This window comes from Williamsia sp. Y712 (assembly GCF_059445525.1).
Genome location: NZ_JCAIUN010000001.1, coordinates 2,043,389 through 2,100,313, shown reverse-complemented (window position 1 = coordinate 2,100,313; position 56,925 = coordinate 2,043,389). Strand labels below are relative to the sequence as shown.

Here is a 56,925-nt window from a genome sequence, read left to right as displayed (position 1 = left end):
GTCGCCGCAGTGGTCTGGTGGATTCGTCAGGGCCTGACCGAGTCGAAGCTCTGGACAGAAGAAAGCCTGGAGAACGCGAACGCAACCGCAAACGCCGGCTCGACGCCGGCGCCGGTCGCCACCTCGGGCGGCGCAGGTCTGCGCGGCCTGTTCTCCAAGAAGGTGAACATCACCGCGTTGCTGGTGCTCATCGGTATCTACGGCTTCTGGAACACCGTCGCCGGACAGGCCGGAATCTTCATGCCGCGCGTCTACGAAACCGCAGGCCTGCACAGCGAGGTCCAGCAGAATCTGCTCCAGGTCCTGGTCTGGGGTATGACCGTGCTGTCCACCTATTTCGTCTTCATGCGCCTGGCCGACCACATGTCGCAGCGTCTACTGTTCGCCCTCGGTGCGATTCCCGGCATCTTCGCCTGGGGCGTGCTGGTCATGTTCACCGATGGCGGCATGACAACCTTGCTCATCTTCGCGATCTGCTGGGGCATCTCCAGCGGTGTCGGCGCGCAGGCCTTCTACAGCCTGTGGGCGAGCGAGTTGTTCGCCACCCCGTACCGCGCCAGCGCGCAGGGCGTCATGTTCTTCGCCGTCCGCACGGCCACCGGTGCGCTGAGCTACTTCTTCCCCACCCTGCTGGCGGCGGTCGGGCTCGCCTGGGTCGGACTCCTGCTGATCACCTGCCTGACCATCGCGCTGATCATCGGAGTCATCTGGGCCCCGGACACCCGCGGCAAGGAACTCAAGGACATCGAGATCGAGCGGTACGGGCGGCCCATCAGCCCTGAGCTCCTCGCAACAACCACCACCGCTACAACCACCACCGCACAAACGACCGGCAATGCTGGGAGCAACTGACATGAAAAACTTTGACGCCGCCAAGATTGAAACGTTTCAGAATCTAGCTATCGAGCTCCCTTCCTGGGCGTTCGGCAACTCCGGCACCCGATTCAAGGTGTTCGGAACCCCCGGGACCCCGCGCACGGTGCAGGAGAAGATCGCCGACGCCGCCACCGTCCACCGCTTCACCGGCCTGGCTCCCACCGTGGCGCTGCACATCCCGTGGGATCTGGTCGACGACTTCGCCGCATTGCGCCGCTACGCCGAAGATCAGGGCGTGGGCCTGGGAACGATCAACTCCAACACCTTCCAGGACGACGACTACAAGTTCGGCAGCCTGACCCACACCGACAAGAGCATCCGGCAAAAGGCCATCGATCATCACCTCGCCTGCATCGAGGTCATGAACGAGACCGGCTCGCGCGACCTGAAGATCTGGCTCGCCGACGGCACCAACTACCCCGGCCAGGGCGACATCCGCGGCCGCCAGGACCGGCTCGCCGAGTCGCTGTCCACGATCTATCAGCACATCGGCGACGAGCAGCGGATGGTGCTCGAGTACAAGTTCTTCGAACCGGCCGTCTACATGACCGACGTTCCGGACTGGGGCACGTCGTACGCCCAGGTCAGTGCACTCGGCGAGCGGGCACTGGTCTGCCTCGACACCGGCCACCACGCACCCGGGACCAACATCGAGTTCATCGTTGCCCAGCTGTTGCGTCTGGGAAAGCTCGGTTCGTTCGACTTCAACTCCCGGTTCTACGCCGACGACGACCTGATCGTCGGGGCCGCCGACCCGTTCCAGCTGTTCCGCATCATGTTCGAGGTGATCCGCGGCGGTGGCCTGGCCACCGGTTCGCCCGTCGCGCTGATGCTCGACCAGTGCCACAACGTCGAGGAGAAGGTCCCCGGTCAGCTCCGTTCGGTGCTCAACGTCCAGGAGATGACGGCCCGCGCATTGCTGGTCGACACCGAGGCGCTGACCGCGGCGCAGGATGCCGGAGATGTGCTTGGCGCCAACGGGATCTTCATGGACGCGTTCTACACCGATGTCCGGCCCGAGCTCGCACTGTGGCGCGCCGAGCGCGGACTGCCCGCCGATCCGATGGCCGCATACGCCGAGTCGGGCTACCGGGAGAAGATCGTGGCCGAGCGCGTCGGTGGAACCCAGTCGTCTTGGGGCGCTTGAGTTTTCGCTGAGATTTTTCAGTTTTCAATTTCTGTCTTGTCGATATCTGTAAGGAATGCAATGACCAACCCGACCGTCAAACAACTCATCGAACGTTCCAACCGCCTCGGCGCCGATCCCAAGAACACGAACTACGCGGGCGGTAACACCTCCGCCAAGGGCGTCGACCGTGATCCCGTCACCGGCCAGGACGTCGATCTGATGTGGGTGAAGGGTTCGGGCGGAGATCTCGGAACCCTCACCGAGGGCGGACTCGCGGTGCTGCGCCTCGACCGCCTGCGGGCGCTGGTCGACGTCTACCCGGGCCTCGATCGCGAAGACGAGATGGTCGCAGCATTCGACTACACCCTTCATGGCCGCGGTGGCGCCGCGCCGTCGATCGACACCGCCATGCACGGCCTGGTCGACGCCGCGCACGTCGATCACCTGCATCCCGATTCGGGTATCGCCCTGGCGACGGCATCCGACGGCGAGGCGATCACCAAGAAGATCTTCGGCGATCGGGTCATCTGGGTGCCGTGGCGTCGTCCCGGCTTCCAGCTCGGTCTCGACATCTCCGAGGTCAAGAAGCAGAACCCGCAGGCCATCGGTTGCATCCTCGGTGGACACGGAATCACCGCGTGGGGCGAGACGTCCGAAGAGGCCGAAGCCAATTCGCTCGAGATCATCTCCGCCGCAGAGGACTACCTGGCCGTCAACGGCAAGTCGGCGCCGTTCGGTCCCCCGCTCCGCGGTTTCGGCCCACTGAGTCCGGCCGAGCGGGCAGCCAAGGCCGCCGCCCTCGCGCCGACGCTGCGTGGACTGGCATCGACCGACAACGCCCAGGTCGGACACTTCAACGACTCCGATCCGGTGCTCGAGTTCCTCACCGCCGCCGAGCATCCCCGGCTCGCCTCGCTCGGCACGTCCTGCCCGGATCACTTCCTGCGCACCAAGGTCAAGCCGATGGTGCTCGATCTGCCTGCTGACGCGTCGATCGAGGACTGCATCACCCGCCTGAAGGAACTGCACGAGTCCTACCGGGCCGACTACACCGCCTACTACAACCGCCACGCCACCGAGGACTCCCCCGCGATGCGCGGCGCCGATCCGGCGATCATCCTCATCCCGGGCGTCGGAATGTTCAGCTACGGCAAGAACAAGCAGACCGCACGGGTGGCCGGCGAGTTCTACCTCAACGCGATCAACGTGATGCGCGGCGCCGAGTCCGTCTCGACGTACCTGCCCATCGACGAGGTCGAGAAGTTCAACATCGAGTACTGGGCCCTGGAAGAGGCCAAGCTCGCCCGGATGCCCAAGCCGAAGCCGCTTGCCACCCGGATCGCCCTGGTGACCGGCGCGGCCTCGGGTATCGGCAAGGCCATCGCGAACCGCCTGGCCGCCGAAGGTGCCTGCGTGGTCATCGCCGACCTCGACGAGGAGAAGGCAAAGGCCGCCGCTGCCGAGATCGGATCGACCGATGTCGCGATCGGTGTCCGCGCCGACGTCACCGATGAAGCCCAGGTCCAGGCCGCGGTCGATGCCTGCGTGCTGGCCTTCGGTGGTATCGACCTCGTGGTCAACAACGCCGGACTGTCGCTGTCGAAGTCGCTGCTGGAAACCACTGCAGCCGACTGGGATCTGCAGCACAACGTGATGGCCCGCGGCTCGTTCCTGGTGTCGAAGGCGGCCGCCAAGGCCCTAATCGACCAGCAGATGGGTGGCGACATCCTCTACATCTCGTCGAAGAACTCGGTGTTCGCCGGACCCAACAACATCGCATACTCCGCGACCAAGGCCGACCAGGCGCATCAGGTCCGTTTGCTGGCCGCCGAACTCGGCGAGCACGGGATCAAGGTCAACGGCATCAACCCCGACGGAGTCGTCCGCGGCTCGGGCATCTTCGCAGGCGGCTGGGGCGCCAAGCGCGCCGCGGTCTACGGCGTGCCGGAGGAGGAGCTGGGCGAGTTCTACGCGCAGCGCACCCTCCTCAAGCGGGAAGTGCTCCCGGAGAACATCGCCAACGCCGCGTTTGTGCTCTGCAGCTCTGACATGTCGCACACCACCGGACTGCATGTGCCGGTCGACGCCGGTGTCGCGGCGGCATTCCTGCGATGAGTTCCCGCAGACGGACCCGGAAGCTGGCGGCTGTCGATCTCGGCGCCACCAGCGGCCGGGTGATGTTGGCCGAGGTCGGCCCGGATCGCTTGCAGATCCGGGAGGTGACCCGGTTCGCCAACGGTCCGCTCCCGATCTGGGACGGTCACCGGACCGCGCTGCACTGGGATGTCCCCGGACTCTTCGCGCACATCCGCGGCGGGCTCGCGGCGGCCGGCCGCGAGGCCGACGACCTCGCCGGGATCGGTGTCGATTCCTGGGCCGTCGACTACGGGCTGCTCCGTGACGGACGCCTGTTGGGACTGCCGTACCACTACCGCGACGACCGCAACAACGGCGGCGTCTCGGCGGTGCACAGCGCCATCGACCCGTCAGATCTGTACGCCCGCAACGGTTTGCAGTTCCTGCCCTTCAACACCATCTACCAACTGATGGCCGAGAAGCAGGCAGGCACCCTCGAATTGGCCGATCGGGCACTGCTCGTTCCCGACCTGATCGGGTACTGGCTGACCGGCGAGATGGCCACTGAGCGCACCAACGCCTCGACCACCGGACTGCTCGGTGCCGACGGGCAGTGGGACGACGAACTGCACCGCATCCTCGGACTGCCGACGGACCTGTTCCCCGGTGTGATCGAACCCGGATCGCAATTGGGCCGGCTGCTGCCGGACGTCGCATCAGGGCTGGGTCTGTCGTCGTCGATGTCGGTCAATGCCGTCGCGTCCCACGACACCGCGTCCGCAGTGGTCGCCGTGCCGATGCGGCCGGAGTCGTCGGCGTACATCTCGTGTGGCACCTGGGGCCTGGTCGGGGTCGAGTTGACCTCACGGGTCACCGACCCGGCGGCCCGGGTCGCCAACTTCACCAACGAGGTCGGGGCCGACGGCCGGATCCGGTTCCTGCGGAACGTGATGGGTCTGTGGCTGCTCAGCGAGTCGGTGCGGCAATGGGAACGCTCCGGCGCCACCATCGATCTGGCCGAACTGCTCGATCAGGCCGCCGCTGCAAAGCCACCGGCAGAACTCTTCGACACCGACGACCCCGAGTTCCTCTCCCCCGGTGACATGCCGGCCCGGATCGCGCGGTGGTACACCGCCCGCGGCCTGCCGGAACCGGCCGAACCGGCGCAGATGGTGCGGGCAATCCTCGAGAGCCTCGCCGGCGCCTTCGCCCGACGGGTGCAGGAGGCGGCGTCGCTGTCCGGCACCGCGGTCGACACCGTCCACCTGGTGGGCGGCGGAGCCCGGAACCGGCTGCTGTGCCAGCTCACCGCGGACCGACTCGGCATGCCGGTCCTCGCCGGACCCGTCGAGGCGACAGCGATCGGTAATGTCCTGATCACCGCCCGGGCCCAGCAATTGATCGCCGACGACCTCGAGAGCGCACGCGCGATGGTCGCCGCAACTTTCCCACCAGAGCGATACGAGCCACGTACGACCGGCCGGCATCGCAACGATTTTGTAGGGGTATCACGATGAAACGGCAGTTCCCCAAGGTCCACGACCTGGCGCCACTGATGAAGTTCAAAAAGCCCGAGATCAATGCCAAGAAGCGTCGGCTCGACTCAGCACTGACCATCGAAGACCTGCGCAAGATCGCCAAGCGGCGGACCCCGCGCCCGGCCTTCGACTACACCGACGGGTCGGCGGAGGCGGAGATCTCGATCAGCCGCGCCCGCGAGGCATTCAACGACATCCAATTCAACCCGGCGATCCTGCGCGACGTCTCGAAGGTGAACACCGGCTGGGACGTCTTCGGCGCCCCGGTGGCACTGCCGTTCGGTATCGCACCCACCGGTTTCACCCGGATGATGCAGACCGAAGGCGAGATCGCCGGCGCCCACGCGGCGGCCAGGGCCGGGATCCCGTTCGCGCTGTCGACGATGGGCACCGCGTCCATCGAAGACGTCAAGGCGGCCAACCCCAATGGCCGCAACTGGTTCCAGCTCTACATGTGGAAAGAGCGCGAGCGCTCGATGGCACTTGTCGAGCGTGCGGCTGCCGCGGGCTACGACACCCTGCTGGTGACCGTCGACGTGCCGGTCGCGGGCGCACGTCTGCGCGACAAGCGCAACGGCATGTCCATCCCGCCTGCACTGACACCGGGCACCGTCATCAACGCACTGCCCAGGCCGCAGTGGTGGATCGACTTCCTCACCACCGAACCGCTGGCATTCGCCTCGCTCGATCGCTGGTCGGGCACGGTGGCCGAACTCCTCGACACGATGTTCGATCCGACCGTCACGTTCGAGGATCTTGCGTGGATCCGTGATCAGTGGCCGGGCAAGGTCGTGGTCAAGGGCATCCAGACCGTCGCCGACGCCAAAGCAGTTGTCGATCTCGGTGTCGACGGCATCGTGCTGTCCAATCACGGTGGCCGCCAACTCGATCGGGCACCGATTCCGTTCCACCTGCTGCCGCAGGTCGCGCAAGAGGTCGGCAAGGACACCGAGATCGTGCTCGACACCGGCATCATGTCCGGCGCCGATATCGTCGCGTCGATCGCACTCGGGGCCCGCTTCACCCTGATCGGCCGGGCCTACCTCTACGGCCTGATGGCCGGCGGCGAGGCAGGCGTGGACCGCGCCATCGAGATCCTCTCCGAGCAGATCGAACGCACCATGCGACTGCTGGGTGTCAACGCTCTCGAAGAGCTGACGCCCGCACACGTCACTCAGTTGACACGCCTGGCGCCCCGCGCGATGAACACCGAACGCGCCTGAACCCGCGTTAGCCTGTCCTGTGGACCCGTCGTCACCTGGTGACTGCGGGTCCACGGTGTCAGGGTTGGAGAGGTCCGCGTCGGCGAGAAAGAAGGCGAGCAATGGTGGTGAGCATGCGCGACGTGGCGGCGAGCGCCGCCGTGTCCATCGGCACCGTCTCGAATGTGCTGAACTCCCCCGACAAGGTCGCCCCGGCCACCGTCGATCGGGTGCACAAGGCCATTGCCGAACTCGGCTTCGTCCGCAATGACGCCGCCCGCCAACTCAAGGCCGGGCGATCACGCTGTGTCGGGTTGATCGTCCTGGACGTGGGCAACCCGTTCTTCACCGATCTGGCCCGGGCCGCCGAACGCCAGGCCACCGACAACAACCTCACGCTGCTGCTCGGCACTTCGGACGACGACGCGGACCGCGAGCACACCTACATCGAAACATTCGACGAGCAACGGGTTTTCGGCGTACTGGTCTCACCGGTCGGGGATGACCTGAGCCGGCTCGAAGCGCTGCAACTACGCGGCACGCCCGTGGTCCTGGTCGACCGCAACGGCGAACAGACACCCTTTCCCTCCGTATCGGTCGACGACGTCGCCGGTGGCGCCCTGGCCTGTGGCCACCTGTGCGACACCGGACGTCGGCGGATCGCCTTCGTCGGCGGTCCGCAGGCCATCCGTCAGGTCGCCGACCGTCTGCAAGGCGCACGCGAGGCCATCGAACAGGTACCCGGCGCCACCCTCGAGGTCATCGAGACCCGCTCGCTCAGCGTCCTGGCCGGACGAGCCGCAGGCGAAGAGATCCGCAGACGGCCCGTCGCCGAGCGCCCCGACGCCATCTTCTGCGCCAACGACCTACTCGCGATGGGCGTCCTGCAGGCCCTGACGATGCTCGCCGACGTCTCGGTGCCCGGCGACATCGCCCTGATCGGATACGACGACATCGACTTCGCCAAGGCCGCGGTGGTGCCGTTGTCCTCGATCAGCCAACCGAGCAAGCAACTCGGTTCCAGTGCCATCGATCTCCTGGTCGGCGAGGCCACGCGAAGTCCGCACGTCCCACCCCGGCACGTGCGCTTCCAACCGCGGCTGGTCGTCCGCGCATCGACTGCCCCGGCCTGAGCGCTCCGACCCGTAACCCCTGTCAACTCCCTGCATCGATCGACCGAGACGTGCAACACTCGTGGTCAGATGCCAACGCCGGTCACCAGGGAGATGTCTCATGGCGCAGGAGAAGACCACCTACTGCCGGATCTGTGAACCACTGTGCGGGATGATCGCGACCGTCGAGGACGGCAAGCTGCTGTCGCTGCGGCCAGACCCGGACAACCCGCTGTCGAAGGGTTTCGCCTGCCCGAAGGGCATCGCGTTCAGTGAGATAGTCAACGACCCCGACCGCATCCTGCATCCCCTCCGGAAGAACGATCGCGGCGAGTTCGAGCAGGTCTCCTGGGAGACCGCGATGCGTGAGATCACCGGCAAGCTCGCCGCGGTGCACCGACGCGACGGCGCCTCGGCCATCGGCTGGTACTTCGGCAATCCGGCGACGTTCTCCGCCGGACACGTGATGTGGGCCGCGATGTTCCTGAATCTGCTGGGAACGCCGCACATCTATTCGGCCGGCTCACAAGACGTGAACAACCGGTTCGCCGCCAGTCACTTCTTGTACGGCAACCCGCTCACCTCCCCCATCCCCGACATCAACCGGGTGCAATTCCTGGTCATCATCGGTGCCAATCCCGTTGTCTCCCATGGCAGCGTGATGAGTTCTCCACGGATCAGGGAGGGACTGACCGCCATCACCAAACGTGGCGGTCGGGTGCTGGTCGTCGACCCCCGCCGTACCGAGACGGCCCGCGAGTTCGAGTGGCAGCCCATCGTTCCCGACACCGATGCACTCCTGCTGCTCTCGTTGCTTCACGTGATGTTCGACGAGCACCTCGCGGACGAACGACTGTTGGCGGAGCGCAGTACCGGGCTGGTGGCGATCAAGGATGTGGCGCAGGCCTATTCACCCGAGACCACCGCCGAACACACCGGCGTCGACGCCGAGACGGTCCGCGGACTCGCCCGCGACCTGGTGTCGACCGAGCGGGCCGCGGTGTACGGCCGGGTCGGCACGTCGCTCGGTCGCACCGGAACCCTGACCACAGCGCTGCTCGACATGGTGAACCTGGTTGCCGGCAACCTCGACGAGGTCGGCGGGTCGATGTTCGGCGATCTCGGTATCCCCGGTCAACGCCTGGGTGTCGCAGCGCTGCAGCGTGTTCCGCGGTTCGCCTGGTCCGGTCGGCGGAGCCGGATCGGCGGCCTGCCACAGATACTCGGGACCGCTCCGGCATCGGTGATGGCGAAGGAGATGACCACCCCGGGGCCCGGCCAACTCAAGGCGATGTTCATCAGTGCAGGCAACCCCGTGCTCTCGGTACCAAACGGAGACGAATTGAGTGCGGCGCTCGACGAGGTGGAACTGTTTGTCTCACTCGACATCTACCAGAACGAGACCAACGCGCACGCCGACTACATCCTGCCTGCGACCACGATGTACGAGCGGTCGGACTTCCTGCTGCCGTTCCAGGCACTGTTCACCACACCGTTCAAACAGGCCACCGACGCGGTGATCGCACCGCGCGGCGAGGCCCGCGAGGAATGGGTGATCATCAACGAACTCGTTGCCGCACTGGCGACCCGGGCCCCGCTGCTCGGTGCGCTGCACCTGTGGAACCGGTTCGCCGACCGCATCGGGAAACCCTGGACGCCGGATCTGTTGTCAGATCTGCTGATCCGGATCGGCACCGGCGGAGATCGATTCGGACTGCGCAAGACGGGCCTGAACCTCCACCGGCTGGTCACCAGGTTCCCGCACGGCAAGATCGTTGCCGAGCACCTCGAACCCGGGCAACTTCGTGGCATCATCACCCACCGAAGTCGCAAGATCCGTTTGGACGCACCCGAATTGATCGCCGAGATCGATCGCCTCGACCACTCATCGGACCCGTCGTTCCCGCTGCGCCTCATCGGTATGCGTGAGATCCGCTCGGAGAACAGCTGGCAGCACAACGCTCCCCTGCTACTACGCGGCGGACGTACCCACGCGGCCCGGATGCATCCGGTCGATGCCCAGGCCCGCGACATCGCCGAGGGCGAACTCGTCACCGTCCGCTCGCGTCACGGACAGATAGCGCTGCCCGTGATGCTCACCGAAGACATCAAGCCCGGAGTTGTTGCGATACCGCATGGTTGGGGTCACAACGGCAGCGGCGGATGGACCCAGGCGAACACCGCGTCCGCCAATGACCTGGGGACAGGTGGCGCGAACGTCAACACGTTGATCTCGTCCGATCCCGATGACCTCGAACGGCTGGCCGGTATGGCGAACATGACCGGTGTGCCGATCGAGGTCCGCGCGCTCGATACGTCGATACGCGCCCGGTTGGCCGGGCAGACCGTACAGCCGGCCGCGCTCAAATCAGCTGACTGAGCACCTCGACGATGTCGACGTCGCCGAGGACCTGGATGGCCACGTGGTCGGCGCCCTGGCCGAGGTGGGCGTCGATCTTCTCGCGGACGACCTCGGCGGTGCCGTGCGCCACGAGTTCGTCGATCAGCGCATCCGTGCCGCCATCGGCGAAGTCGGCGTCGGTGTAGCCGAAACGTTTGAGGTTGTTGGTGTAGTTCTGCAGGTGAAGGTACGGCTGGTCGACATATGGGCGACCGACAGAACGTGCCAGCTGCGCGTCCTCGGTCAGCACCACCTTGTGTTCAGGGGCGAGGAACTTCTCCGGGCCGAGGATCATCCGGGCGTATTCGGTGTGGGCAGGCGGAACCAGATAGGGGTGCGAACCGAATGAACGCTCCGCGGCCAGTCGCAGCATGCGCGGGCCGAGTGCGGCGATCACCCGACGATCGACCGGAACACCGCCCTTGTCGAGGCCGTCGAGGTACGCACACAGAGCGTCATAGGGACTCTTGTATTCGTCGACGGCCTCCGGGTGACTGACGCCGACGCCCAGTAGGAAGCGGCCGGGGAAATCGTCCTCCAAGGCGCTGAACTGATCGGCGATGTCGGCCGGGTCTGTGTTCCAGATACTGGTGATCCCGGTGGCCACGCGAATCGAATCGGTGGCCTCGAGCAACGTCCGGGCCGGGCTCAGCGAAGGAGGCGAACCCCCCAGCCAGATGGCGCCGTAGCCCAGCTTCTCGATCTGCTGTGCCTGCTCCTGCGACAGCGCCGACGAACCCGCCCACACCCCATGCGTTCCAAAACCGGTCATACAACAATCCAACCCGACGCACCCACCACAACATTCCATTGGAGGGTCATTCAAAAGCCGTCAATGATCTCGCCAGGCTTCAAACAGGCAGTCGACGAACGTAGTCTCGCACTCATGCGGACTGCCGTGGCCCTGATCGCAATCTCGATTGCGCTGCTCTGCGGTTGCACCACGCAGAATCCCGATCCCGAACGCTCGACGAAGTCGACCACTCCCGTTGCCGCCACCGAGGTCCGCACGATCAACCCGTTCGGACCCGATCGCGACGGCATGCTTGTGGACGGCTACAGCACCCACGACGTCGAAACCCTGGCTCCGCTGAAGTGCTTCACGGACATCAGCGGTGGTTACCGCTGTTCGGAGACCCCTGAAGGACTCAGATTCTGCTGGCAGGCCGCCGAGAACACCGCCGCCTGTCTCGCCGACCCACGCGATCGGGAGTTGGGCACGATGGGTGCCACGTTCGTGATGATGTCGGACGTCAGTCCCTATATCCCGGCCGGACTCGATCTTGCCGACGGATCCCGGTGCACCCTCGGGCGCAACCCGATGGCCATGGCGACCGGCGACGTGCAGTACGTTCATGTCTACGGCTGCACGGGCGGTCCCACGAAGGGCATCTACACCGAACCCCTCCCCGGGATCGGCAATCCGGTCCGGGATGTCATCGACACGTCAACCGCGCTGTGGACTGTGCAGGGCGGGGACGAGAGCGCACCCACCGGACCGGTCGAGGTCATCGTCGCCTACCAACTCGCCACTGGTTGAATTGACCGGGTGAAGGCACTCTTGCAACGCGTCACCTCGGCCTCGGTCAGCATCGATGGAGAAACGGCCGGCGCGCTACCGCTGAGCGACGGCGCGCAGGGACTGGTGGCCCTGATCGGCGTCACCCACGATGACACCGACGCACAGGCCGCCACCCTCGCCGAAAAGATATGGCGCCTGCGCATTTTGGACGGTGAACGCTCCGCCGCCGATCTCGATGCCCCGATTCTGGCGATCAGTCAGTTCACGTTGTACGCCAACACGGCCAAGGGCCGACGGCCGTCGTGGAATGCGGCCGCACCCGGACCCGTCGCCGAACCACTTGTCGAGAAGGTCATCTCCGCACTACGTGCGCTGGGCGCCCACGTCGAAACCGGACGCTTCGGGGCCCATATGCACGTGGCATTGGTCAACGACGGACCGGTCACCATCGCTCTCGAGGTGTAGGTCCGGCGTACCCGGCTTCAGGGCCGGGTGGTGAGAATTCGCGGCCCGTCGCCGGTGACCACAACAGTGTGTTCCCAGTGGGAGGCGCGGCTGCCGTCGTTCGTGACAACGGTCCAATCATCTTCGAGCACAGTGGTATCCACCGTGCCGAGCGACAACATCGGCTCGATGGCCAGCGTCGACCCGATCACCAGAACCGGGCCCCGCCCGGGTTTGCCCTCATTGGCCAGGAACGGATCGAGGTGCATCTCGCGCCCGATACCGTGACCGCCGTAGCCGTCCACGATTCCGAACTCGCGACCGAAGGTCTTCTCCGCGGCCCGCGTTGCGGTCTCGATCGCGTGGGAGATGTCGGTCAGACGCCCGCCATCGACCATCGCCGCGATACCGGCTTCGAGAGCCAGTCGCGTGGCGTCGTTGAGATCGGAGTCGGCCTGCGACAACTCGCCGATACCGAAGGTCCACGCCGAATCACCGTGCCAGCCGTCGAGGATCGCACCGCAGTCGATCGAGACCAGATCGTGCTCGGCCAGCACCACGTCTTTCGACGGGATGCCGTGCACCACGACCTCGTTCACCGAACTGCAGATCGAACCGGTGAACCCGTGGTACCCGAGGAACGACGGGACCGCACCGGCGTCACGGATGACGGCCTCGGCGATCGCATCGAGTTCGAGCGTGCTCACCCCGGGCTTGGCGCCTTCGCGGACAGCCACCAGTGCACGGCCGACGATCGCACCGGCGGCCGCCATGGCGTCCACCTCACCGGGACTGCGGAACGGGACCGGTTTCGGTTTACGAAACCCCATGATCACCTACTGATTCGAAGTTGAGGTGCGCTCAGGCGCTGAGCGCGCGCAGCACTCGCTGATGCACTTCGTTGACGTCGCCCATCGCGTCGATCGACTTCACCGCATCGCCGTAGTACTCACGCAGCGGTGACGTCTCTTTTTCGTAGACGTGCATGCGGTTGCGGATGACCTCTTCGGTGTCATCGGCGCGGCCACGGGCCAGCATCCGCTTGACAACGACGTCCTCGTCCACGCTGAACGACAGCACGGCATCGAGCTTGGTGTCGAGATCCGCGAGGATCTCGGTCAGCGCGTCGGCCTGCTCGGTCGAACGCGGGAACCCGTCGAGAATGAAGCCCTTCGCCGCATCCGGCTCGGCAACGCGTGCGCGCACCATGTCGACGGTGATCTGCGACGGCACGAGGTTGCCGGCATCGAGATACTTCTTGGCCTCGAGACCGATCGGGGTCCCCTGCGAAATGTTCGCCCGGAACAGATCGCCGGTCGAGATGTGCGGGATACCAATGCTCTCCGAGAGCAGTTCGGCCTGTGTACCCTTGCCGGCTCCGGGTGGGCCGAGAAACACCAGTCTCACTTGAGGAACCCTTCATACTTGCGCTGCATGAGCTGCGAATTGATCTGTTTGACCGTGTCCAAGCCGACGCCGACCATAATCAGCACCGCGGTACCGCCAAACGGAATGTTCTGGACGCCACCTGAATTACCGATTTCCAGGAAGAGGTTCGGCAGGACGGCGATGATGCCCAGGTAAATCGATCCGGGCAGGGTGATCCGGCTCAGCACGTAACCGAGGTAATCGGCCGTCGGCTGACCCGGACGGATGCCCGGAATGAAGCCGCCGTACTTCTTCATCTCATCGGCACGTTCCTGCGGGTTGAACGTGACAGCCACATAGAAGTACGTGAAGAAGATGATCATCAAGAAGTAGACGAGGATGTAGACCGGATTACTCGGGTCCACCAGGTATGTCTGGATCGCGCGCTGCCACCACGAAGGCTCTGCGGTCTGGCTCTGCGTCAGCTGCAGGATCAGGTTGGGCAGGTACAGCAACGACGACGCGAAGATCACGGGGATGACGCCGGCCTGGTTGACCTTCAACGGCAGGTACGTCGACGAACCGCCGTACATCTTCCGTCCGACCATGCGCTTGGCGTACTGCACCGGGATCCGGCGCTGGCCCTGCTCGATGAAGACGACACCGGCAACGATCGCCAGCGCAGCCAGGATCACCAGGAAGAACACCAGGCCACCGCGGGTGTCGAGGATGGTCTTGCCCTCGGACGGGATACGTGCGGCGATACCGGCGAAGATCATCAGCGACATACCGTTGCCGATGCCGCGTTCGGTGATCAGCTCACCGAACCACATCACCACACAGGCGCCGGCCGTCATGACCAGCACGATGATGAGAAGTCCGAAGATCGACTGGTCATTCAGGATCTGATCGCTGTTCGGGCAGTCGGGCAGCAGATTGCCCCTGGCCGCCAGGGCGACGATGCCTGTCGATTGGAGCAGCGCCAGCGCAACCGTGAGGTAGCGGGTGTACTGCGTCATCTTGGCCTGACCGGATTGGCCTTCCTTGCGCAACTGCTCGAAGCGCGGGATGACCACGGTCAACAGCTGCACGATGATGCTCGCGGTGATGTACGGCATGATGCCGATCGCGAACACGGACAGCTGGAGCAGAGCTCCACCGGAGAACATGTTGATCAGGGAGTAGATTCCGGCGGAATCTCCTCGGGAGACGACATCAAGACATGTCTGGATCTCTTGATAGTCGACACCGGGCGACGGAATGGTCGCACCGAGACGATAAAGGATGATGATTCCCAGAACGAAGAGAATCTTCCGCCTCAGGTCGGGTGTCCTGAAGGCCGATATGACGGCGGAACGCACTAACTCCTCCTGGGCAAAGTCGCTCCGGCAGCAGCGTTGCACCGGGCTACGAACAACTCTTGAACTCTAACAGTCACCGGTTCGGGGGACCGAGCGGTGACCACTGAAGTGACGAACGGCGCGGCAATGATGTCCGCGCCGTCCGCCACTGTAGCGAGTCCGGGTGGTCGATGGACTGCGGCTGCCTTACAGGACAGTCGTCGTACCGCCGGCAGCAGCGATCTTCTCGCTGGCCGACGACGAGAACTTGTTGGCGCTGACCTGCACGGCCACCGACAATTCGCCCTCTCCGAGCACCTTCACCAGTTCGTTCTTACGAACCGCGCCCTTGGCGACCAACTCTTCGACACCGATGGTGCCCCCTTCCGGGAACAACCGGGCGATGTCTTCGAGATTGACAACCTGGTACTCGACCCGATTGCGGTTCTTGAAGCCCTTGAGCTTCGGCAGCCGCATGTGGATGGGCATCTGCCCACCCTCGAAGCCGGCAGGCACGTTCTTGCGTGCCTTGGTGCCCTTGGTGCCGCGACCCGCGGTCTTACCCTTGGAACCTTCACCACGACCCACGCGGGTCTTTTCTGTCTTCGACCCCGGGGCGGGGCGAAGATGATGCAATTTGATTGTCATTGTGACTAAACCTCTTCGACGGTCACGAGGTGCCGGACCGCTTTGATCAAGCCGCGGTTCTGGGCGTTGTCCTCGCGGGTGACGGTCTGGCGGATTTTTCGGAGTCCGAGGGTCCGCAGGCTGTCACGCTGATTGCTCTTCTGCCCGATGGTGCTTTTCACCTGGGTGATCTTCAACTCGGCCATATCAAGCTCCCTGTCCTGCACGGGCGCGCAACATACCGGCCGGAGCGACATCCTCGATCGGCAGCCCACGACGTGCGGCAACCTCTTCGGGGCGCTGCAGCATCTTGAGTGCTGCAACAGTCGCGTGGACCACGTTGATGGCGTTGTCCGAGCCGAGGCTCTTGCCGAGGATGTCGTGGACACCCGCGCACTCGAGCACGGCACGCACCGCGCCACCGGCGATCACACCGGTACCGGGGCTGGCCGGACGCAGCATCACAACACCGGCAGCGGCTTCGCCCTGCACGGGGTGAGTGATGGTCGCGCCGATCATCGGGACGCGGAAGAAGCTCTTACGAGCCTCCTCGACACCCTTCTGGATCGCGGCCGGAACCTCTTTGGCCTTGCCGTAGCCGACACCGACCAGTCCGTTGCCGTCACCGACGACCACGAGAGCGGTGAAGGAGAACCGACGTCCACCCTTGACCACCTTCGAGACGCGGTTGATGGCAACCACACGCTCTAGCTGATTCTTGTCTTCCCGACCGCCACCGCGCTGGTTGTCGCGCCGATCGCGGTTACCGCCACCACCGCCGCGGCGGTCGCCGCCTGCGTTGGCTGCGTTCGGGTCATTGCTGTTGCTTCCGGCGGGTCCGCTTCCGGTACCGCCATCACGCCGCTGACGTCCCGGCATCAGATGGTCCTTCCATTGCAAATCGTTGTGGTCGACATCAGAACTCGAGCCCTCCCTCGCGGGCGGCGTCCGCCAATGCGGCGATACGGCCGTGGTAGCCGTGGCCACCATGGTCGAACACCACGGCCTGCACACCGGCAGCCTTGGCGCGGGCGGCGATCAGTTCGCCGACCTTCTTGCTCTGTGCCGACTTGTCGCCACCGGTCGCGCGGACATCGGCCTCGATGGTCGAGGCTGCGGCCACGGTGTTACCGGCGAGATCGTCGATGAGCTGCACGTGGATGTGACGCGAGCTCCGCTTGACCACCAGGCGAGGACGCTCGGGGGTGCCGCTGATCTTCTTACGCAGCCGGAAGTGACGGCGTGCGTTGGAGACGCGACGACGGGTCGACGCGTCCTTGCCGAGGGGAGTGCGCTTTGGCTTTCCCGCAGTTTTAGTCACTGTTGCTTCACTCATGTCACTTACCCGTCTTTCCGACCTTGCGACGGATCTGCTCACCCTCGAAGCGAACGCCCTTGCCCTTGTACGGGTCCGGACGGCGCAGGCGGCGGATATTCGCCGAGATCTGTCCGACTTGTTGCTTGTCGATTCCCGAAACCGAGAATTTGGTGGGCGATTCCACCGTGAAAGTGATGCCTGCAGGCGCCTTGATCGGCACCGGGTGGCTGTATCCGAGCGCGAACTCGAGGTCGCTGCCCTTCAGTGCCACACGGTAACCAACACCGAAGATCTCCATCTTGCGGACATATCCCTCGGTGACACCGGTGACCAGGTTGGCCACCAAGGTGCGGCTCAGGCCGTGCAGTGCACGGTTGCGGCGCTCGTCGTTGGGACGGGTGACAACAACGGTCCCCTCCTCAACGGCGACAGCGATCGGCTCCGAAATCGTCACCGACAACTGCCCCTTGGGGCCCTTGACGTTGACGGTCTGGCCGTCGATCTTCACGTCTACTCCGGCCGGAATGGCGACCGGGTTCTTTCCAATACGCGACATAGTATGTGCCCCTTACCAGACGTACGCGAGGACTTCGCCGCCCACGCCCGCGCTGGCGGCTTGGCGATCGGTCAGCAGACCCGAGGACGTGGAGATGATCGCCACGCCGAGGCCACCGAGCACCTTTGGCAGATTTGTGGACTTTGCGTAGACCCGCAGGCCCGGCTTGGAGACGCGGCGCAGGCCGGCGATGCTCCGCTCACGGGTGGGGCCGTACTTGAGCGAGACGACGAGGCTCTTGCCGACTTCAGCATCTTCTGTGCGGTAGTCGGTGATGTAACCCTCGCGCTTGAGGATCTCGGCGATATTCGCCTTGATCTTCGACGCGGGCAGGGTCACCTCATCGTGATACGCCGAATTGGCGTTACGCAGACGCGTCAAGAAGTCTGCGATCGGATCAGTCATGGTCATAACAGACCGTCAACCTTTCTCGCAGCGGTTCCCATGCAGCATGCGCGCACCGGTTCCCTCGAATGCCGAGGCATTCTTCGGGCCTTCTACGTCACATCGTGGGCCTACAACGAAGTGAGTTCTGTCCTGACCGACCGTTGCCGGTCAGGGGTGGTGCTCCCCCGAATGCACAGGTGCACTCAGGAGTTTTCAAAGCTCAAAGGCCAAGAAAATTCTCAGCTACCTGGGCATTTCAAACCGACCGAAGGCACGGCTCTGCCGAGGCAACTGTCCCAGTGTAAGGAACACAGCTGCTCAGGCCAAATTGCGCCGTACCAGCTGCCGGTTCCCACCCCGAACCAGCCCGGCCTGGAACAATGGGCGGGGCCATGAGAGAACTTGCTCCAGGAGAAAATACTCCACTGCCCTCGCAGCTGATCAGCGTCTCCGTCACCTGCGCATCCCCGGTGAACACGTCGGCGGTGTTGCTCGCGTCGAACGGCCGGGTCCGCTCGGACGACGATCTGATCTTCTACAACCAATCCTTCGGTCCAGGTGTCGTCTACAGCAGCGACGCCCGCAGCGACATCGTCACGATCGACACGACCAAAGTCCCCGGAGACATCGAGACGATCGCGATCACCGCCAGCCTCGACGGCTCCGGTCCGACCACCTTCGCAACGGCAGGCACGCTGCGCGCCGAGTTGCGCGACGGCTCAGGCCGTCCGACCGTGTCGTTCACACCGGCGCGACTGACCTCGGAGTCCGGGGTTGTCTGCATGGAGGTCTACCGGCGCGGCGACGCCTGGAAGGTCCGTGCCGTCGGACAGGGTTACGACGACGGGTTGGCCGGTCTGGCAACAGCTTTCGGCATCCAGGTCGACGACGATCCCGCGCAGGCACCCACAACTCCGGACCCCTTGCCGTGGCCCCCGGCAGGCCAGGCCGCACCACCGCCACCACCGGCCCGGCCCGCCGCCCAGACGTACTCACAGACCCCACCCCCAGCACAGCACCAGGGAGTTCCCGCCATGAACAGTGACCTTTTCGCACCGGCCCACGCCGAGGTGTCCGGCAGCGGCATCCAGAAGCAGGGCAGCAAGATGTGTCGCGTCGGAATGAACGGCGAGATCATGGCCCGCTCCGGATCGATGGTCGCCTACCAGGGCAATCTCACATTCGAGGCCCAGGGCTCCGGCGGCATCGGCCGCGCCATCCGGAACACCCTGAGCGGAGAAGGCGTGCCGCTGATGAAGGTCACCGGCCAGGGCGACCTGTTCCTGGCGGACGCGGCCGCCGACGTCCACCTCATCGACCTCGACGGTTCCGACGGTCTGACCATCAACGGCGCCAACGTGCTGGCCTTCGACTCGACCCTGACCTACGACGTCAAGCGGGTCCAGGGCGCGGCCTCTCAGAGCAATGCCGGACTGTTCAACTGCGTGTTCACCGGCCGCGGCCGGATCGCGATCACCACCGACGGAAACCCAGTGGTGCTGACCGTCGATCAGCAGACGTTTGCCGATCCGAATGCCGCGGTCGCGTGGTCGTCGAGCCTGCAGACCAGCATCAAGCGCAACGATTCGTTCAACCTCGGAACCCTGATGGGTCGCAGCACCGGCGAACGCTTCACCCTCGCCTTCAGCGGCCAGGGTTTTGTGGTCGTCCAGCCCTCCGAGCTCCCGCCGGGTGGTCTCATCGGCGGCACCGGTGGCGGCAGTCAATCCGGCGTCGCCGGCGGACTCGGCGGTCTCCTCGGTCGATAAGGCGACCCCCTCACAAATCCACCCGTTTCAGTCAAAATCACACGTTGCAACAGGTGATTTTGACTGAAACGGGTGGCTTTGAACAGTCGAGCGGGATCTCACTGCAGTCACTGGACGTACCGGTCCGGCTGATCGAACTGATCGACAAGCAAGATCTGATCATCACCAACGAGCTGTTCCCGAATTCGCCTGCACTGCAAGTTGTTTGGTCTGACGACCACGGAACATTCCCATGGGATGAGGGTTACGCCCTGCAACCGGACCACCAGCAGATCAGGGGCATGCTGCCCGATGTCGGCGGCGGCCCGCGCCCGCCGCGGGTGATCACACCACCCACTGCCCCCAGCCGGGCCCAGCGACGTCAGGCGCGACGACGCAAGAACAGACCCTGAAACGCTAAACGCTCCACAAACACAAAGACGCTCCACCTATAGGTGGAGCGTCTTTGTAGAAGTGGAGCGTTTAGCCGAGGGCTAAAAGATCACCAGCTGCTCTTCTGCACACCGGGCAGCTCGCCCGCGTGTGCCATCTCGCGCAAGCAGATACGGCACAGGCCGAACTTGCGGAAGACCGAGTGCGGGCGTCCGCAACGGTTGCAGCGGGTGTAGCCACGCACGGCGAACTTGGGCTTCTTGTTGGCCTTATTGACCAGCGCCTTCTTTGCCATGTCAGTTGTCCTTCGCGTTTGAGTCTTTGAACGGGAAGCCGAGCTGACGCAGCAGTGCCCGACCTTCGTCATCGTTGGTCGCGGTGGTGACGATGGTGATGTCCATGCCGCGGGGCCGGTCGATGTTGTCGATGTTGATCTCGTGGAACATCGACTGCTCGTTGAGACCGAAGGTGTAGTTGCCGTTGCCGTCGAACTGGCGATCGCTCAGGCCACGGAAGTCCCTGATACGCGGCAGTGCGATCGAGACGAGGCGGTCGAGGAACTCCCACATGCGGTCGCCACGAAGGGTGACTCGCGCGCCGATGGGCATGCCTTCACGCAGCTTGAACTGTGCGATCGACTTGCGAGCCTTGCGGATCTCGGGCTTCTGGCCGGTGATCAGGGCGAGGTCTTTGACCGCACCGTTGATCAGCTTCGCGTCACGGGCGGCGTCGCCGACACCCATGTTCACGACAACCTTGACGACGCCGGGGATCTGCATGACGTTGTCGTAGTCGAACTGCTCGTTCAGAGCGTCTTTGATCTCCGCGCGGTAGCGGAGCTTCAGCCGAGGCTGGATCTTCTCAGTGGTGCTCATGTCAGATGTCCTTCCCGTTCTTGCGGGAAATGCGCACGCGCTTGCCGTTGTCGTCGGTGCGGTAACCGATGCGCGTGGGGTTGCCGTCAGAGTCAACGACCATCACGTTCGAGACGTGGATGGCGGCTTCCTGGGTGACAATGCCGCCCGAGGATGCGCCACGCTCGTTCTGCGAGGCGGAGGTGTGCTTCTTGATCCGGTTGACGCCTTCGACCAGGATCCGGTTGCGCTGCGGGTAGGACTCGATGACCTTGCCCTTTGCGCCCTTGTCCTTGCCTGCAACGACGATCACGGTATCGCCCTTGTGAACCTTCATATCAGAGCACCTCCGGAGCCAGCGAGACGATCTTCATGAACTTCTTCTCACGCAGCTCGCGGCCGACCGGGCCGAAGATGCGGGTTCCACGGGGATCGCTCTCGTTCTTGATGATGACGGCAGCGTTCTCATCGAACTTGATGTACGAGCCATCGGGACGACGGCGCTCCTTGGTGGTGCGCACGATAACGGCCCGGACAACTTCACCCCGCTTGATGTTTCCGCCGGGGATGGCGTCTTTGACAGTGGCGACGATGACGTCACCAATGCCGGCGTAGCGCCGTGACGAGCCTCCGAGTACGCGGATGCACAAGATTTCCTTGGCACCCGTGTTGTCGGCGACCCGCAGGCGTGACTCCTGCTGGATCACTTTTTCTCCTTGACCTGGCTGGTAAATATGTGTGGCGGATTTCCGTCCCGACACACGCGGTCCGTTGCCATCGGTGGCGCGCCTGCCTGCAGTTATTCACCACAGGGGGTTCGCTGCTCGACGTGCGGACACAAAAGTGCCGCGGGCAACCGGTCAAGCATAGGTGAAAGACCAGGTCGGATACAAATCATCCCTGGTCGCGACCGGTCACCAGTCGTCGAGAGAGGTGAAGCCGTCCTGGATCGCGCGGGCCAGAAGCTGCGATTTGGTCCGCGCCGGCCTACCCACGAGAGCGTATTTGGATCGGATCCTGGTGATGTGGGTATTGACGGTCGCCTGCGAAATGTACAACTTCGCCGCGGCCTGCCCTTTGGAATCGAAGGCAAACCAGGCCAACAGGACTTCGACCTCACGGGGAGACAAGACCGGAACCCGAGTTGCAGTAGGCGGCGCAATGGAACTGTCGACAGTCATTGGGCGACTCTTTTCGTCTGGTCTGTTCAAGTCATGGCACAAGCCGCCCGACGTCATCAAAGCGTAGAAAGCCCAGGCCAGATCGGTAAGTCCCAGTTCTAGGGGGACTCGCCTGGCACTGGCGGCGGCCCCGGCCCGACTCTGGATCAGGCAAATAACTTAGGTTAGTGTTGGCTAACAACTTGGTCTCCGAGGAGAAAATATGAACATTCGTAAGAGCGTGGCAGGCGCGGCCCTGATCGGCTTGGCCGTCTTCGGTGTCGCCGCCTGCAGCGATGACAGCGATTCCGACTCATCGACAACCACCACCTCGGCCGCCGAGACCTCCGCCGCGGCTTCGGGTAGCGCAACCAGCCCCGACGCAGCGGCCGATACCGCGCTCGAGGTCGGCGCCGCGCAGGAGATCATCGTCGGGGTCCTATCCCCCGACACCGACCCCGCGACGTACACCGATCTGGTCGACTCGGACGATCCGGCCGTCGCCGGACAGCTCGCCGGACTCGCCAAGGGTTTCTCGGCCGCCGGATACACCCCCGACAAGTTCACCGTGACGGACGTGACCGCTGACGGCGACGCCGCAGCCACCGCGACCGTCGAGGTTGACAGCCCGCACACACCCGAGCCGGTGGCGATGCCGTTGGCCTTCGTCAACGTCGACGGCACGTGGAAGCTCTCCACCGATGCCATCACCGCTCTGACATCGATGGGCGGCGGTCACTGACCGTCTGTACAACACAAAATTGCCCGGCCGCATCAGCGGCCGGGCATCTTTGTATTCGGACTCGGCCCCGGGAGCATCCGGTCACCAATCGCACCATTGCTCGAACGTGCTACAAGTCATACGGTCGACCACTTCGTCTCCCCTAAGGTGGAATCAACTCTTCCATGAGAGGCGAACCATGACCGACAACAAGGACTTTGCCGATCGCGACCAGTTCGACCTGACCAAAGACGTCAACAGCCAAGATAGCAACGGCCCGAACAGCAACGCGACCCACGACACAGCGCCGCTGAGCCCGTACCCCACGTATCCGACGGCGCCGACCCTGCCGTCGGTCGGTGCGGAATATTGGCAGCCGTACGAAGCCGGGGCCGGTCCCCTGGCAGGCCTCGACCCGGCCTATCCGCATTACCCCGTCGCGTACCCGCCGAGTCCATATCCGGCCATGTATTACCCCAACCCCTATCTGATGGCCCCGAAACGAACCAATTCGATGGCCACCGGCGCATTGATCTGCTCGATCGTCGCGATACCTGCGATGTTCTTCTGCTTCGCCGGCGTCCTGGTCGCACCGGTCGGTGTCATCCTCGGGATCATCGGCCTCAATCAGATCAAAGAGCGTCCGTGTGAAACCGGCGAAGGGCAGGCCTGGGCCGGGATCATCGTCGGCGGTCTTCTCACCGCACTGTGTGTTCTTCTCGCCACGCTCTGGATCACGTTCATCGTGGGCAACTGAGATGCCGATTGTCGGCGGACCTATCTTCCAGGTCGCGTGGGTGGTCGATGACATCGCTGCCGCCGAAGAGGAGTTCACCAACCGTTACGGAGTCGAATCCTGGCTGCGCATACCGGATGTCATATTCACACCGGACGCATGCAGCTACCGCGGCGTACCGGCGGACTACACGATCCATGTATCACTCGCATACGCCGGCGGCCAGCAACTCGAGTTGATCCAGCCCGTGACGGGGACGAATCTGTATTCCGAAGCACTCGCAGCCCACGGCCCCGGGCTGCATCACGTCGCCTGGATTCCGGACGACTTCGATGCCACTCTGGCGCAGTTACGCAGCAACGGAGTGGCCATTCTTCAGGACGGCCAAATATCCGGCATAGGAATGGAATTCGCGTACATCGACGGAGGGCCGATCGGTTCGTATGTCGAACTCATGAAGCTCTCCGACGAGATGCGCGCATTGTTCGACGGGCTGGTGCCCGAGGGATCGGTCAATCCCTGGAATCGCTGAGGGGCCGAATACCGATTCAATCGGCCGAGCGGCCCTTGTCGGCGGCGTAGACGGCGCCGTGGACTGCGCTGGCTTCATCACTGGCGAGGAATGCGATCAACTTGGCCACCTCTGCAGGCTCCGACATACCCCGCGGTGACGCGGTCCGCATTATCAGTTCGAAGTCTGCCCCGTCGGGTACGACAAAATCGCTGACCTGCGGGGTGAGCATGCCCCCTGGGCATACCGCGTTGACCCGAACCGCAGTGTGCGCAAACTCCACTGCAAGAGCCCTGGTCAGCCCCACCAATCCGTGCTTGGCTGCACAGTAGCCGGCCGAATAGGCCTGGCCCTGGGTCCCCGCCGTCGAGGCGACGTTGACGATGTTGCCTCCGGACTCGAGGAGATGCGGCAGCGCCGCGCGACAAAGGTAGAAGGGCCCGCTCAGGTTGATCGCGAGGTCCTGCTGCCACTCTTCGTCGGTCACCGAGGGCGTGTGTCGCATGGTGTGTGCGCCGGCCACATTCACCAGCGCATCGATCCGGCCGAACGCGTCGATGCAGCCGTCCACTGCATCGCGGCAGGCGTCCGGGTCGGCGATATCGGTAATGCGGAATCGGCCGTCCGTCACCGCGGTGAACACTTCCGACAAACGTTGTTCGTCACGCGCGAGCCCGAACACCCTGGCCCCGCGCTCGGCCAGGATTCGAGCCACTGCCGCTCCGAGTCCCGATGAGGCGCCGGTGACAACAACGACCTTCCCGCCGAAACCCGACGTGTTCGTGTCCCCTCGTGACTCCGCCATACGACCATTTAAGCACGTACGCTTAACGGGAGCGTCTGTATTACGGTCGCCGAACTACGCGGGGTGTCTCCGAGCGTCGGTATGGATCACCAGTTTCACCTGTCCGGTCCACAACCTGTTCAACGTCCCTGGGCTATAGGCTCTTTATCGATGACAGACACCGGTCCGGACCGAGGGAAGCGCGAGTTGCTCGATACAGCGGAAAGGCTGATCGCAACCCGCGGATACGAAGTTCCCCTGCGCGACATCGCGGTCACCGCCGGTCACCGCAACAACTCGGCTGTGCAATATCACTACGGTAACCGCCAGGGCCTGATCGCAGCGATCGTCGCCAGGCGCCTGGGCCCCATGGAGCGCGAACGCGCACGGATGCTGGAAATCTTTGCCGCACAAGGTAAGCAGCCCACGGTTCGCGACCTCATCGGCGTGCTGGTGCTGCCGATCCTGGAGATGAAGGGCACCCACTATGCCCGGTTCCTCGAGGTGACCCGCCCGTCGTGGCCCGATGAATCCATACCCACCGGGTACACCGAGTGGCCCAAAGTTCTTGACCAGCTCAACAAGTCACTCGTTGGCGACACCGTTACCCGTCATCGCCGGGTCGCCGCGGTGGCCACTGCGATGTTCGCGCTGATCGCCGACTTCGAGCGTCGAACCGAACTCGGCGATCAGTCGGAATCCGAACCGGACGAGATCATCGACATGCTCACATCGATGATGACCACACCCCTTCGAACCCAGACGAACTAGAGAGTCTGTTTCGGGCCGCTGCACAACGAGGTCATCGGCCCCGGGCGATCCGCGGATCAAACTGAACCTGCCGCCGCGATCAGTTGGCTGTAGGTTCTGGCCATGGATTGGTCGGCAGCACCGGTATCGGGAATCTCCGCGCTGACCGGCCTCGGTCCGAGCGCCCTGGCAATCGCCTTGGACGATCTTCCCGACGACGCACCCGCGGTCCTGTTGATCCGTCTGGACAAGGTCACCGATATCTCACAGGTGCTGGGAGATCTTGTAGCCGACCTCGAGACAACAACCTTCCAGCTGTACCCGGCGTGGCTGCCCGGCGCCGAAGTATCACCCGGTCGCGCCACCGTCGACCGGGTCGCCGCCCGAGCGCTCGCCTCGGAACTGGCTGCGCGATCAGACCACTATCGTCCCTTTCTGATGGATCTCGCCGCCAATGCCATCGCCGCGCACACCCGGACCGAGCAGCTCATGCTGGCGGAGAAATACTCCAACGCCACCCGGATGGCCGGACTGATCCGGGTGATCAAGGCCAGCTTCGCCCGCGATCGTGTGGTCCTCGCCTTGTATTCCCCGATTCCACTGCCGCGAGAACAGCAGAATTACGTTGCTGCGGTGTGTGATTGGCTGAGCAGCTACGTCGGCCTCTGGCTCCTGGACGACATCACGGCGGACATCGACCGCTTCCCGACGGTGCCCATACGCTCCGGCGGCATCACCTCGACCAGCGTTGTCGACGAATCCCCGTGGGTCCTGCCCACCGTGACCTTCCCACCGATCTCGGGCCGACCACATCCCGCAAGCGCAGCCGAACAACGACTCGAATCGCACCTGGCCCGCCTCCCCTGGGCCGCGGAGCGCAGATGGAATCACCTTGTACCCACCGGTGAACTTCAACCGTTCGTACGAGCCGATTTGCTGTGGCCGGATGCGAGACTGGTTGTCGAGATCGACGGCGCCGATCATCGAACCGCAAACAAGTATTCAGACGATCGGCGACGGGATGTCGCCCTGCAACTCGCCGGTTATATGGTGGCGCGCTTCACAAATGAACAGGTACTGAGCGACAGCACTGCGGTTGTGGACATAATCCACAGGTTGCGTACTCGCCGCTTGGCTGAAAAGGAGCTTCCGTGACCGCGTCGGACCTCACTGGTACCGAAATGATCGTCTTGTTGGTCTTGATGGCCGAGTCCCGTGGCCTCACGAACGGTGAGATCCGAGAGCGTGGACCAGAGCTCAAAGCCCCCGCCCGTCGCAAACTCAACGCGCAAGGGCTCATCGACAGCGACACCTCGAAAGTGCCCCACCACCATTCGCTGTCCGACCGTGGCTGGGCCAAGTGCAACGAACTCCTCGGAACGACGCCACCGGCCGGCACCACCCCGCAGGGCAAGGCGCTCTTCACCGTCCTTGCAGGTTTGGGACGTCACTTCGAACGGTCGAGCCTGCGATTGGCGGATGTCTTTCTGCCATCTGAAGATTCAGTCGGCAAAGAATCATCTGAACAGCCGACGCCGGACATCGAAACCCGCGTCATCGACACCTACCGAACACTCGCGAACAAACCCGGGGCGTGGGTCGGGTTGTCCGAACTTCGGGCAAACCTGCGCAGTGTCACACGAGCCGACCTGGACACGGTGCTTCAGTCGCTGTACAGCCGGCCAGGGTTCCGACTGATTCCGGAAGAAAACCGTAAGGCGCTGACCCCCGAGGCCCGCGCCGCCGCCGTATCGATCGGCAATCAGGACAAACACCTCATCAGCATGGAGCCGACGTGACATCGGTATCGCAGCTCGACGCGCTCGCCAAGGCACGAAGCGGATTCTCCAACTCCGCCCATACCCGCGACGATGTGTGGCTCTCGCACAACGACATCCACGTCGACGGACTGCACGCCAACGCCTGGCGCGCAATCGAGCGCGCCGTCGCCGATGCTCAAGAAAGCGCCGGTCCGAGCCCGCTCGGTGTGGTGTTGCAGGGGCCCGCCGGGTCAGGCAAGACACATCTCCTCGGTCAGGTCCGTGAGTACGTCCAAGCCCAGCAGGGCTACTTCGTGATGTTGGACCTGCTCGACCCCAGCGATTTCTGGCGCACACTTCTCAGTTCGCTGCTCGATTCCCTCAACCGCCAGATCAAGCCGCCGGTGGACAAGACCCAACTCCACGACGTGATGCAGCGCCTCGCAGATCTGGCAGGTACCTCACGCGTCGCCCGCCGCGCGATCTCGGGCGAAACCCTGGTCACGCCCGCGATTCTCGATGAGTTCGTGAACAGCCTTCGCAAACCACTGCCTGCCCTCATCCGCGGTCACCATGCCACCCTGCGGGCACTTGTGTTGTCCGCGGCGCCGAGCTCGCGGCTCAACGATCTCGGTATCGCCTACCTCGAGAACAACATCGATGAGATCGACCCGGCCGAACGCTCCGAATGGCAACTGCCACCCCGCGCGCTTCCCTATGAGGGAACCGTGCGGGCGATCTCGGAGTACATGGCAGCCACCGGTCCCACCGTCCTTGCCGTCGACCAGATCGATACGCTGCTGGCCCAGGCGCGTTCCGGCACCGACGCCACCACCTCGGCTGACTCGTATGCCGAGACCGTGGTCGACCAGGTGGCCCACGGATTGATGTCTGTACGTGAAGTGCTTTTGCGCACCGTGACTGTCGTGTCGTGTCTTCCGTCCGTCTGGACCATCATCGAACTCCAGGCGACGGCCTCGGTACCGGATCGATTCCGCGCCAACATCATCCTCGAAGGTCTGCCGGACGATACCTTCGCCAGGACACTCGTCGAGCGCCGGCTGTCGAAATCGTTTGCAGAACTGGGCTTCACACCGCCCTACCCGACCTGGCCGATCCAGGATCCGGCGTTCTCGGCCGCGACGTCCCTCAATGCCCGTTTGTTGATCAAACGCGTCGACCGGCACATCACCGAATGTCTCGACAACGAGGCCGTGACGGAACTCGAATCGCTGATCGATCAACCCGACGACGATGAGTTTCCGCCGCGACGGAATAGGAACAACACCGGTGCGGACGATCAACCTCCGGGTGATCTCGACGAGGTGTACCAACGCCACATCAAGAATGCACTGACCGCGTCGGCAGTGGACCCGAAGAAGGAAGACGACGTTGTTCCGGTGCTGCTGACCGCCGGGTTGCGGGCCTGGGCAGTCGAATCCGGTTCTGACGACTTCACCATCGACCAGGTCGGAGGCCAATACCGCCTACACGCCCGACTGCGCCAGAGCCTCGACTCCCTCACCGACGACGAACATCATTGGGCTTTTCGTGCCATCTCGGCCACACACGCCGGCGCTGTCCAATCCCGCCTACGGAATGCGTCCATCGATGCCGGTCTGTCCTCATCGGTGCCGAGACGCCAACTCTTCATCTTGCGCAACATCGCCTGGCCGGGCGGACCGAAGACAGCCGAGATGGTCAACGAGTTCACCGCGAATGGTGGCCAGGTACTGGCCTTTACATACGGAGATCTCGCCAAACTCAGCGCTGTCAACGAGATGACCAAGGCCATGCCCGCGGGATTCGACTCCTGGCTCCGAACGCATCGACCGGCCCACGACATCGAGTTCTTGAGCGCCGCACTCGGCGATGCGGGTGCCACCCCCGCGCGTGAACCCATCCCGGCAGAGCGCACCGACTGGACTACGCCTGCCGCTCCGGCAGAGCCGCAGACACCCACGATCATCGAGCCGCACGTACCTCCGACCTCTGAGTTGTCGGCGGAGATCACCACCGAGATACCGATCTTCACCCCCGCAACCCAGCACATCGCCGCGTCCACAACCATCAGTCTCGGCGTATCCCGATCAGGCAAGACCGCGACGGTCGATCTCGAGGCACTCCGCAAGCACACGGTCATCTTCGCCGGTTCGGGTTCGGGAAAGACGGTGATGATCCGTCGGCTCATCGAAGAATGTGCCTTGCAGGGTGTTTCGGCCATCGTTCTCGATCCCAACAACGACCTCGCACGTCTGGGAACAGCCTGGCCCCAAGCACCTTCGGGCTGGTCCGGCGACGACGCCGCCAAAGCGGCCGACTACATCGACAATGTGGAAACCGTCATCTGGACTCCGCGGATATTCGGTGGCCGACCACTGAGCTTTCAGCCACTTCCCGACTTCGCTGCCGTACGGGACAATCCGGACGAGTTCGAGCTGACCGTCGACGCAGCGGTATCAGCCCTCAAGCCCTATGCGCGGGTTGGCGGTGCCAAGGCCACGCGTCAGGAAGCAATCCTGAAGAAGTCGATGGCGTTGTACGGAAAGAACTCCAGCGGATCATTGGTCGGATATATCGATCTGCTGGCGGATATGACAGATGACATGAGCGGCCTCACTGACACCGAGAAGTTGGCCGGCCCACTGGCAGAGAATCTCAAAGCCGCGATGATCAACAACCCCATGCTCGGCGGTGAGGGAACCGCAGTCGATCCGGCGGTCCTACTGACCCCGACTGCCGGGAAACGTGCGCGTATCTCGGTGATCAGTCTCATCGGTTTGCCCGATGACGGACAACGCCAGGGTTTTGTGAATCAGCTCCAGCTCGCGTTGTTCGCGTGGATCAAGAAGAACCCGGCCGGAGATCGCCCGCTCGGCGGACTGTTCGTGATGGACGAGGCCCAGACTCTGGCACCGGCAGGTAGGAGCACCGCCTGTACGCAGAGCACCATCGCGCTTGCCTCGCAGGCGCGAAAGTACGGCCTGGGTCTGGTTTTTGCCACCCAGTCCCCCAAGGGAATCGACAACAAGATCGTCGGCAACGCTTCCACTCAGTTCTTCGGCCGACTCAATACGCCGGTGCAGATCAGCGCCGCAAACGACATGGCCTCCGCAAAAGGCAGCCGCATCAATGACATCGGCCATCTCGGCACCGGCGAATTCTACGTCGCCCCTGACGGTGCCGCATTCCAGAAGGTCAACACACCCCTGTGTTTGAGCTATCACCCGAGTTCACCGCTGTCCGATGAGGAAGTCCTGGCCCTGAGCCGGCAATGACCCCAACACAACAAAGCGGCCCGCCCCTTGTCAGGGACGGGCCGCTTTGTTTGTAAACCTTTGGCTTACTTGGCCTTCTCGAGGACCTCAACCAGACGCCAGCGCTTGGTGGCGCTCGTCGGGCGGGTCTCCATCAGCCGAACGCGGTCGCCGATACCGGCGGTCTCGTTCTCATCGTGAGCCTTGACCTTGCTGGTGGTGCGGATGATCTTGCCGTAAAGCGGGTGCTTCACACGATCTTCCAGCTCGACCACAATGGTCTTCTGCATCTTGTCCGAGACGACGTACCCGATGCGCTCTTTGCGCCGTGCACGGTCCTCGGCGGACGTTTCTGTCACTTCCTGGTCCTTACTCATGCGTCGTCACCGTCCGTAGCTTCGGGTCCGGCGGCCAGGCCCAGCTCACGTTCCCGCATCACTGTGTACACGCGCGCGATTTCGCGACGCACGGTACGCAGCCGGCGGTTGTTGTCGAGCTGACCGGTGGCCATCTGGAACCGAAGGTTGAACAGCTCTTCCTTCGACTCACGCAAACGTTCGACCAGTTCTTCGTCACTGAGCTCGCGGAGCTCGGCGGCGGCGATTCCGATACTCATCAGAACAGCTCCTCCCTGGTCACGATGCGGGTTTTGATCGGGAGCTTGTGCTGCGCGCGGCGCAGGGCCTCGCGAGCAGTCTCCTCACTGGGGTAGCTCATCTCGAAGAGGATGCGACCCGGCTTGACCGGGGCGACCCACCACTCGGGTGAACCCTTACCGGAACCCATGCGGGTTTCGGCAGGCTTCTTCGTCAACGGGCGGTCGGGGAAGATGTTGATCCACACCTTGCCGCCACGCTTGATATGCCGGTTGATGGCAATACGAGCTGACTCGATCTGACGGTTGGTGATGTACGCGCTCTCCAGTGCCTGGATGCCGTAGTCACCGAACGTCACCTTGGTTCCGCCCGAGGCCTGACCTTTCAGGCTGGGGTGGTGCTGCTTGCGGTGCTTGACCCGACGAGGGATCAACATGCCTCAGCCCTCCTGGTTCTCAGCCTGCGCGGGGGCAGGCGTTGTCGCTGGAGCGTCAGCAGCCGCAGAAGTACCGGCGGTTGCCGCACGCCCTGCTTCGGTGCTGGTCGCGGTGGTGCCCGACGAACCGCTCCGCTTCGGACGTGCGGGGCGACGCGGACGACGGTCTTCGCTCGGAGCAGCAGCCGAGGACAGAGCCTCGCGCTTGCCACCGACGATGTCGCCCTTGTAGATCCACACCTTCACGCCGATACGGCCGAAGGTTGTCTTGGCCTCGTAGAGGCCGTAGTCGATGTCAGCGCGCAGGGTGTGCAGCGGCACACGACCTTCGCGGTAGAACTCGCTACGGCTCATCTCCGCACCGCCGAGGCGACCCGAGCACTGGACCCGGATTCCCTTGACGTTGGGCTGACGCATGGCCGACTGGATGGCCTTACGCATCGCCCGGCGGAATGCCACGCGGTTGCTGAGCTGCTCGGCGACACCCTGTGCCACCAGCTGAGCTTCCGACTCGGCGTTCTTGACCTCGAGGATGTTCAGCTGCACCTGCTTGCCGGACAGCTTCTCCAGGTCGCCACGGATCCGGTCTGCCTCGGCGCCGCGGCGACCGATGACGATGCCCGGACGGGCGGTGTGGATGTCGACGCGAACCCGGTCACGGGTGCGTTCGATCTCCACCTTGGCGATGCCTGCACGCTCGAGGCCGGTGGCCAGGAGCTTGCGGATGGCAACATCCTCTTTCACGTACTCCGCGTACTGCTTGTCTGCGTACCAACGGGACTTCCAGTCCGTGGTGATACCGAGACGGAAGCCGTGCGGGTTGATCTTCTGGCCCACTACTGAGCTCCCTTCCGGCGGCTGCGGCTGGTCGCCGCACCCTTGTCGGCGATGCTCTCGACGACGACGGTGATGTGGCTGGTCCGCTTACGGATCCGGAACGCACGCCCTTGGGCACGCGGACGGAAACGCTTCATGGTCGGTCCCTCGTCGGCGAACGCCTGTGACACCACGAGGGTGCGACGGTCGAGGTCGAGGTTGTTCTCGGCGTTGGCAACGGCGCTGGCAAGCACCTTCGCCACCGGCTCGCTCGCTGCCTGGGGCGCGAACTGCAGGATGTCGAGGGCCTCGTCCACGTTCTTGCCGCGAACCAGATCGATGACTCGACGCGCCTTCATGGGGGTCACACGCACGAAACGAGCGGTGGCCTTGGCGGTCGGATTGGTTGTTTCAGTACTCATCTACCGACGCTTCGCTTTCCGGTCGTCTTTGATGTGTCCCTTGAAGGTGCGCGTCGGCGCGAACTCGCCGAGCTTGTGCCCGACCATCGAATCCGAGACGAACACCGGGACGTGCTTGCGACCGTCGTGGACGGCGAAAGTGTGTCCGATGAAGTCCGGAATGATGGTGGACCGACGGGACCAGGTCTTGATGACCTGCTTGGTGCCCTTTTCGTTCTGAACATCGACCTTGCCCAACAGGTGGTCGTCGACGAACGGGCCTTTCTTGAGGCTGCGTGGCATTCTCTAACTCCCTCCTGGGTTATCGCTTGTTCTTGCCGGTGCGGCGGCGGCGGACGATGAGCTTGTCGCTCGGCTTGTTCTTGCGGGTGCGGCCCTCGGGCTTGCCCCACGGGCTGACCGGGTGGCGACCACCGGAGGTCTTACCCTCACCACCACCGTGCGGGTGGTCGACCGGGTTCATGACGACACCACGGACGGTTGGGCGCTTGCCCTTCCAGCGCATACGGCCGGCCTTGCCCCAGTTGATGTTGCTCTGCTCGGCGTTGCCCACCTCGCCGACGGTTGCGCGGCAGCGCACGTCGACTCGACGGATTTCACCGGAAGGCAGACGCACGGTGGCGTAGGCGCCTTCTTTACCGAGCAGCTGCGCGCCGGCTCCGGCAGAACGGACCAACTTGGCTCCGCCGCCCGGACGCAGTTCCACAGCGTGGATCTGGGTACCGGTCGGGATGTTGCGCAACGGCAGGTTGTTGCCCGGCTTGATGTCGGCGGTAGGACCGCTCTCGACCACGTCGAACTGCTTCAGGCCCTTGGGCGCGATGATGTAACGCTTTTCGCCATCGACGAAGTGCAGCAACGCGATCCGCGCAGTGCGGTTGGGGTCGTACTCGATGTGAGCGACCTTTGCGTTGATGCCGTCTTTGTCGTTACGACGAAAGTCGATGAGACGGTAGGCCCGCTTGTGGCCACCACCCCGGTGACGGGTCGTGATGCGACCGTGCGCGTTTCGTCCACCGGTGCTGTGCAACGGACGAACGAGTGACTTTTCCGGAGTACTACGAGTCACCTCGGCGAAGTCTGCGCCAGACGAGCCACGACGACCGGGGGTCGTCGGCTTGTACTTACGAATTGCCATGAGTCTTCTTGTCCTCTACTTCTTCTGAGTCCGAGCGGCGTCAGCCGACCGGGCCTCCGAAGATCTCGATGGGCTTACTGTCGGCGGCCAGGGTCACGATCGCGCGCTTGGTGTCCTTGCGCTTGCCGTAGCCGTACTTGGTCCGCTTGCGCTTACCCTGACGGTTGGCGGTGTTCACGCTCGTGACCTGCACGTCGAAGATTTCTTCGATGGCGATCTTGATCTGGGTCTTGTTCGACTCCGGGTGCACGAAGAACGTGTACACGTTGTCCTCGATCAGTCCGTAGGACTTCTCGGAGATCACCGGGGCCAGAATGATGTCACGGGGGTTTGCCTGAACAGTCATGAAACTCAGGCCTCCTTCTCGTCTTTGTTCGCACCAGCAATGAAGGTGCCAAGGGCTTCGCGGCTGAAGACAACCTCATCGGCGTCGAGGACGTCGTAGGTGTTCAGCTGATCCGGAGCGATCGGCAGCACATGCTGCAGGTTCGCAACGCTCTTCCATGCAGCGGTGTCCTCACGGCCGACCACCAACAGGAACTTCCGACGATCAGACAGCTCTTCGAGGAACAGCCGTGCCGTCTTGGTCGACGGGGCCTGCCCGGCAACCAGTTCGGTGATCACGTGGATGCGCTCGTTGCGTGCCCGGTCGGAGAGGGCTCCGCGCAGGGCGGCTGCCTTCATCTTCTTGGGGGTGCGCTGGCTGTAGTCACGCGGCTGCGGGCCGTGGACGATGCCACCACCGGCGAACTGAGGGGCGCGGGTCGAGCCCTGACGAGCGCGACCGGTTCCCTTCTGGCGGTAAGGCTTTGCGCCACCACCGCGGACCTCGGCCCGCGTCTTGGTGGAGTGCGTGCCCTGGCGTGCAGCACCCAGCTGGGCGACGACGACCTGGTGCAGCAGCGAGATGTTCGCAGGCGCATCGAAGATCGCGGCGGGCAGTTCGACGGTTCCGTCGGTCTTGCCACCGAAGCTCTTCACATCGACCGTGCGGGTCTGCTGCTTCTCGGTGTTGACAGTCATTAGCTCGCACCACCCTTCATGGCGTCACGGACGATGACAACCGCGCCCTTGCGACCCGGGATCGCTCCCTTGATCAGCAGCAGGCCCGATTCAGCGTCCACCTTGTGGACCTTCAGGTTCTGGGTGGTGACCTTGTCATTACCCATCCGACCGGCCATCCGCATGCCCTTGAACACGCGACCGGGGGTTGCGCAGCCACCGATGGAACCGGGTGAGCGGTGCACGCGGTGCACGCCGTGGCTGGCGCCCAGGCCCTTGAAGCCGTGACGCTTCATGACACCGGCGAAGCCCTTGCCCTTGGAGGTTCCGGTCACGTCGACGAGGGCACCGTCGGCGAAGATCTCCGCCGTCAGTTCCTGTCCGACCGTGTACGGCGAAACGTCGTGGACGCGGATCTCGGCAACATGCCGGCGCGGGGTGACCCCGGCCTTGGCAAACTGACCGGCAACCGGCTTGGTGACCTTGCGCGGGTCGATGGCGCCGTAGGCGAGCTGCACGGCGGTGTAGCCGTCGGTCTCCTCGGTGCGGATCTGCGTGACCACGTTCGGTCCCGCCTTGACGACGGTCACCGGGATCACCCGGTTGTCCTCGTCGAATACCTGGGTCATCCCGAGCTTGGTGCCCAGGATTCCCTTCACATTTGTCTGAGTCATCTGTTAAATCCCGCCACTCACTGGATGTTGACGTCGACGCTGGCCGGCAGATCGATACGCATCAAGGCGTCAACGGTCTTCGGCGTGGGATCGAGGATGTCGATCAGTCGCTTGTGTGTACGCATCTCGAAGTGCTCGCGCGAGTCCTTGTACTTGTGCGGCGAGCGGATGACGCAATACACGTTCTTTTCGGTGGGCAACGGCACCGGGCCAACGACACGTGCACCCGTACGGGTCACGGTCTCCACGATCTTGCGCGCCGACGCGTCGATCGCCTCGTGGTCATAGGCCTTGAGCCGGATGCGGATCTTTTGTCCCGCCACGCTGTGTCCTCTTCCGTCATTTTCGGCTGCACAGATGAACACCTCGTGGATACGACTGTGGTCGCATCCTCGTGACCATTACCTCACGGTGGTGATCGACGCTGTTCATCTGTCATTGTTCAAAACTCGCTTGCACGAGTCGTCGTACTGCGCCCAATCTTGCGGGCCTCCGGTCCACGCACTCGGGTGTGTCGCGGTGGCTACACACACTTATGCGCATGCGCTTACCGCTTGTATCCGACTGCATCTATCTGAACTCGGGTCTATCTCTGCTTGTTGTGCACCACAACGGAAGCTCGAACCAGTTCGCAAGCCGCTTAGTTCGTCCGGTGGTGCTCTTCGGTCGACAGGCGCTCTGTAGCTGGTTGGACGCATGAAAGCTTCCAGCCGGGACATACAGGGCCGCACTGCCAATCAAGGCAACCCGACAAGTATGCAATAGATCCGGCTCAGGACCAAATTCGTCCGGTCGAGGCCGGCATCTGCCTTGCGACCGGGTCTTCACAGCTTCTTCACAACTTCTCCGCAGTGCCTGTACAACCCCGGCCTAGTGTCACTTCCATGACCGCCGACCCACCGCAGACGCAGCGTAGCGAAGCCCGACCGGACAACTGCTTGCCCGCTGTCCTGGTTGTCGACGACGAACCGTTGATCCGGCAGGCCATCACCGAGCGGCTGCGCGCAGAGGGGTTCGACGTCACCACCGCGGACACCGGCCCGATGGCAGTCGAAGAGCACCGCAACATCTGCCCCGACGTGGTGATCCTCGATCTGATGCTGCCCGGCATGGACGGCCTCGAGGTCTGCAGGCGGATTCAGGCGCACTCCCCCACCCCGGTACTCATGCTGACCGCCCGGTCAGGGGAGACCGATCTGGTGATCGGTTTGGGTGTCGGCGCCGATGACTACCTGTCGAAGCCGTTTTCGATGCGCGAGCTCGTGGCCCGCACGCGGGCGTTGCTCCGTCGGGTCGAACGCTACGGTTCGGCGGATCCGGGATCGGCGGATGCGGAACCGGTCGACCCGCAGCGACAGGTTCAGACACTCGGTGAGCTCCGGATCGATCACTCCGCCCGGGAGGTCCGGGTCGCAGGCGAACCCGTGCACCTGACCCGGACGGAGTTCGACCTGTTGGTCTCGCTGGCGGACCGACCCGGTGCGGTCTTGAGTCGCGGGCAACTCCTCGAGTCGGTCTGGCACTGGCCGGGCGCCGGCGAAACCCGCACCGTCGATTCGCATGTGCGGTCACTGCGCCAGAAGGTCGGCGCCCATCACATTCGTACCGTCCACGGCGTCGGCTATGCCCTCGGTGGCGAGCGACGATGACCGTCTCGATACCCCGCCTGCGGTTGCCCCGACCTCTGGATGCGATCCAGTCCTTCAAGTTCAAGACCGCGATCGTCGTCGGCGGTGCCCTGTTCACCTCCAGCGTCTCGTTCTGGGTGACAGCTCAGTGGCAGTTCCGATACGCGTTGCTGACGGCGATGGTGGTCGCGTTCGTGGTGACCTATGTCCTCGCCCACGGCATGACCTCACCATTGCGCGAGATGACCAGAGCCGCACGCCGGATGTCGGGCGGCGACTACAGCGTCCGGGTCCGCGCCACCTCCAGGGATGAGATCGGCACCCTGGCCGACGCCTTCAACCAGATGGCCGACGACCTCGCCCATGAGGACAAATACCGCCGGGAGGTGATCGGAAATGTCGCACACGAGCTCCGGACACCGGTCGCGGCGTTACATGCCGTCCTCGAGAACCTGGTCGACGGCGTGAGTACACCTGATCCCCACACGCTCGAGATGGCACTCAGCCAGACCGACCGGCTGGGCCGGCTGATCAACGAGTTGTTGGACCTGTCCAGGGTCGAGGGAGGCGTCACGCCACTCGACTGCCACCGGGTGGACCTCCACCGCTTCATCGTTGCCGCGGTCGGTGAGTGTCGACTGCGATCGAAACCGGGAATCGACTTCGTGGTCGAGATACCGCCCACCCTGTACGTCGAGGCCGACGAGGCGCGTCTGCATCAGGTACTCGCAAATCTGCTCGACAACGCCGCCCGCCACTCCCCGATTGACGGCCAGGTACTGGTGACCGCCCGGTCGGACGGCGACACCGTCGTCATCGACGTGGTCGACCAGGGACCGGGAATCGCCCCTGCCGAGCGCAGCCGGATCTTCGACCGATTCACCCGTGGCGGAACGCGCGACGGCGGAACCGGATTGGGCCTGGCGATCGCTCAGTGGGTGGTCAACCTACATGCCGGCGACATCGGTGTCGTCGACGATCCAGGCGGATGCCGGATCCGGATCCGCCTGCCAGTGCGCGCAGCTGCCTGACCACTGCGCACCTGTTCACCGCTATTTCACACCATCACCGAGAGGGGCTGCCCCATGCCCGAAATCGCCCGTCCAGTAGGCCCGTCCGTGTCGTTGGTCAAGAAGCCGAGACACGAAGAAGTACGGCCCGACCGCTCTCCGTGGCCGACCATCTCGCCACGACTTCCTGTCGGCGCCCCACCGAAAGTGCTTGCCGCGGTGTTTGTTGCCACCGTTGTCGCCATGGCCTCGATGCCGACGACGGTGGCGGCGATCGGCATCGCCGCCACCGGCGTCGTGGCACTGGCTGCAGTGTTCGCGGGCTCCCCGGAGCGGCCAACCCCGTCCCAACTACTCACCGCGCTCGGCATCGTCGCACTGTTGCTGGTCGCCGGTTGGCGAAGCGCCGAATGGTTGGCACTGGTCTGCATCGCGACCGCGATGGTTGCCACCGGCGCGCTGCTGATCGGTGGCCGGACGATCCGCGACATGATCTTCACCGTGTTCGCACCGATCATTTTGTTCCCCCGGGCAATCGGGTGGATGTTCCGAGGAACCTCTGCGACGTATGTGACCAGGACGTCGACCAAGAACTTCGGTGCGATCCTCAAGGTCGTCACGGTGACGCTGCTGCTGCTGGTTGTCTTCGGTGCGTTGTTCGCCGGTGCGGACGCGACATTCGGGTCGTTGATCAGCAAGGTCGTCCCCGACATCGGTGAGGTCGACGTCCGGTCGAACGTTGTCGGCGGGGTGTTCGTCGGCATCTTCACCGCCATCGGCTGCTACGCACGGTTTGGTCACCCGCGTCTTCGTGATCGGGTACCCACGAAAGCGACCGAAGCCTGGATGTGGGCGGTACCGACCGGCACAGTTCTGTTCCTGTACATCGCATTCCTGATCACCCAGACCCGCGCCATGTTCGGTGGCGACGACTACGTCCAGAAGACCGCAGGGCTCACGTATGCCGCCTATGCACGTTCCGGCTTCTGGCAGCTCTTTGCCGTGACGGCCCTGACCATCGTGGTCGTGTCGGTGGCCTGGCAACGTGCCGACCGGAGCACACCCGCGGGCAGATTCCTGGTCCGAGTGATCCTCGGCGGACTGTGCCTGTCAGCGCTGGCCGTGGTGGTCTCGGCTCTGCATCGCATGAACCTGTACATGGACGCCTTCGGCGCCACCCGCCTGCGAGTCGGCGTGCTGGCAACTGAATTGTGGCTCGGCGCAGTACTCCTGGCCTTGATCGTGGCAGGTGCCGGACTCGGCACTCGTCAATTGGTTCGGACCATCGGCATCCTCACGATCGCCGGAGTGTTGGCGTTCGCCATCTACAACCCCGACCTTCGCGTAGCGCAGGCCAATGTCGACCGCTTCGAACGCACCGGCAAGATCGACGGCTACTACTTGTCGACGCTCTCCCCCGACGCGACCGGCGCGCTGCTCGGGCTTCCCGATGACCTCCGCAGGTGCGTACTGCGCAACATCGCCGCCGATGTATCGGACGAACAGAACGGCATGGACTTCAACGTGGGGCGCAGTCGGGCTCGATCCGAACTGGATGACCAACCGGCTATGGCGGCGGATGCGAACCCCGCTGAAGGCTGCTCGTACCGACGCTAACTTACCGATCGGTAATATCGAGCTCATGCCGTCCACACACAGTTCCGTCAGCCCCACCTACCGCCTGCGCCAGAAACTGCCTGCCGGACGTCTGGGCTCAGTGCTCTTCTCGGTGGGGATCTGCTTCCGCGTTCCGTATTTCGCGACGATCCTGCCGTATGTCAAAACCATGGAACCCGGACGATGCGAGGTCACCGCCCCCAAGTGGTACGGCATCCGGAACCATCTGGGCACCTTCCATGCCATCGCCGCGTGCAACCTGGCCGAGACCGCGATGGGCATGCTCATGGAGGCCACCGTCCCATCGACACACCGCTGGATCCCTAAAGCGATGACCAGCCAGTACCTGAAGAAGGCCACTACCGGCTTACGGGCCGTTGCGACCCTGCGCGAACCACTCGACTTCGCCACCATCACCGAGGGCCGCGACGTGGTCGTCGACATCGCGATCACCGACACCTACGGCGTCGAAGTGGTCCACTGCGACATCACCACCTGGGTCACCCCGGCGTAACCGAACGCCCCACAGTCAGGTCGAACTCCGTCTCCGGGGTAGGTCGAAGGTCCCGGATTTCCCAAACATCACCACGTAACCGCAGGTACAAAAACCGCACGTCACATGGTGTTTGACCACACATCGATAAAATGCGCATACGGGATGCGCAATTACTACGGTGAGTCGTATGCAGCTGACCCGATTCACCGACCTCGGTCTGCGGGCGATGATGCTGCTCGCCGCGGCCGAGGAAGACGGCCATCGAGTCACCACCGGCGCAATTGCGCACAGCGTTGCCGCTTCTGAGAATCACGTCGCGAAAGCCGTGGCCCGACTCGTCGATCTCGGCCTGGTCCACTCGCAACGGGGTAGGCGCGGCGGGCTCTCCCTGACCGACGCCGGTCGCCATGCCTCGGTCGGTCGACTGATCCGCCAGCTCGAAGGCGACAACGAGGTCGTCGACTGCGCCGGGGACAACCCCTGCCCGCTCCTGCCTGCCTGTCGCCTGCGGCGTGCGCTCGCCGACGCCAAGGAAGCGTTCTACGCCGCCCTCGACCAGCACGTCGTCAGCGATCTGGTCAAAGGCACGCAGATACCGCTTCTCCCCCTCATCCGGCTTCCCCACCCTTCCGCCGAACAACTGTTGTCACCCACCGAGAGGACACATCCATGACCACTACCGCATCCACACCTGCCCCAGAGCGGCTCACCGCAACCCGGGCACAGACCCTCGAACCGCATCACGCGGAGATGATCGCCGCGACGCTGCCGCTGGTCGGCGCGAACATCGATGCCATCACCACCGAGTTTTACCGGCGCCTGTTCGCCGACCACCCCGAATTGCTCCGCAATCTGTTCAATCGGTCCAATCAGGCCCAGGGCACCCAGCAGCGCGCGCTGGCCGCATCCATTGCCACGTACGCGACGCACCTCATCGATCCGGCGTTGGAGGATCCCGCGGAACTGCTCAGCCGGATCGGACACAAGCACGCATCGCTCGGGGTGACGGCCGACCAGTACCCGCTGGTTCACACCCATCTGTTCGCCGCAATCGTCGAGGTCCTCGGGGCCGAGACCGTCACCGCCGACGTCGCGGCCGCGTGGGACCGGGTCTACTGGTTGATGGCGAACACCCTGATCGACCTCGAACATCGCCTCTACGCGGGCGCGGAGGTCGGGGACGGCGATGTCTTCCGCCGCGCGCGTGTCACCGCAAGGGCGGACGATCCCTCGGGGACGGTCGTGCTCACCGTCGCCGCCACCGACGGGACATTTCCGAACTTCCTTCCGGGACAATATATCTCGGTTGGTACAACACTTGCCGACGGCGCTCGGCAGATCCGCCAGTACAGCCTGATCAACACGCCCGGGTCCGGTGAGCTCACGTTCGCCGTCCGCCCTGTTGCCGCCACCGCCGACGCACCCGCCGGAGAGGTGTCGACACACATCGCCGCGCATGTGGCCGTCGGTGACCTACTGGACGTCAGCATCCCGTTCGGCGATCTCCCCGTCGGCAGTGTCGGTTCGCGGCCGCTGGTCCTGATCTCCGCGGGCATCGGGATCACGCCGATGGTCGGCATCCTCGAACACCTCGCGGCGCATGCCCCGGGCTGCCGGGTACAAGCCCTACACGCCGACAAGTCGCCGGACGCGCATCCGTTGCGGCAGCGCCAGCGTGAGCTGATCGGCGAACTCACCGACGGCAGCCTCGACGTCTGGTACGAGATCCCCGGCCAAGACGCGCCGTCGATCCACCATGGTTTGATGCAGGTCGACACCATCACATTCGATGAGGACGCAGAGTTCTTCCTCTGCGGGAACAACGGTTTCGTCCAGGCGATCCGAGGCCAGCTCCTCGCCCGCGGTGTGGCATCAGGGCGATTGCACTGCGAGCTCTTCTCACCCAACGACTGGCTCCTGGGCTGACGGGTCCGGTCGGGGCGGGCACGGTCGAGAAGCCAACTGTGTCATCGGCGCTTAGAATCCACCGATACCCCCCGCCCCGACCGTCCACCCACAGAGGTCGCCTTGCCATCACAACCACCGATTCGTCCATTGATCAGCTATCTGAACGGTGAACTCGCGGGCAGCGCACAGGCCAGTGTGTTCGATGAACTGCGCCGCGTCATCCTCGACGGCAGCGCCGCCCCCGGGTCGCCGATCCCGGTGGGCAGTGTCGCCGAATTGTTCGGCGTGAGCGCGATACCGGTGCGAGAGGCCCTGAAAACCCTTGTCGGCGAGGGCCTGGTGGGTCACCAGACGGGCGGCGGATACTACGTCGCACAGCTGACGCTGACCGAACTCCGAGAGATCTACTTCGTGCGTGGCGTGCTCGAACAGGCCGCGCTGACCCGGGCCTGCGCGGTGGCCACAGAGGCCGACCTCGACCGCGCCCGCTCCGAACACCGGGCGCTACAAGAGGCCACCATCGCCGGCGACCGCAAGGCCTATCACGTGCATTCACGCCGTTTCCATCAAGCGCTGGTCGGCCCCTGCGGAATGCATCGACTACTCAACATGTTCGACTCCACCTGGGACATCACCGAACCGTTCCAGGTGATGCAGCGGGCGACCGGCCCCACCCAGCTTCAGCTGCACAGCGACCACGAGAAGATGATCAACGCCATGGCCCGGCGCGATGCCATCGAGCTTGTTGCCGTTGCGCAAGAACATCATCGGCGCCTCGAATCGGTGATCATCGAAACTGCCGCCGAACTGAACGTCGCCCACGAAGAATCCACACCCACGTAGCGCCCGAACGCACCGGAACTACGTGGCCTCCTCTGCGATGATGGTCTGAACGCCAGACGAGCGCGGTCAATCCACAGCCCCTCGCGGAATATATCCACTTCCCTGGGCCAGACCCGCGCTAATTGTTACGCACGTAATCCCCGGGAAATATCGCGATCTTAGGTTTTCTTCAGTCCCACGAGGAGCCCGAATCCAGGTTCCGTTCCGACGCCGAAGGAATGCCCATGACCGATGTTCAATCCCCCGATTCAGAGGTCCCGACAAATCATCACAATGCCGCCGGCGAGAGCGTCATCAAGCTCAGCTACGACCAGCGGTTGACCAACGAGGATCTGGCTCCGCTGCGGAATCAGACCTGGACCTGGTACAACATCTTCGCGTTCTGGATGTCCGATGTGCACAGCGTCGGCGGATACGTGTTCGCGGGCAGCCTGTTTGCCCTCGGCATTGCCGCGTGGCAGGTGCTGGTCGCCTTGGTCATCGGCATCGTGATCGTCAACCTGCTGTGCAATCTGGTCGCCAAACCCTCTCAGCAGGCCGGGGTTCCTTATCCGGTGACCACCCGCATCGCTTTCGGTGTCCGCGGCGCCAATGTTCCCGCCATCATTCGCGGTCTCATCGCAGTCGCCTGGTACGGCATCCAAACATACTTGGCCTCAGTGGCTTTCGGATTGCTGGCCCTCAAGTTCTGGCCCTCACTCGACAAGTACAGCGAGAGCGGCGACATGTCCTTCCTCGGACTCTCGCCGCTCGGCTGGGCCGGCTTCATGCTCATGTGGGTACTGCAGGCGGTCGTCTTCTGGAACGGCATGGAAACGATCCGCAAGTTCATCGACTTCTGCGGTCCCGCCGTCTACGTCGTCATGGTCATCTTGGCCGGCTACCTGATCTGGAAAGCCGGCTGGGACAACGTCAGCTTCGACCTCTCGGTGGGTGAATCCAAGACCGGCTGGGCTTCCATCGCCGCCCTCATCTCGGCGATAGCCCTTGTGGTGTCGTACTTCTCGGGTCCGATGCTCAACTTCGGCGACTTCTCGCGGTACGGCAAGTCGTTCAGCGAGGTCAAGAAGGGCAACTTCTGGGGCCTGCCCGTGAACTTCCTGTTCTTCTCGATCCTGGTGGTGTGCACGGTTTCTGCCGGTGCCACCGTGATCGGCAAGGACGACGCAGGCAACATCATCACCGACCCGGTCCACATCGTGGACAAGATCGACAACACCACAGCGGCGGTGCTCGGTGTGCTCACCTTTGCCATCGCGACCATCGGCATCAACATCGTGGCCAACTTCGTCTCCCCCGCATTCGACTTCTCGAATGTGGCACCGACCAAGATCACCTGGCGCACCGGCGGCATGATCGCCGCGGTCGGCTCGATCCTGATCACGCCGTGGAACCTCTACAACAATCCGGACGCGATCCACTACACGCTGGACACGCTCGGTGCGGTGATCGGACCGCTGTTCGGCATCCTCATCGCAGACTTCTACCTCATCAAGAAGCAGAAGATCGACGTCGACGATCTGTTCACGATGGACGAGAACTCGCAGTATTACTTCCGCGGGGGCGTCAACCCGGTGGCGGTCGTATCCACGGTCATCGCTGCACTGGTCCCGATCGGTGTTGTGATCTGGGGTACCGCATATCAGGCGAGTTTCACGTGGTTCATCGGCGCCGCCATCGGATTCGTCCTGTACATGGCGGGGATGAAGTACCTGCCGCAGCACCTGATCTACGGAACCCGCCCGGCCCCGGTCGAGGCCTGAGCCCTCCGATGATGTGGCCTTCTGGCGAACAAACCCGCAGGGCGCGGTCGCCAAAAGGCCACATCCTCGGTGTAGCGAGGAGCATGAAGCAATGCGCATCTGCGTGATCAACCCGAACACGACGGCGTCGATGACCGACCAGATCGCCACCGCCGCACGATCGGTGGCCGGGCCCGGGACGGAGATCGTGCCGCTCACCTCGACGATGGGGCCCGCCTCGATCGAGTCGCACTACGACGAGGCACTCGCGGTACCCGGTGTGCTCGAGGCAATCCTGACGTCCGAACGCAGTGACCGCCGCGCGGACGGGTATCTGCTGGCCTGTTTCGGTGACCCCGGGCTTGATGCGGCGCGAGAAGTCTCGTCGGGTCCGGTACTCGGGATCGCCGAGGCCGGTATGCATGCGGCGTCGATGTTGGGGCGGCGATTCTCTGTGGTCACCACATTGGGCCGGACGATCGGCCGGGCCGAGGAACTGGCCGAAAGATACGGGATGAGCAAGCGCTGCATCGGGTTCCACGCGTGCGAGATCCCGGTACTGGAGCTCGAATCCAACCCTGAGACCGCCGCGATCCTCATCGAGGCCTGCCGCTCGGCCGCCGAGGCCGATGGCTGCGACGCAATCCTGCTCGGGTGCGCCGGAATGGCAGATCTGGCCAAGACCATCAGCGCAAAAATCGGGCTACCGGTGATCGACGGAGTCGCCGCCGGGACAGCGTTCCTGCAGTCGTTGATCACCCTCGGCATGGCGCCGGCGGGTGTCGGCGAATGGGCGCCCCCGCGACCCAAACACTATGCGGGCCTGCTCGCCGGGTTTGGCATCCCGGCAACTCAGCCGGCCCGGAAAACACCCGATGACTGCGCGCAGCAGTCGGATTCTGCGCCCGTCTGGGTCCAATGAACATTTCTACCTGAGAAAAGCCTGTCATTGATACTGCTTTGTCTTCGCGTTCAATATTCAGGCACACTGGACTCCAATGCATAAACCGACGATGTCACTGGTAATACCCGCCTACAACGAGGCCGAGACAATCGGCTGGTTATTGGACTCGCTGAAAACCGAGCTCGACGAACTCGACGAGATCATCGTCGTCGACAACAATTCGACCGATGACACCGCAGCGATCGCCACCTCGTTCTGCGAGCAGATCCCGCAGCTGCGGGTCGTCAAAGAGACCAGGCGGGGTGTGATCGCCGCACGAAATGCGGGCTTCGACGATGTCACCAGTGACATCATCGGCCGCCTCGACGCAGACACCCGCGCCAAGCCCGGATGGGCGGCCGCGGTCCGGGACTTCTTCGCCCGCGCCGACGAGACCGTCGGAGCCGGCACCGGGCTCTTCGACCAGTACGACATGCCACTGCAGTGGCTTCACCGGCGTCTCGTCAAGCTGGCGATGTCGAATGCCGACCGCAATGGTGGCGACATTCCGTCGCTCTTCGGGGCCAACATGGCAATCCGCCGCACGACCTGGGAAAAGATCCGGCCGATCCTGCTCGAACAGGACGGAATCTTCGACGACCTCGATATCACGTTGTGTACCAAGGAGACCGGCCAGCGCAGCGTGTTCATCCCGAACATGGAGATCGGCGCCTCTGGGCGGCGCATGCTGTCGAGCACCGCCATCTATCGGCAATTCACCGCGTATATGCCGGCCACCTTGGAAGCCCGTGGCATGCCCGAGGCGGCGAAGCGGTCGTGGGCAAACGTGCGCACGATGCGACTGCTCCACCGGCTTTTCTGGGTGCCCGCACGGGCCTGGGACCCCGTCAAGGGCCGGTACTCTCCACGACAACTCTTCTCCGAGCGACAGCAGCGCGTCCTGCCCTACGGCTCCGACTGAGTCGACGCCGGCAGCCGACCACGGTGGATCGGACGGGTCGACCCCGCGTACCGGACACACAGGGCTTTCGGTCACGTACGCGGCGGGCTCGTGGTGTCAATTCGCTCACAGTTTCAAAACTGCATCGTCGCGAAAGATTGTCATCCGAAATTTGTGCGGAAGCCGAATACTGACAATAGCGGCGCCCTCACAGGGAAAATGCACAACAGCAAATCCGCGACCGGGGGAGTTGCAAGCGCGAATAATCGGCGTGCGATCATGAAATGTGGGGACAACCGATTCTTCGATGACATATCGCAGCTGGAGGTAGCACATTGATGCGTGATTGGCGGCGCCCGATCGGCGCATTGACTGTTGCTGTCCTGCTCAGCATCGGCGCCCATGTCGGCGTGAGCGCGCCTGCGCAGGCCGCCCCTGCGCGATCACCCCAGGGCGCCAATGATCCTTCGTGCGTTCCGTCCGCAGAGCACCCTCGTCCGGTCGTTCTCGTACACGGCACGTGGGCCGACATGGACACCACGTGGAAGACCCTGGCCCCCAGACTGAAAGACGAGGGCTACTGCGTATATGCCCTCAACTACGGGAAGAGTGTTCCGGGCTCCGGCCAGAACCTTCTCGATCTGGTCGGCGGCGACACCGTGGTCCGGTCCGCGCAGACGCTCGCCGGCTTCGTCGCACAGGTCCGGACGCAAACCGGTGCCGCGCAGGTCGATCTGATCGGCCATTCGCAGGGCGCCCTGGTGGCACGCGAATACTTGAAGAATGCGGGCGGCACCGACATCGCCAACCCGGCGCAGAACGCGGTGCACACGCTCATCAGTCTGGCGGGGACCAATCAGGGCACGAGCTTCCACCTGAACCAGGGACTCGGTGCCATCGCGCAGTTGCTCGGAATCCCGGTGATCGAGCTGTTCAACGCCGCAGTCGGTCCCTCGTATGTCGAGCAGATGGCGGGGTCACCGTTCCTCAGCGACCTCAATGGAGGCGGCGACACCCGGCCCGGCGTCGAGTACGTCGCCATCGCAACGCGTGACGACATGATGGTCACACCGGCCGAGAACGCCTTCCTCGTGCCCTCCCCCGGCCATACCGTGCGGAACGTCTGGGTCCAGGACGGTTGCGCCGCAGCAAAAGTCGACCACATGCAGGTGACCAGCAGCCCCCGCGCCATCTGGCTCACGCTCGACGCACTCGATCCCGGATACGGTGCGAACCATCCCGCCCCCTGCCCGTAGCGGCCTTCGCCTCTGATACCTGCTGCCCGTAACCCCTCGGATCCACAAGGGGTTACGGGCAGCAGGCGTTCACGTCAGCGGGCGGCGCGTTCGGCCAGTGCCTGCAGGGCCAGCATCCAATGCTGGACCAACTCGTCGAGGTCGTCGCGCTCGAGCACGTCCGGCAGGTAGGTCACATACGCCCGGACCACGGTCCCGTCCGGACCCGCGGTGGCCATCGACTGGATGTCGATCTCGGCCTGCGCCGGCATCCGGTTGCCACGCGCGATCACCTCGGCGTCATCGGCGCTTCCCAGATCCGGACCGTTGACGTCGGGGAACCACGGCGCGCGGGCCACCTCGGCAGGCACATCGCCGCCGGGGATCGTCCCGATGAAGTTGAAGACGATCTGCGGGTCGCCGAACCCCGAGAGAACCTGGGCGCCTTCGGTATCGAGATAGCGCAGCATTCCGTACCCGATCCCGCGTTCCGGGTTGGCCGCCATGGCCTCCCGGGTGCGGGTGAGTACGTCGTCGGCGATTTCTGCCCGGGCGTACAGCTCGTCGATGTTGATGCCGTCGAGGTCGATCCGGGTCGGGAACATCGACGTGAACCAGCCGACGGTCCGGGACAGGTCGGCACCCGGCACAACTGCTTCCTGCCTGCCGTGACCCTCGAGTGTGAGCAGGGTGTTGGTGATCTGGTAACCACGATCGCGCCGCCACCCGACAACGGCTGCAGCGAGTCCGGCGACCAACTGGTCGGCCACCGTGACATCGGCGCCTGCCGCCGCCAACAGCGGTTCGACGATCGCGGCCGGAATCTCGACCTCCATGCGGCTTTGCAGGTCCACCCGATCCCGGGTGACGTCGAGGCGGCGTGCACCCAGAGCCGGGTCCTCCCCACCGAGCACCGCCGACCAGTGGTCCAGCTCACCGCGGCGAGTTCCCGCCTGGGCGTGCTGTGCGACGGACCACTGGGTCCACGTGGTGCCGGCATCCGGTAGATCCACTGCCCCACCGGCAGAGACCTGCGAACCCGCAGTTGCGATGTCGGCGACCAGGATCCGCCACGACACCGCGTCGACAACGAGGTGGTGGGCGACGATGAGCAACCGGCCGGTGGCGTCCGGACCCGCGTCAAGCCACACGAACTGCAGCATGACCCCGGCCTCGGGATCCACGCGGTCGACGCCGTCGAACAGCGCATCACGCAGTGCGGTTTGGTATCCCGGCTCTCCCGGACGCGCATCACCGGCGAGTTCCACCCGCGACAGGAGCGACCTGACGTCCACGCCACCGGCAGGAGCGATCACCAGGGTGCGTTCATCGCTGTCCAGTCGCGAGCGGAGCACGTCGTGCTGATCGGTCACCGCACTCATCGTCGCGACGATGTCGTCTTCTGTCACACCCACGGGCAGGTTGACGACCATCGGCATCACGAACCGGCTGTGGTCGCCACCGCGTTCGATCATCTTCACGGCAACCGGACTCAACGGTGCGATACGCGTATGAGCGGCAACATCTCCCGGGATCTCGTCGGCAGATGCTGTTGCGGTTGTGGTCGATGCGGCCGCGGCCAGTGCGGCGATGGTACGCAACTCCAGGACGTCCCGGGCGGTGAACTTCAGGCCGGCACTGCGCGCCCGGCTCACCAGCTGCATCGCCATGATGCTGTCGCCTCCGAGCTCGAAGAACGAGTCATCGGCTCCGACTTCGTCGAGTCCGACGATGTCGGCGACGATCTGGCAGAGCAGTCGTTCGTCCTCGGTCTCCGGGGCGCGCCCTGCCGTCGAGACGGCCTCGGGCAACGGCAACTCGCGGCGGGCGATCTTGCCGGATCGTCCACGCGGGAACTCGTCGAGCACCACGATCGTCTCGGGCACCATGTAGGAGGCCAACATTCGCGCGGCGTGTTCGCGTATCGCGGCCGGGTCGACGTCGTGCCCGGCGCGCCTGCTGACGTATCCGACGAGTCGCTGGCGGCCGCCGTCGGTGTGTATGACCGCGGCGGCCTGCTCGACCAGGTCATGGCGGGCCAACGCCGTTTCGATCTCTTCGAGTTCGATACGCAGGCCGCGCACCTTCACCTGGAAATCGACACGGCCGACGTAGTCGAGGGTGCCGTCGGGTAGCCGCCGCACCCGGTCGCCGGTCCGGTACATCACCGAACCTGCCGGACCGTGGACCGCAGGCACAAACCGCTCAGCGGTCAGATCCGGCCGTCCGAGGTATCCGCGGGCGAGCTGCTGCCCAGAAAGATAAAGCTCACCAACAGCTCCCACCACACAGGGACGCAACCAGCGATCGAGCACCACGCTCCGGGTGTTCCACACGGGCGCGCCGATCGGCGTGATGTCGACCGCGACGCGAGCGTCGGTCCGGCCATCGGCACCGTCGGCAGCAACGTGCGACGTGGCATCGACGGTGACCTCGGTGGGTCCGTACAGGTTGACCACCCGCGTCTCTGCGAGTGCGGCAACCCGAGTGGCCAGCGACAGCGGTAGAGCCTCGCCTCCGCTGAACACCAGCCGCAGTGTCGAGACGGTCTCGGGTGTGGCCTGCTGTGAGAAGACGGCCAGCACCGATGGCACGAACTGCACGATCGTCACCGCGTGGCGGGCGATCAGGGCCACGAGCTCGTCGACGTCCCGATGTGCCTGCGGTGGGGCCACAATCGTGCGGGCACCCACCAGTGCCGGTGCGAACATCTCCCACACCGAGGCGTCGAAGGTGAACGGTGTCTTGTGCAGCACGACGTCGTCGGCCGAGAAGTCGTGTTCGGTTGCCATCCACCGCAATTGGTTGACCAGCGCCCGCTGGGTGATCTGGACACCCTTGGGGCGACCGGTCGACCCGGAGGTGAACAGGACGTACGCAAGCGATTCCGGATGAATGCGTCCACGCCGCTCGGTGTCCCGGAGCGCACTCGCATCGGCTGGTTGCAGATCGGGTGCCGTCAGATCCACGCAGACAACATCGCGCAGTGCCGATCGCACACGGCTCAGCAGGTCAGCGCTTGCGACGACGCAACGCACGCCGGCATCGCTCACCACGGTCCGCAACCGGTCGTCCGGGCCGTCGATGTCCAGTGGCAGGTACGCCCCGCCTGCTTTGAGGATTCCGTAGACCGTCGCCACCTGTTCGAGCCCGCGCTGCATCGCGACGCCGACAATGCTGTCGGGTCCGATGCCCTGAGCGATCAGGGCCCGGGCACGCCGGTTCGTCAGCGCGTCGAACTCGGCGAAGGTCAATTCGGTGCTGTTGTCCCCGAAAGCGATTGCCGAAGGCGTGGCCTTCACCTGATCGGCGAACAGCTGCATCGCGGTGCGGTCGGGGATCTCCCGATCGGTGGCGTTCCAGGTCTGCAATTGCGCAGTCACTTCGTCCTGGTCCAGCAGGTCCAGCTCATGCACCGGCGTCCAGCTCGCCTGCGCGATGGTGTCGAGCACCTGCACGATCCGGTTGGCCAGTATCTCGGCCCGATCACCGGAGACCAAGGCCGGGACGTACTTCAGGGTGAGCGACAGATCCGGATCCGCCTGCGCGAGAACGGTCACCGGATAATGCGAGGCGTCGTTGATCTGCGCCCCGGCGATGAACATGCCATCGATGCCGGACTCGCCCTGCTGACGGGTCCGGTCCACCGGATAGGACTCGAAGACCGTCAGCGTGTCGAACAGCACCGGCAGACCCGCGGAACGCTGAATGGTCGGCAGACCGACGTGATGGGCTTCGAGCAAACCGGCCTGCTCGGACTGGATCCGTTCGAGCAGCCCGATGATCGTCTCGCGTTCGCCCAGCCTGATCCGCACCGGAATGGTGTTGATGAACAGGCCCAGAATCGATTCCACGCCTGCCACCTCTGGCGGGCGGCCCGAGACCGTCGCACCGAAGACCACGTCGTCGGTACCCAACGTGCGTGCGAGCACGATGCCCCAGGCTGCCTGCACCAGGGTGTTCATCGTCAGACCGCGCTCGCGTGAGAGATCGGCCAGACCGCTCGACGTGCGCCCACTGATGTCCAGCGCCAACTCGGTCGGCACGGTGTCACCGGCATCGGCGGCCGCGGTGTCAGTCGCCACGGTGTCCTCGACCAACAGCGTCGGCGAATCCAGCCCATCGAGCGCCTGCTGCCACGACGAGATCGCCGCGGAGGCATCACGTGCGGCGAGCCAGACCAGGAAGTCACGGTACGACCGAGTCCGCGGCAGATGGGTGTCGTCGCCTCCGGTGGCGTAGAGGACGAAGAGCTGCTCCATCAGCAGCGGCCCCGACCAGCCGTCGAGCAGGATGTGATGGTTGGTCAGCGACATCCGGTAGCGCTCAGCGCCGTTCTCGTCCGGCCCCATCCGCAGCATCATCACCCGTACAAGCGGTGGTGTCGCCATGTCGAACCGGGCGCTGCGATGTTCGAACAGCAGTCGATCGGCCTCGCGGTCTGCAGCGGCGGCATCGTCGCCGTACTCCGCGCCCAGATCGATCAGCTGCCACGGCGCTTCGACACCGGCGGCCACGAACTGTACCGGCGAACCGTCGCCGATGTGCCGGAAACCGACCCGCAGGTTGGGGTTTCGGTCGATGAGGGCGCGCACGGCGTTCCGCATCCGCTCGGTGTCCACCGCGCCTGCCAACTCGAAGACGATCTGTGCGGTGTAGATGTCGATGTGCTGATCGGCGACCTCGGCGTGGAACAGCATGCCCATCTGCAACGGTGACAGGGACCAGATGTCCTCGATCGCTGCGAAGTCGTTCTCGAGTGCCTCGATCTCGTCCTGTGCGATCCGGACCAACGGCACATCGGACGGAGTCAGGCCACCCGATGCCGGCGAATTGTCATGTGCCGCCAGAGCAGCCGCGGCCGACGCCCACAGGTCACCCAGTTCGCGGACCTCGTCGGACTGCAGGATCCCGCCCGCGTAGGCCAGCGAGGCCGACAGCCGTGGACCATCCGGGTGATCGGTGGTGACAGCGTTGATGCTGAGCACGGCTGGTGCGACCATCCCCGCGTCCTGGGCGCCGCCCAGTGGCCCGCCGTCGGTCGCCCGCTGCCACCCGAAATCGGTTGCTGCGTCGGTGTTGCCGTCGTGTCCGGCCGCAACCCTACCGAGGTAGTTGAATCCGATCTGTGCACCGCGGTAGTCGGCCATCGCGCGGGTCCGCTCATCGCCGCCGTACGCCAGCAGCCCGAAACCGATTCCGGCCTGCGGGACCGCGAGCAGCTGTTCTTTGACTGACTTGATGGCCGCACCGGCAGCGGGGCCACCGGTGAACGCGTCGTCGACGTCGATCCCGGACAGATCCAGCGCCAGCGGGTACATCGAGGTGAACCAGCCGACCGTACGGGAGAGGTCGGCACCGCCGACCGCATCTTCCTCACGACCGTGACCTTCGAGGTCGATGATGACTGAGCCGACGTCCGATCCCCGACGAGAACGCCACACCCGCAACGCCATTGCCAGCGCGGTCAGCAGCGCATCGTTCACACCACCGCGGTAGGTGGCGCTCACGCCGGTGAGCATCGACTCGGTCACCTCGGTGCCGAACTCGAGGTCCAGGCGCTCGATGGTCGCGGCCACATCCCGCTCCGGGTCGATGCGACGGGTCCCCAGCACGGGATCTTCCGTCTCGACGATCGTTGTCCAGTAGTCGATCTCGTCGCTGTGCTGCGGGGCGGAATCGACGAGTGCGGTGGCCCAGGCGCGCAGCGACGTGCCGATCTCGCCCAGTTGCGGCGTGCCGCCGTTCTCGCTCTGTCCCCAGGCCACGGCGAGGTCGGGCAACAGGATCCGCCACGACACCCCGTCGACGACCAGGTGGTGTATCAGCACGTAGAGCCGTCCGGTGACACCGGACGGACTGCCGGCGGCAGGATCGAACCAGACCACCTGGACCATCGAACCGGTCGCCGGATCGAGGCGGACGATCGCCTCGGCGGCCGCGGCCTGGGTGATCTCGATGAACTCGGGGCTTCCCGGCGCAGCGGCGAATTCGACCCGGGTCAGAACCGACCGTGGGTCGACCGAACCGACAGCGCCGACCTCGAGCCGGGCCGATCCGTCGCCGATCACCAGTCGGGACCGCAGGGCGTCGTGCCGATCGAGCACCGCGCCGACCGCGGCCAGCAATCGGTCCGCGCCCGGATCTGCGGGCAGCGTGAGGAAGCTTGCCTGCGAGAACTCGCGGTACTCCCGACGGCTTTCCACAAGCCAACGCATGATCGGGGTCAGCGGCAGCGCACCCACACCGCCGCCGGGCAATTCGTCGAGCATCTGGATCTGTGCATCGGCCGCGACCTGGGCGACCTGGGCCAGTTCGGCGATCGTCCGCCGATCGAAGACGTCGCGCGGAGTGAACACGATGCCCGCGGATCGGGCCCGTGACACCAACTGGATCGAGACGATGCTGTCGCCGCCGAGCGCGAAGAACGAGTCGTCGACACCGATGCGACCGGCACCCAGGACCTCGGAGAACAGCTCTGCGAGTCGCTTTTCCATCTCGGTACCCGGCGCCCGATAGGCGTCGGAATCCGCACCGAAGACCGGTTCGGGCAGTGCCCGACGATCCAGCTTGCCCGCAGGTGTCAACGGCACCGAGTCCAGCACCGTGATCGACGAAGGAACCATGTGTCCGGGAAGACGTTCTCCCAGAGCCGAACTGAGCTCGGCAGCCATCACGTTCCGGCCGGGATGCGGATACACGTACGCCACCAACACCGTCTGTCCGGTATGCGGATGGCGGTGCCCCATGGTCACGGCGAAGCTGACGTCGGGATGATCGCCGAGCGCGGCATCGATCTCACCGAGTTCGATACGGAAGCCGCGAACCTTCACCTGATGGTCGCTGCGACCCAGGAACTCGAGCTCGAAGCGACCGGTGGACACCTGCTTCCACCGCACGACGTCACCGGTGCGGTACATGCGAGATCCCGGCTTGCCCAACGGATCGGCGACAAAACGCCCGGCCGTCAGGCCTGGCCTGCCCAGATACCCGCGGCCCACCGAAGCGCCCGAGACATAGAGTTCGCCTGCCACGCCCGGCGGCACCGGTTGCAGCCGCGAGTCGGCCACCAGAGCCCGCACACCCGTGACCGGCCCACCGATCGTGACCGGCTGCTCCGGATCCATCTTCCCGGTCGAGGTCGACCAGATGGTCGCCTCCGACGGCCCGTACAGGTTGAACATCGAGCGTCCGGGCGCCCAGCGCCGGACCAGCTCGGGAGGACAGACATCGCCTGCAACAGCGATCATCTCGATATCGCCGAGCCCGTCGGCGGGCACGGTGGCCAAGGCCGCAGGAGTCACGAATGCGTGTGTCACCCGGTGCTCGGCGAGCAACCTCGCCAGATCGGGTCCACCGAAGATCGTCGACGGTGCGATCACCTGGGCCGAGGCCGACGCCACCGCCATCATGATCTCGAAAATCGAGGCATCAAAGCTCGGGGACGCGAAGTGCAGGACCCGTGATGCCCGCGTGAGCTCGAATCGCGGAGCCATCTCGGCGATCAGGTTCGCCAGTCCGCGGTGCGTGGTGCCGACACCCTTGGGCCTGCCGGTCGAACCCGACGTGAAGATCACATAGGACAGATCATCCAGCGACGCCCGTACCGCGACCGGTTCGCCTGGACCGTCCCCACCATCGGTGTCAACGGATCCGTACTCCGAATCGGCAGACAGCGGTAGCCACTTGGTGAGCTGCGGAAGCCTGCCGACCAGGTCGCCGGTGGTCAGACCGATCGTCACGTCCGCGTCGACGATCATGTTCTCGATGCGCGCGGGGGGATAGTTGGGGTCGATCGGCAGCACTGCCCCACCTGATTTCACGATCGCCCAGAAGGCGGTCATGGACTCGATGGAGCGGCCGATCGCCAGCGCCACCGGCGTGCCCGGCCCGACACCGTGTTCGAGGAGCTGCCGGGCATGACGACTCGCGCGCCGGTCGAGTTCACGGTAGGTCAGCGATGTGTCGCCACAGATCAGGGCGACTCCGTCGGGATGGGCGGCCACCGCTTCGTCGAAGATCTCGATCATGGTGCGCGGCGGTACATCCGGAGCCCCGGACACCGGCGAGAGGGCAGCCCGCTGCCCGCTCTCGAGGAGGTCGATGTCCCCGACCCGGACGTCGGGGTTGGCGGCAATGGCCGCCACGATCGCACTGAACCGCTGTGCCAGAGCGGCAATCGTCTCAGGATCGAACAGCGCCGTTGCGTAGGTGAACTGCGCCGACAGGCCGGTTGCCCCGGCCTCGTCGACGGTGTCGGCCAGTGTCAGCTGCAGGTCGAACTTGGTTGTGGGGGTTGTTGATTCCAGCGCCGAGACACGCATGCCCGGCAGTTCGAGTACGGCCCGCTCGTTGTTCTGGAATGCCAGCGCGACCTGGAACAGCGGCGCGTACGACGTTTCACGCTCCGGCGCCAGGTGTTCGACCAGTCGCTCGAACGGGATCTCTGTATGGGTGAACGCCGCGATGTCGGTGCTGCGCGTCCGGGCCAGCAGATCGCTGAACCGCTCACCGGGGTCAACAGCAGTCCGCAACACCAGGGTGTTGACGAACATGCCCACCAGATCATCGAGTTCGGGTTCACCGCGCCCGGCGATCGCCGTCCCGACGACGACGTCGTCAGTGGTACCGGAACGGGCGAGCAGCACTGCCAGAGCGGCGTGGCAGACCATGAACATCGTCGCCCGATGATCCATTGCCACCCGCTGCAGGCCATCACGCACCGACGTATCGAGCCCGAACTCGAACGAGGCGCCTGCCGTGGACTGCACCGGCGGACGGGGTCGATCCAGTGGCAGGTCGATGACGTCGGGGATGCCGTCGAGTTGCTTTGTCCAGTACTCGATCTGACGTGCGGCCAGGGATTCGGGATCGGCTTCGTCTCCCAGGACCCGGCGCTGCCACAGAGCATAGTCGGCGTATTGCACCGGCAAGGGAGCCCAGCTGGG

Annotated in this window: 56 protein-coding genes and 1 pseudogene (2 of these 57 only partly in view); 29 read left to right on the top strand and 28 right to left on the bottom strand. The window is 64.3% G+C overall.

Annotated features, from left to right (window positions below; all coding sequences use genetic code 11):
• From AC1D75_RS09490 to AC1D75_RS09460, 7 genes are all read left to right on the top strand, one after another.
• Positions 1-852, top strand: the 3' portion of a protein-coding gene (locus AC1D75_RS09490) for an MFS transporter (RefSeq protein ID WP_495514999.1). Its footprint begins 534 nt before the window's first position; 852 of the gene's 1,386 nt are visible here — the last part of the coding sequence; its start codon lies beyond the left edge, outside the window; it ends in the stop codon at positions 850-852.
• Between the two features lies 1 nt (position 853).
• Complete coding sequence (gene rhaI / locus AC1D75_RS09485) at positions 854-2,023, top strand: L-rhamnose isomerase (protein ID WP_495514998.1); 1,170 nt, start codon at positions 854-856, stop codon at positions 2,021-2,023.
• 60 nt (positions 2,024-2,083) lie between these two features.
• Entirely contained in the window at positions 2,084-4,120 is a 2,037-nt protein-coding gene (locus AC1D75_RS09480) for a bifunctional aldolase/short-chain dehydrogenase (RefSeq protein WP_495514997.1), read from the top strand.
• Complete coding sequence (locus AC1D75_RS09475) at positions 4,117-5,598, top strand: rhamnulokinase (protein ID WP_495514996.1); 1,482 nt, start codon at positions 4,117-4,119, stop codon at positions 5,596-5,598. The genes AC1D75_RS09480 and AC1D75_RS09475 overlap by 4 nt, the downstream gene beginning before the upstream one ends.
• Entirely contained in the window at positions 5,595-6,842 is a 1,248-nt protein-coding gene (locus AC1D75_RS09470; protein ID WP_495514995.1) for an alpha-hydroxy acid oxidase, read from the top strand. The genes AC1D75_RS09475 and AC1D75_RS09470 overlap by 4 nt, the downstream gene beginning before the upstream one ends.
• Before the next feature lie 101 nt (positions 6,843-6,943).
• Positions 6,944-7,954: a LacI family DNA-binding transcriptional regulator gene (locus AC1D75_RS09465; protein ID WP_495514994.1), complete on the top strand. Its 1,011-nt coding sequence runs from the start codon at positions 6,944-6,946 to the stop codon at positions 7,952-7,954.
• A gap of 100 nt (positions 7,955-8,054) precedes the next feature.
• Entirely contained in the window at positions 8,055-10,313 is a 2,259-nt protein-coding gene (locus AC1D75_RS09460; RefSeq protein WP_495514993.1) for a molybdopterin-containing oxidoreductase family protein, read from the top strand.
• On the opposite strand, the gene AC1D75_RS09455 is transcribed toward AC1D75_RS09460, so the two are convergent.
• Complete coding sequence (locus AC1D75_RS09455) at positions 10,297-11,106, bottom strand: LLM class F420-dependent oxidoreductase (protein ID WP_495514992.1); 810 nt, start codon at positions 11,104-11,106, stop codon at positions 10,297-10,299. The genes AC1D75_RS09460 and AC1D75_RS09455 overlap by 17 nt on opposite strands.
• 114 nt (positions 11,107-11,220) lie before the next feature.
• On the opposite strand from AC1D75_RS09455, the gene AC1D75_RS09450 reads away from it, so the two are divergent.
• Both AC1D75_RS09450 and dtd read left to right on the top strand, forming a co-directional pair.
• Entirely contained in the window at positions 11,221-11,874 is a 654-nt protein-coding gene (locus tag AC1D75_RS09450) for a hypothetical protein (protein WP_495514991.1), read from the top strand.
• 9 nt (positions 11,875-11,883) lie between these two features.
• The gene (dtd, locus tag AC1D75_RS09445) at positions 11,884-12,321 is read left to right on the top strand and encodes a D-aminoacyl-tRNA deacylase (RefSeq protein WP_495514990.1); all 438 of its coding nucleotides are present in this window, start codon (positions 11,884-11,886) and stop codon (positions 12,319-12,321) included.
• A gap of 17 nt (positions 12,322-12,338) precedes the next feature.
• Here the strand turns inward: dtd and map are convergent, their stop codons facing one another.
• From map to rpsH, 9 genes are all read right to left on the bottom strand, one after another.
• The gene (gene map / locus AC1D75_RS09440) at positions 12,339-13,130 is read right to left on the bottom strand and encodes a type I methionyl aminopeptidase (RefSeq protein WP_495514989.1); all 792 of its coding nucleotides are present in this window, start codon (positions 13,128-13,130) and stop codon (positions 12,339-12,341) included.
• 31 nt (positions 13,131-13,161) lie between these two features.
• Positions 13,162-13,707, bottom strand: coding sequence for an adenylate kinase (locus AC1D75_RS09435; protein WP_495514988.1), 546 nt, complete (start codon positions 13,705-13,707; stop codon positions 13,162-13,164).
• Positions 13,704-15,029 (bottom strand): preprotein translocase subunit SecY, encoded by a 1,326-nt coding sequence (gene secY, locus AC1D75_RS09430; protein ID WP_495514987.1) that lies wholly within the window; start codon positions 15,027-15,029, stop codon positions 13,704-13,706. Before secY ends, AC1D75_RS09435 begins: the two co-directional genes overlap by 4 nt.
• Before the next feature lie 186 nt (positions 15,030-15,215).
• Positions 15,216-15,656, bottom strand: coding sequence for a 50S ribosomal protein L15 (gene rplO / locus AC1D75_RS09425; RefSeq protein ID WP_495514986.1), 441 nt, complete (start codon positions 15,654-15,656; stop codon positions 15,216-15,218).
• A gap of 5 nt (positions 15,657-15,661) precedes the next feature.
• The gene (gene rpmD / locus AC1D75_RS09420) at positions 15,662-15,841 is read right to left on the bottom strand and encodes a 50S ribosomal protein L30 (RefSeq protein WP_084835423.1); all 180 of its coding nucleotides are present in this window, start codon (positions 15,839-15,841) and stop codon (positions 15,662-15,664) included.
• A 1-nt stretch (position 15,842) separates the two neighbouring features.
• Positions 15,843-16,514 carry a 30S ribosomal protein S5 gene (gene rpsE, locus AC1D75_RS09415; RefSeq protein ID WP_482135400.1) on the bottom strand — a complete coding sequence of 224 codons (672 nt, stop codon included), beginning with the start codon at positions 16,512-16,514 and terminating at the stop codon, positions 15,843-15,845.
• Between the two features lie 37 nt (positions 16,515-16,551).
• Complete coding sequence (gene rplR, locus AC1D75_RS09410) at positions 16,552-16,971, bottom strand: 50S ribosomal protein L18 (RefSeq protein ID WP_495514985.1); 420 nt, start codon at positions 16,969-16,971, stop codon at positions 16,552-16,554.
• A 1-nt stretch (position 16,972) separates the two neighbouring features.
• Complete coding sequence (rplF, locus tag AC1D75_RS09405; protein WP_495514984.1) at positions 16,973-17,509, bottom strand: 50S ribosomal protein L6; 537 nt, start codon at positions 17,507-17,509, stop codon at positions 16,973-16,975.
• 12 nt (positions 17,510-17,521) lie between these two features.
• A complete protein-coding gene (rpsH, locus tag AC1D75_RS09400; protein WP_084835419.1) occupies positions 17,522-17,920 on the bottom strand; it encodes a 30S ribosomal protein S8 in 399 nt (132 codons plus the stop codon).
• A gap of 368 nt (positions 17,921-18,288) precedes the next feature.
• Between rpsH and AC1D75_RS09395 the strand changes: the two genes are divergently transcribed.
• Both AC1D75_RS09395 and AC1D75_RS09390 read left to right on the top strand, forming a co-directional pair.
• Positions 18,289-19,665, top strand: a complete 1,377-nt coding sequence (locus AC1D75_RS09395) for an AIM24 family protein (RefSeq protein WP_495514983.1) — start codon at positions 18,289-18,291, stop codon at positions 19,663-19,665.
• Between the two features lie 53 nt (positions 19,666-19,718).
• Entirely contained in the window at positions 19,719-20,057 is a 339-nt protein-coding gene (locus AC1D75_RS09390) for a DUF4262 domain-containing protein (RefSeq protein ID WP_495514982.1), read from the top strand.
• Positions 20,058-20,146: 89 nt separating this feature from the next.
• On the opposite strand, the gene AC1D75_RS09385 is transcribed toward AC1D75_RS09390, so the two are convergent.
• From AC1D75_RS09385 to AC1D75_RS09365, 5 genes are all read right to left on the bottom strand, one after another.
• Complete coding sequence (locus AC1D75_RS09385) at positions 20,147-20,332, bottom strand: type Z 30S ribosomal protein S14 (RefSeq protein WP_023955966.1); 186 nt, start codon at positions 20,330-20,332, stop codon at positions 20,147-20,149.
• A gap of 1 nt (position 20,333) precedes the next feature.
• Complete coding sequence (rplE, locus tag AC1D75_RS09380; protein ID WP_495514981.1) at positions 20,334-20,912, bottom strand: 50S ribosomal protein L5; 579 nt, start codon at positions 20,910-20,912, stop codon at positions 20,334-20,336.
• 1 nt (position 20,913) lies between these two features.
• Positions 20,914-21,228 (bottom strand): 50S ribosomal protein L24, encoded by a 315-nt coding sequence (gene rplX / locus AC1D75_RS09375; RefSeq protein WP_020109915.1) that lies wholly within the window; start codon positions 21,226-21,228, stop codon positions 20,914-20,916.
• Position 21,229: 1 nt separating this feature from the next.
• Positions 21,230-21,598 (bottom strand): 50S ribosomal protein L14, encoded by a 369-nt coding sequence (rplN, locus tag AC1D75_RS09370; protein ID WP_495514980.1) that lies wholly within the window; start codon positions 21,596-21,598, stop codon positions 21,230-21,232.
• A 207-nt stretch (positions 21,599-21,805) separates the two neighbouring features.
• A complete protein-coding gene (locus tag AC1D75_RS09365) occupies positions 21,806-22,072 on the bottom strand; it encodes a response regulator transcription factor (RefSeq protein ID WP_495514979.1) in 267 nt (88 codons plus the stop codon).
• 202 nt (positions 22,073-22,274) lie between these two features.
• Between AC1D75_RS09365 and AC1D75_RS09360 the strand changes: the two genes are divergently transcribed.
• The 3 genes from AC1D75_RS09360 (at position 22,275) to AC1D75_RS09350 (ending at position 24,040) form a co-directional block, all read left to right on the top strand.
• Positions 22,275-22,793 carry an MTB12 C-terminal domain-containing protein gene (locus tag AC1D75_RS09360; RefSeq protein ID WP_495514978.1) on the top strand — a complete coding sequence of 173 codons (519 nt, stop codon included), beginning with the start codon at positions 22,275-22,277 and terminating at the stop codon, positions 22,791-22,793.
• Positions 22,794-22,971: 178 nt separating this feature from the next.
• Complete coding sequence (locus AC1D75_RS09355; RefSeq protein WP_495514977.1) at positions 22,972-23,529, top strand: DUF4190 domain-containing protein; 558 nt, start codon at positions 22,972-22,974, stop codon at positions 23,527-23,529.
• A 1-nt stretch (position 23,530) separates the two neighbouring features.
• Entirely contained in the window at positions 23,531-24,040 is a 510-nt protein-coding gene (locus AC1D75_RS09350) for a VOC family protein (protein WP_482135411.1), read from the top strand.
• A 16-nt stretch (positions 24,041-24,056) separates the two neighbouring features.
• Here AC1D75_RS09350 and AC1D75_RS09345 read toward each other — a convergent pair whose 3' ends face one another.
• Entirely contained in the window at positions 24,057-24,824 is a 768-nt protein-coding gene (locus tag AC1D75_RS09345) for an SDR family NAD(P)-dependent oxidoreductase (protein ID WP_495514976.1), read from the bottom strand.
• Positions 24,825-24,974: 150 nt separating this feature from the next.
• Between AC1D75_RS09345 and AC1D75_RS09340 the strand changes: the two genes are divergently transcribed.
• The 4 genes from AC1D75_RS09340 (at position 24,975) to AC1D75_RS09325 (ending at position 30,591) form a co-directional block, all read left to right on the top strand.
• Complete coding sequence (locus tag AC1D75_RS09340) at positions 24,975-25,574, top strand: TetR/AcrR family transcriptional regulator (RefSeq protein WP_495514975.1); 600 nt, start codon at positions 24,975-24,977, stop codon at positions 25,572-25,574.
• 102 nt (positions 25,575-25,676) lie between these two features.
• The gene (locus tag AC1D75_RS09335; protein ID WP_495514974.1) at positions 25,677-26,708 is read left to right on the top strand and encodes an endonuclease domain-containing protein; all 1,032 of its coding nucleotides are present in this window, start codon (positions 25,677-25,679) and stop codon (positions 26,706-26,708) included.
• Complete coding sequence (locus tag AC1D75_RS09330) at positions 26,705-27,352, top strand: hypothetical protein (RefSeq protein WP_495514973.1); 648 nt, start codon at positions 26,705-26,707, stop codon at positions 27,350-27,352. The genes AC1D75_RS09335 and AC1D75_RS09330 overlap by 4 nt, the downstream gene beginning before the upstream one ends.
• Positions 27,349-30,591 (top strand): helicase HerA domain-containing protein, encoded by a 3,243-nt coding sequence (locus AC1D75_RS09325; protein ID WP_495514972.1) that lies wholly within the window; start codon positions 27,349-27,351, stop codon positions 30,589-30,591. Before AC1D75_RS09330 ends, AC1D75_RS09325 begins: the two co-directional genes overlap by 4 nt.
• A 65-nt stretch (positions 30,592-30,656) precedes the next feature.
• On the opposite strand, the gene rpsQ is transcribed toward AC1D75_RS09325, so the two are convergent.
• Genes rpsQ through rpsJ form a run of 11 tightly spaced genes read right to left on the bottom strand, consistent with a single transcriptional unit; the run spans position 30,657 to position 35,977 of the window.
• Entirely contained in the window at positions 30,657-30,947 is a 291-nt protein-coding gene (gene rpsQ, locus AC1D75_RS09320) for a 30S ribosomal protein S17 (protein ID WP_495514971.1), read from the bottom strand.
• Positions 30,944-31,186, bottom strand: a complete 243-nt coding sequence (rpmC, locus tag AC1D75_RS09315; protein WP_482135418.1) for a 50S ribosomal protein L29 — start codon at positions 31,184-31,186, stop codon at positions 30,944-30,946. The genes rpsQ and rpmC overlap by 4 nt, the downstream gene beginning before the upstream one ends.
• Positions 31,186-31,602 carry a 50S ribosomal protein L16 gene (gene rplP / locus AC1D75_RS09310; RefSeq protein WP_482135419.1) on the bottom strand — a complete coding sequence of 139 codons (417 nt, stop codon included), beginning with the start codon at positions 31,600-31,602 and terminating at the stop codon, positions 31,186-31,188. Before rplP ends, rpmC begins: the two co-directional genes overlap by 1 nt.
• Positions 31,603-31,605: 3 nt before the next feature.
• Complete coding sequence (gene rpsC, locus AC1D75_RS09305; RefSeq protein ID WP_495514970.1) at positions 31,606-32,439, bottom strand: 30S ribosomal protein S3; 834 nt, start codon at positions 32,437-32,439, stop codon at positions 31,606-31,608.
• The gene (rplV, locus tag AC1D75_RS09300; RefSeq protein ID WP_495514969.1) at positions 32,439-32,840 is read right to left on the bottom strand and encodes a 50S ribosomal protein L22; all 402 of its coding nucleotides are present in this window, start codon (positions 32,838-32,840) and stop codon (positions 32,439-32,441) included. The genes rpsC and rplV overlap by 1 nt, the downstream gene beginning before the upstream one ends.
• Positions 32,841-33,122 (bottom strand): 30S ribosomal protein S19, encoded by a 282-nt coding sequence (gene rpsS / locus AC1D75_RS09295; RefSeq protein ID WP_331883974.1) that lies wholly within the window; start codon positions 33,120-33,122, stop codon positions 32,841-32,843.
• 19 nt (positions 33,123-33,141) lie between these two features.
• Positions 33,142-33,978, bottom strand: coding sequence for a 50S ribosomal protein L2 (gene rplB / locus AC1D75_RS09290; protein ID WP_020109931.1), 837 nt, complete (start codon positions 33,976-33,978; stop codon positions 33,142-33,144).
• 40 nt (positions 33,979-34,018) lie between these two features.
• Positions 34,019-34,324, bottom strand: coding sequence for a 50S ribosomal protein L23 (gene rplW / locus AC1D75_RS09285; RefSeq protein ID WP_331883968.1), 306 nt, complete (start codon positions 34,322-34,324; stop codon positions 34,019-34,021).
• A 5-nt stretch (positions 34,325-34,329) separates the two neighbouring features.
• Positions 34,330-35,001 (bottom strand): 50S ribosomal protein L4, encoded by a 672-nt coding sequence (gene rplD / locus AC1D75_RS09280; RefSeq protein ID WP_495514968.1) that lies wholly within the window; start codon positions 34,999-35,001, stop codon positions 34,330-34,332.
• Positions 35,001-35,654, bottom strand: coding sequence for a 50S ribosomal protein L3 (rplC, locus tag AC1D75_RS09275; RefSeq protein WP_028463742.1), 654 nt, complete (start codon positions 35,652-35,654; stop codon positions 35,001-35,003). Before rplC ends, rplD begins: the two co-directional genes overlap by 1 nt.
• 17 nt (positions 35,655-35,671) lie before the next feature.
• Positions 35,672-35,977 (bottom strand): 30S ribosomal protein S10, encoded by a 306-nt coding sequence (rpsJ, locus tag AC1D75_RS09270; protein ID WP_003938093.1) that lies wholly within the window; start codon positions 35,975-35,977, stop codon positions 35,672-35,674.
• A gap of 561 nt (positions 35,978-36,538) precedes the next feature.
• Between rpsJ and AC1D75_RS09265 the strand changes: the two genes are divergently transcribed.
• The 11 genes from AC1D75_RS09265 to AC1D75_RS09215 all read left to right on the top strand — a co-directional run bounded on the left by AC1D75_RS09265 (position 36,539) and on the right by AC1D75_RS09215 (position 47,998).
• On the top strand, positions 36,539-37,303 hold the full coding sequence (locus AC1D75_RS09265) for a response regulator transcription factor (protein WP_495514967.1): 765 nt from the start codon (positions 36,539-36,541) through the stop codon (positions 37,301-37,303).
• On the top strand, positions 37,300-38,313 hold the full coding sequence (locus AC1D75_RS09260; RefSeq protein ID WP_495514966.1) for a HAMP domain-containing sensor histidine kinase: 1,014 nt from the start codon (positions 37,300-37,302) through the stop codon (positions 38,311-38,313). The genes AC1D75_RS09265 and AC1D75_RS09260 overlap by 4 nt, the downstream gene beginning before the upstream one ends.
• A gap of 54 nt (positions 38,314-38,367) precedes the next feature.
• A complete protein-coding gene (locus tag AC1D75_RS09255; RefSeq protein ID WP_495514965.1) occupies positions 38,368-39,909 on the top strand; it encodes a DUF4153 domain-containing protein in 1,542 nt (513 codons plus the stop codon).
• A gap of 25 nt (positions 39,910-39,934) precedes the next feature.
• Entirely contained in the window at positions 39,935-40,423 is a 489-nt protein-coding gene (locus tag AC1D75_RS09250) for a hotdog fold domain-containing protein (RefSeq protein ID WP_495514964.1), read from the top strand.
• 169 nt (positions 40,424-40,592) lie between these two features.
• Positions 40,593-41,078, top strand: a complete 486-nt coding sequence (locus AC1D75_RS09245; protein WP_495514963.1) for an RrF2 family transcriptional regulator — start codon at positions 40,593-40,595, stop codon at positions 41,076-41,078.
• A complete protein-coding gene (locus tag AC1D75_RS09240; RefSeq protein ID WP_495514962.1) occupies positions 41,075-42,331 on the top strand; it encodes a globin domain-containing protein in 1,257 nt (418 codons plus the stop codon). Before AC1D75_RS09245 ends, AC1D75_RS09240 begins: the two co-directional genes overlap by 4 nt.
• Positions 42,332-42,433: 102 nt before the next feature.
• Complete coding sequence (locus AC1D75_RS09235; protein ID WP_495514961.1) at positions 42,434-43,156, top strand: GntR family transcriptional regulator; 723 nt, start codon at positions 42,434-42,436, stop codon at positions 43,154-43,156.
• A 224-nt stretch (positions 43,157-43,380) separates the two neighbouring features.
• On the top strand, positions 43,381-44,919 hold the full coding sequence (locus AC1D75_RS09230; protein ID WP_495514960.1) for an NCS1 family nucleobase:cation symporter-1: 1,539 nt from the start codon (positions 43,381-43,383) through the stop codon (positions 44,917-44,919).
• Between the two features lie 91 nt (positions 44,920-45,010).
• On the top strand, positions 45,011-45,820 hold the full coding sequence (locus AC1D75_RS09225) for an aspartate/glutamate racemase family protein (protein WP_495514959.1): 810 nt from the start codon (positions 45,011-45,013) through the stop codon (positions 45,818-45,820).
• A 76-nt stretch (positions 45,821-45,896) separates the two neighbouring features.
• Positions 45,897-46,763 (top strand): glycosyltransferase family 2 protein, encoded by an 867-nt coding sequence (locus AC1D75_RS09220; protein ID WP_495514958.1) that lies wholly within the window; start codon positions 45,897-45,899, stop codon positions 46,761-46,763.
• Between the two features lie 317 nt (positions 46,764-47,080).
• The gene (locus tag AC1D75_RS09215; RefSeq protein ID WP_495514957.1) at positions 47,081-47,998 is read left to right on the top strand and encodes an esterase/lipase family protein; all 918 of its coding nucleotides are present in this window, start codon (positions 47,081-47,083) and stop codon (positions 47,996-47,998) included.
• Positions 47,999-48,072: 74 nt separating this feature from the next.
• On the opposite strand, the pseudogene AC1D75_RS09210 reads toward AC1D75_RS09215, so the two are convergent.
• Positions 48,073-56,925 (bottom strand): annotated as a pseudogene (locus AC1D75_RS09210) (non-ribosomal peptide synthase/polyketide synthase); its annotated part runs 25,143 nt beyond the window's last position; the annotation flags it as partial.

Excerpts from the sequence above, each read along its gene's own strand:
- rhaI (WP_495514998.1), top strand. The coding sequence starts at position 854 with ATGAAAAACTTTGACGCCGCCAAGATTGAAACGTTTCAGAATCTAGCT.
- AC1D75_RS09480 (WP_495514997.1), top strand. The coding sequence starts at position 2,084 with ATGACCAACCCGACCGTCAAACAACTCATCGAACGTTCCAACCGCCTC.
- AC1D75_RS09475 (WP_495514996.1), top strand. The coding sequence starts at position 4,117 with ATGAGTTCCCGCAGACGGACCCGGAAGCTGGCGGCTGTCGATCTCGGC.
- AC1D75_RS09470 (WP_495514995.1), top strand. The coding sequence starts at position 5,595 with ATGAAACGGCAGTTCCCCAAGGTCCACGACCTGGCGCCACTGATGAAG.
- AC1D75_RS09465 (WP_495514994.1), top strand. The coding sequence starts at position 6,944 with ATGGTGGTGAGCATGCGCGACGTGGCGGCGAGCGCCGCCGTGTCCATC.
- AC1D75_RS09460 (WP_495514993.1), top strand. The coding sequence starts at position 8,055 with ATGGCGCAGGAGAAGACCACCTACTGCCGGATCTGTGAACCACTGTGC.
- AC1D75_RS09455 (WP_495514992.1), bottom strand. The coding sequence starts at position 11,106 with ATGACCGGTTTTGGAACGCATGGGGTGTGGGCGGGTTCGTCGGCGCTG.
- AC1D75_RS09450 (WP_495514991.1), top strand. The coding sequence starts at position 11,221 with ATGCGGACTGCCGTGGCCCTGATCGCAATCTCGATTGCGCTGCTCTGC.
- map (WP_495514989.1), bottom strand. The coding sequence starts at position 13,130 with ATGGGGTTTCGTAAACCGAAACCGGTCCCGTTCCGCAGTCCCGGTGAG.
- rplO (WP_495514986.1), bottom strand. The coding sequence starts at position 15,656 with ATGACAATCAAATTGCATCATCTTCGCCCCGCCCCGGGGTCGAAGACA.
- rpmD (WP_084835423.1), bottom strand. The coding sequence starts at position 15,841 with ATGGCCGAGTTGAAGATCACCCAGGTGAAAAGCACCATCGGGCAGAAG.
- rpsE (WP_482135400.1), bottom strand. The coding sequence starts at position 16,514 with ATGCCGGGACGTCAGCGGCGTGATGGCGGTACCGGAAGCGGACCCGCC.
- rplR (WP_495514985.1), bottom strand. The coding sequence starts at position 16,971 with ATGAGTGAAGCAACAGTGACTAAAACTGCGGGAAAGCCAAAGCGCACT.
- rplF (WP_495514984.1), bottom strand. The coding sequence starts at position 17,509 with ATGTCGCGTATTGGAAAGAACCCGGTCGCCATTCCGGCCGGAGTAGAC.
- rpsH (WP_084835419.1), bottom strand. The coding sequence starts at position 17,920 with ATGACCATGACTGATCCGATCGCAGACTTCTTGACGCGTCTGCGTAAC.
- AC1D75_RS09395 (WP_495514983.1), top strand. The coding sequence starts at position 18,289 with ATGAGAGAACTTGCTCCAGGAGAAAATACTCCACTGCCCTCGCAGCTG.
- AC1D75_RS09385 (WP_023955966.1), bottom strand. The coding sequence starts at position 20,332 with ATGGCAAAGAAGGCGCTGGTCAATAAGGCCAACAAGAAGCCCAAGTTC.
- rplE (WP_495514981.1), bottom strand. The coding sequence starts at position 20,912 with ATGAGCACCACTGAGAAGATCCAGCCTCGGCTGAAGCTCCGCTACCGC.
- rplX (WP_020109915.1), bottom strand. The coding sequence starts at position 21,228 with ATGAAGGTTCACAAGGGCGATACCGTGATCGTCGTTGCAGGCAAGGAC.
- AC1D75_RS09365 (WP_495514979.1), bottom strand. The coding sequence starts at position 22,072 with ATGACTGTCGACAGTTCCATTGCGCCGCCTACTGCAACTCGGGTTCCG.
- AC1D75_RS09360 (WP_495514978.1), top strand. The coding sequence starts at position 22,275 with ATGAACATTCGTAAGAGCGTGGCAGGCGCGGCCCTGATCGGCTTGGCC.
- AC1D75_RS09355 (WP_495514977.1), top strand. The coding sequence starts at position 22,972 with ATGACCGACAACAAGGACTTTGCCGATCGCGACCAGTTCGACCTGACC.
- AC1D75_RS09350 (WP_482135411.1), top strand. The coding sequence starts at position 23,531 with ATGCCGATTGTCGGCGGACCTATCTTCCAGGTCGCGTGGGTGGTCGAT.
- AC1D75_RS09345 (WP_495514976.1), bottom strand. The coding sequence starts at position 24,824 with ATGGCGGAGTCACGAGGGGACACGAACACGTCGGGTTTCGGCGGGAAG.
- AC1D75_RS09340 (WP_495514975.1), top strand. The coding sequence starts at position 24,975 with ATGACAGACACCGGTCCGGACCGAGGGAAGCGCGAGTTGCTCGATACA.
- AC1D75_RS09335 (WP_495514974.1), top strand. The coding sequence starts at position 25,677 with ATGGATTGGTCGGCAGCACCGGTATCGGGAATCTCCGCGCTGACCGGC.
- rpsQ (WP_495514971.1), bottom strand. The coding sequence starts at position 30,947 with ATGAGTAAGGACCAGGAAGTGACAGAAACGTCCGCCGAGGACCGTGCA.
- rpmC (WP_482135418.1), bottom strand. The coding sequence starts at position 31,186 with ATGAGTATCGGAATCGCCGCCGCCGAGCTCCGCGAGCTCAGTGACGAA.
- rplP (WP_482135419.1), bottom strand. The coding sequence starts at position 31,602 with ATGTTGATCCCTCGTCGGGTCAAGCACCGCAAGCAGCACCACCCCAGC.
- rplV (WP_495514969.1), bottom strand. The coding sequence starts at position 32,840 with ATGAGTACTGAAACAACCAATCCGACCGCCAAGGCCACCGCTCGTTTC.
- rpsS (WP_331883974.1), bottom strand. The coding sequence starts at position 33,122 with ATGCCACGCAGCCTCAAGAAAGGCCCGTTCGTCGACGACCACCTGTTG.
- rplB (WP_020109931.1), bottom strand. The coding sequence starts at position 33,978 with ATGGCAATTCGTAAGTACAAGCCGACGACCCCCGGTCGTCGTGGCTCG.
- rplW (WP_331883968.1), bottom strand. The coding sequence starts at position 34,324 with ATGACTGTTCAGGCAAACCCCCGTGACATCATTCTGGCCCCGGTGATC.
- rplD (WP_495514968.1), bottom strand. The coding sequence starts at position 35,001 with ATGACTGTCAACACCGAGAAGCAGCAGACCCGCACGGTCGATGTGAAG.
- rplC (WP_028463742.1), bottom strand. The coding sequence starts at position 35,654 with ATGACTCAGACAAATGTGAAGGGAATCCTGGGCACCAAGCTCGGGATG.
- AC1D75_RS09265 (WP_495514967.1), top strand. The coding sequence starts at position 36,539 with ATGACCGCCGACCCACCGCAGACGCAGCGTAGCGAAGCCCGACCGGAC.
- AC1D75_RS09260 (WP_495514966.1), top strand. The coding sequence starts at position 37,300 with ATGACCGTCTCGATACCCCGCCTGCGGTTGCCCCGACCTCTGGATGCG.
- AC1D75_RS09255 (WP_495514965.1), top strand. The coding sequence starts at position 38,368 with ATGCCCGAAATCGCCCGTCCAGTAGGCCCGTCCGTGTCGTTGGTCAAG.
- AC1D75_RS09250 (WP_495514964.1), top strand. The coding sequence starts at position 39,935 with ATGCCGTCCACACACAGTTCCGTCAGCCCCACCTACCGCCTGCGCCAG.
- AC1D75_RS09245 (WP_495514963.1), top strand. The coding sequence starts at position 40,593 with ATGCAGCTGACCCGATTCACCGACCTCGGTCTGCGGGCGATGATGCTG.
- AC1D75_RS09240 (WP_495514962.1), top strand. The coding sequence starts at position 41,075 with ATGACCACTACCGCATCCACACCTGCCCCAGAGCGGCTCACCGCAACC.
- AC1D75_RS09230 (WP_495514960.1), top strand. The coding sequence starts at position 43,381 with ATGACCGATGTTCAATCCCCCGATTCAGAGGTCCCGACAAATCATCAC.
- AC1D75_RS09225 (WP_495514959.1), top strand. The coding sequence starts at position 45,011 with ATGCGCATCTGCGTGATCAACCCGAACACGACGGCGTCGATGACCGAC.
- AC1D75_RS09220 (WP_495514958.1), top strand. The coding sequence starts at position 45,897 with ATGCATAAACCGACGATGTCACTGGTAATACCCGCCTACAACGAGGCC.
- AC1D75_RS09215 (WP_495514957.1), top strand. The coding sequence starts at position 47,081 with ATGCGTGATTGGCGGCGCCCGATCGGCGCATTGACTGTTGCTGTCCTG.